Consider the following 55973-nt stretch of genomic DNA (forward strand, 5'->3'; position numbering starts at 1 on the left):
GTGGTTGTTTACGATGCGCAAGGGAATATTTTTACGGCACTGCATGAAAGTTTTTCCGGACCCCGGAAAGGGGTGGACAGGTCGTTTTTTATCTACCACAAAGAAAATAAGAGCCAGCAGATTTTTATTGGCCAGCCGGTGGTCAGCAGAACGAATGGTAAATGGGTCATAACCATTAGTCGTCGGCTGGAAACCCCTACCGGCGCGTTTAACGGTGTCGTTGTGGTTACGCTGGGTATCGAAAATTTTCTGGCGTTATACGGGCAGATCAATATTGGACACTCAGGCGTGATCGGCTTAACAACCCAGTCAGGCGTGTTGCTGGTACGTCATCCGTTTAAAAATAATTACATTGGCGCGATTGTTTCGGATTCGCCTCTCTTCAGGACATACCTCAAGGTACAAAACGCGGGTATCGCCAGCTCTGTCTCACGGTTTGATAAAATCGAACGCATTTATGCTTTCGAGAAGAACAAGCGCTACGGGCTCGTCACCACCGTGGCGGTCAGTACGCAAGAAGCACTCGCCCCCTGGCGCAAGCAGGCTCTCCAGCTTTCTGTCCTCATTTTGGTTTTTACCGCGATACTCATTGCGGCGTCCTGTTTCCTCTATTCCGATTTATCCAGAAAAACACGGGATAACAGAGCGCTGAAGATTATTGCGTCTGAAGATGCGCTAACCGGGCTTTTCAACCGACGCATTTTTGATGAAAAAATTCTGTCAGAAATTGCGGCCTGTGCGGCCAGCGACGCCCCGATTTCGGTGTTGATTGTCGATGTGGACTACTTCAAAAAATACAACGATAACTATGGTCATCCCGAAGGGGACCGCTGTTTAACCCTGCTGGGAAATAGCCTCAGGGAGAGCCTCAACCGGGACAACCAGGTTGTGGCGCGCTATGGCGGGGAAGAGTTTGCACTGATCCTGCCTGACACGGATATCCAGGAAGCGCTCCGCCTCGGTCAGACGATCATTCGCAATGTCTTTTCGCTGCATATTGAACATGCTTTCAGTCCCTTCGGGCGGGTCACGGTTAGCGTCGGGATCTCCACTGCGCGTGCCGTGGATATCGCGGGCAGCCAGCAGAACATCATTATAGCCGCCGACCAGGCGCTCTATCAGGCAAAACGTGCAGGGCGAAACCGGCACGCTTTTGTTGCGGTGTAGGCAAAAAAAAGCCCACTCTAGAGTGGGCAAGAAATACTGGAAGCAATGTGAGCAATGTCGTACTGAATACCTGAGTATTTCGCTCAACTATTCAGTGTTGAGAAAGATAATCTTTCTCAACAAAAGATGCAACCCCACATTTCTTGTGGTGCTGTTGATGAATAAACGCGCACTCTCTCACTGTGATGCTTATCACAAATTTCCTTTCTGAAATCCTGTGCTATCCTTTCTTGTGTCGTTGATTTAATGACAAAAACCATACGGAGAGGAAACTTATGGGAATTTTATCCTGGATTATCTTTGGGCTTATTGCAGGTATTCTGGCGAAGTGGATTATGCCGGGCAAAGATGGCGGTGGGTTTATCGTCACCGTAATACTGGGGATTATCGGTGCAGTGGTGGGCGGTTGGATCAGTACGCTGTTCGGCTTTGGTAAGGTCGATGGCTTTAACTTCGGCAGCTTCGCTGTCGCGGTGATCGGTGCGTTGGTTGTTCTGTTTATCTACAGAAAAATCAAAAGCTAAGCCTGATAAATGTTGAAAAAGGCTGCCATATGGCGGCCTTTTTACGTGGTGGGTTTACCACCAGCCTAGCTGCGAGCCTGCAACAGCCACGATTGCCACGATCAGCATAATGAGGGTTGTTTTTCTCATTTATGCCCCCGGAGCAGCGTAACCACCGACAAAAAACCAGGCCAAAAACACTACCGCCGTTATAAAAATAACGACCGGGAAGAGGATCCCTATTCTCATACCATCACCTGTTTCGGTTTTTATAACGCCGTAGAGTGTACGGGGTTAATCCATCGCGAGAAAGCGCGTTTTGCTTTTTCCTTTCTTATGCTGATACATCGCGACATCAGCCGCGCGTAACGCACTGTCCGGATCGGTCACGGTGGGGTCAACTTCAATCACACCGAAGCTGGCGCCAGGATAAATAATGTTCACGCTCCCCAGCCAGTATTCTCCTGCAATACGGGCGTCGAGGCGCGTTTTAAGCAGGTTAATCTGTGTGCTCTCACCCGTACTGTTGGTCTGGCTAAGCGAGGCCACCAGAAACTCATCACCGCCCAGCCTGCCAATTATTTCGTCCGCCTGTTTTTCTTCAGTCAGACGTTTGCCCACTTCAATCAGGAACCGATCGCCTGATTCATGCCCGTAACGGTCGTTAATCAGCTTGAAATCATCAAGGTCGATAAACGCGATGATGGCGTTGCGTTTAAGGTGCTTTGCCAGTGAAAACAGGGTCGTCAGCTCTTCGAAGATGGCGCGGCGGTTTGGTAATCCGGTAAGGGCATCGGTATAAGAGTGCGCAATGAGTGCCGCATTGGCTTCCCGAAGCTGGATCACCAGCGACTCTTTCTGAATATACTGGGCAATCAACCCGGCAAATAATTTCAGAACTTGTTCACCGCGGTCACTGGGATGTTTCTTTTCCGTGCTGGTGGCGCAGAGCGTGCCATAGAGTGAACCATCCGCAAGGTGAATAGGGATACTCATGTAGGTTGTAATGCCAAGGGCTTTCGCGGCATCGCAATCCGGCCAGCGCTCAGCCACCTCGTTACTGAACAACGTACCACTCTCAATGGCGCGCTTACACAACGTGTCGCCCCAAGGAACGCTCAGCCCCTCAGGGATCTGCATCTGCTTGCTGTTGCGGGCGTAGAGGATATGCTGCAGCCGCGCATTGATATCGACCTTCGTCAGGTAGGTGGACTCCATTTCAGTCACAATCTCCAGCATCTCCAGCAGCTGGCGGACGAGACTTTCAAGGGACTGCTCAGTGGCGAGCGTTTCTGAAACACGGGCAAGGATAATATCCGACATGACGTAGGCTCACTCCCATGCAGAAGACGTCTGCATCTGCATGTTATGCTGAATTTTTCGACTTCGGGCATAGTAAAACATGAATATAAAAATTTTAATATTCATCACAGGGGAGCGGGGGAGAAAAAAAGCCCCGATGTTGAGACCGGGGCAAAGACATCTTGATTACGGAATGATGTTCTCTGGTCATTGAGAACACGTGCCACTGTAGTGTGGAAAAGTGCAGTTAAGATGGAGAAATCGTGGAGAAAGCGGCGGTGACCCGTTACCCTTAAAGTCTGATGAAGTTAAAAGGATCAATGAGATGAGATTACTGCTTCTGGCACTGGCGTTACCGCTGGCCGCCTGTACCTCCAAAACATCCCCGCCTGATGCCCCGAAACCGCCCCATGTTATCGGGATGGCTAATCCCGCCTCCGTCTACTGCCTGAATAAAGGCGGGGAACAGGTCCCGGTTCAGAGCCCGCAAGGGGTTCGCACGGAGTGCAAGTTGCCCGGCGGCGAAGTGATCGATGAATGGGCGCTTTATCGTCGCGATCATCCGCAACCTGCCAGGTGACAGCGGGACAGTGGCTGCGGTACACTTCTCTTTAGGATTATTCTTAGCCTTTCGATGGCTACCGTTATCGTGAGAGAAGTATGTTTCAGCTTAAACCGGGCAGCATGGCGATGATCATCGGTGCCCGCACGGCGTCCGGCCGTCGTAATATTGGTAAATCTGTTGAACTGTTTGGGCTGTGTCAGCCCGGCCAGCGTTTCGTTAATCCGGTCAATGGCGTCATGACGCAGTTACCCACCACCTCGGAACGCGCGCTTTGGCTGGTGACCGGTGATGTCTTCGCGTTTGACAATCAGCACGGCTTTGCGTTTATTCGCGCCGAACATCTGATGCCGCTTACCCCGGATACGGCGCCGCAAATCCTTGATGAACTGATGATCGACTGACTAGATATTACGCAGCCAGTCGGCTAACACCAGGGCGTGATTGTGTTCCTTATCTTTCGCGCCATAGAGAAGGGTTAAGGTCTGCTTGCTGGCCAGCGCCGCAAGACGCAACCCCTCGTCCTTGTGCAGCGCCAGCTCTTCCCGGTACGCCTTGCTGAAGGCGTTGAAATCAAGGGTTTCGCTATGAAACGCCTTGCGTAAATCATTGGACGGGGTGAGCGTTTTACACCATTCATCATACGCGAGATCGGTTTTCTTCACGCCACGCGGCCAGAGTCTGTCTACCAGCACCCGATAACCATCGTCCGGGCTTGCCTGTTCGTATACGCGTTTACACTGGATCATCTTTTCTCCTCACCTGCGACAAAACGTTCTGCGTATTACTCTAGCACTTTGTCTTTACCCACCCAATTTAAGGTATTGTGATAATTGCAGAAGATCGGTAGTCTGAGGTTCCTTATGTTATCTGCTAATACTCAGGCATAAGGAACCTTTCATGGAACACCTCCCGGCTAAAACCACACTGCGCATTGCGCTGGTTGGCGATTACAATCCCGATGTTATTGCGCACCAGGCGATCCCGCTGGCAATTGACGACGCCGCTGCCGTTCTTGACCTCACCGCTGATTATGACTGGCTCGCGACCACGGAACTGACCAGCCCGGAAGATCTGGTGGGTTATGACGCTATCTGGCTGGTTCCCGCAAGCCCGTACAAAAACACGGCGGCGGCCTTTATCGCTGCACGCTACGCACGCGAAAACAGCATTCCCTTCCTCGGCACCTGCGGCGGGTTCCAGCATGCGCTGATTGAGTACGCCCGTAATGTGCTGGGCTGGCACGATGCGGCTCACGCCGAAACGGATACCGAAGGCACAATGGTGATTGCGCCATTAACCTGCTCGCTGGTGGAAAAAACCGATGCAATTGAGCTGCGCAACAATACGCTCATCGCCAAAGCCTATGGCAAACCGGAAATCGTGGAGGGATATCACTGCAATTACGGTGTGTCGCCGGAATTTGCACGGGAGCTGGAGAGCGGCGAAATGCGCGTCACCGGCTGGGACGAGCAGGGTGAAATTCGCGCCGCGGAGTTAGTGACCCATCCGTTCTTCGTGATCACCTTATTCCAGCATGAACGTGCCGCGCTGGAAGGTCGACCGGTGGTGCTGGTACAGGCAATGCTGCGCGCGGCGCGCGGATAAAAAAGGCAGACCTGGTGGTCTGCCATTCTACTAACGGGGCGTGACCTCCCGGTCACGCCCGGCAAGCATACCGCAAACGGCCATGATCACGGCGGCCAGTGCACAGGCCAGAAGCGGATACCGCCAGTCACCGGCAGCATCGTGAATTTTGCCCATCAACGGCGGGCCACAGGCGGCCAGCAGATAGCCAACCGACTGTGCCATGCCGGACAAGGCCGCGGCCTGATGCGCAGAGCTGGCGCGCAGCCCGATGAAGGTCAGGCCAAGGATCATCGTTGCCCCGGTACCAAAACCAAACACCAGCGTCCACATGACCGCCATTCCCGGCGCAAACCACAATCCTGCTGCGCTTATCGCGCACAACAGCGCCACGACGCCGGCGATTGCTCGCTGATCCTTCAGACGATGGAGGATCAGCGGCACAGCGAGACCCGGAACGGCGGTGGCCAGCTGTAAGAGTCCGTGCACAGAACCCGCCTGGGCTTCGCTATATCCGTGGCTGAGCAGGATCGCCGGTAGCCAGCCGATGATGACATAGTAAATCAGCGAGTTAATCCCCAGAAAAAGGGTGACCTGCCAGGCGAGGGCAGAGCGCCAGATGGCGCGGTTATGTAACGCGCCTGCACCGGTCACCGTCGCAACGTGTTTCTGACGCCACTGTGGCAGCCAGAGCAGTAACGCCGCCAGCGGAAAGGCCATCAGCATTAGCAGGGCGCCATGCCAGCCGGCTTCCCCTTGCGCCAGCGGAACAATCAGTGCGGAACCTAACGCCGCGGAGATCCCCATCGTCAGGGAATACGCGCCGGTGAGTCTGGCAACCTGTCCCGGGAAGTCACGTTTAATTAACCCAGGCAAAAGCACATTGCCCAGTGCGATACCGCAGCCAATCACCGCCGTACCGATGAAAAGCAGGGGGGCGGAAGGCAGGGAGCGCACAGCAATGCCGACGCAAATCAGCAGCAGGGCGATAAACAGGCTGCGCTCCATGCCGATACGCCGGGCAACACCTGCGGCGAGCGGGGAGATAAGGGCGAAAGCCAGCAGAGGCAGGGTGGTCAGCAGACCGGTTTGCGCTGTACTCAAGCCATAATCGAGACGAATGGTATCGAGCAGCGGTGCTGCTCCGGTAAAGGTGACGCGAAGCGTAGTGGCAATCATCAGGATACCTGCGATCAGCAGCGCGCCCTGTTTTCCTGAAACCCGAATTGCAGTAGTCATTGTGTTCTCATACGTTCAAGCGAGCGCATACAATACCGATTTTCTCCATGGTTGAAATCAGGCTAAAATGACAGTTTATCGCTAATATCGGACAACCTGATGATTGGTCTCGGACTGGACGGCTACGATCCCGATAGCCAGCATGATGCGGCTGTCGCGTTTCGCATCCGCGTGGTGGCGCAGGAACAATACATTCCGCGACACCAACACCGTAAGGGACAGCTGATTCTGGCGCTGGGGGGAGCCATTACCTGCGAAGTGGAAAACGCCATGCTGATGGTACCGCCCCAGTATGCCGTGTGGATCCCTGGCCAGATGCCGCACAGCAATAAGGCCACGCCGGGTGCCCAGCTTTGCTTTTTGTTTATTGAACCCGGAGCGGTAAGTTTGCCCGATCGCTGCTGCACCCTGAAGATCTCCCCTCTGGTGCGGGAACTGATCTTATCGCTGGCGGAAAAATCACGTGAAGCGCTCTCGCTTGCTGCCACATCGCGTCTGGTGGATGTTCTTTTTGACGAGCTACCGCTGCAGCGTCAGGAACATTTGCAACTGCCCGTTTCGCCTCATCCAAAAATCCGGCTGATGAGCGAGAAGATGGCGGAAGAGCCTGCCGCCTGGCAGACGCTGGCGCAATGGGCGAGCCACTTCGCCATGAGTGAGCGCAATCTGGCGCGCCTGGTGGTGAAAGAGACGGGCCTGAGCTTTCGCCGTTGGCGGCATCAGCTGCAGCTTATTGTGGCGTTACAGCTGTTGATTGGGGGAAAGTCGGTACAGCAGGTGGCACAGTCGCTGGGGTACGACTCCACCACCGCGTTTATCACGATGTTTAAGAAAGGGCTGGGGCAGACGCCAGCGCGGTATATAGCCAGCCTGACTACGACTTCCCGATAAACAGTGAGACCAGCCCGGCCGCAATCAGCGGACCCACCGGAACGCCACGAAAGAGCGCCACACCGAGCACGGTTCCCACCAGCAGACCGGCTACCAGCGAGGGCTGGCTGCTCATCAGCGTAACGCCACGCCCGCCCAGCCACGAGACAAAAACGCCTACCGCTATCGCTATCAGCGATTTCCAGTTTACAAACGAGTGCAGCAGCGTTGAGGCAGGCAGCGTACCGCTGGCGATAGGTGCCATCACCCCAATGGTCAGAATGATGATCCCGATGGTGAGACCTTGTTTTTCTATCCACGGGAAAAAGGTGTTTAACGGGGTCACGCGCACAATGATCAGCACCAGAATTGAGATAGCGACGGTGGTGTTATGGCTGACAAAGCCAAGCGCAGCGAGGGCCAGAAGAATGAGCAGAGTCGGGTCAAACATAAGGAATCCTTGCCAAAAGAGTAAGCCTGCTTACTTTACGCGGAAACACGGCTGAAGACAGTTTTTAAAAAGATTTTACTGCTGTCATAACCCTGTCATTTACGGGGGATAAAACAGGGGCAGGCATCGAAAAAGGGGCGCAAAAATGTACGATCACATGTTTGTCGAAACGCTGATCATCTCTTCATCGTTTTTCGCTGTTGCCATTATCCTGGTCGCGTCAGTTATTTTTCTGGAAAAAAAAGGCTGACGGGATGCCAGCCTACACGATTACGCTTTATGGAACGTCACCAGCTCAGGACGGGCGATACGCAAATAATCCTGCGTATCCATAATCACGGATTTTTCCAGCAGACCGGCGTTAAACGCGATTTCATCAAAACGCTCAAACAGGAGCGGGTCGGCCACCAGTGCCAGATCGGGATGGAAGCTAAAAGGCGGAATGGCGCCAAAAACGCAGGCGGTCAGGGTATCGACTTCGGCAGGGCTTGCGAGAGACGCTTTTATCCCCCCAAAATGGCTGGCAAGCTGGCTTAAATCGGCCTGCAGATCGGCGGCGAGGATCGCCAGAACGTGTTTTTTAACGCCGTTTCCCTTCACCTTACAGACCAGTGCTTTTGCCCCTTGCCCCAGATCGGTTCCGCGGATCTCACTCACCGCTTCACATTTCCCCACGGCGTCATGCTCCATGACGCGAAATCGTGCGCCCTGCTGGGTTAACAACGTAATGAGTTGCTGGTGGGTTGTTGTTCCCTTAACGTCATCAGACATAGCGATTTACCTGTTAAATACCAATACGCAGCGTTTAACCTTAGCACAGAATATTTCGCCGTTGGTATAGACGTTGCTGTTGGGCGATTGTTTTTCCCGCTGATTAAGTGTCGGCATCAGAAGAGATTATATCCAGCTGCAATTTGCTGGTGAAATCGGAGAAAGATTTAAAAACGCTTAACAGGCATGAAGCTTCTCAGGTTTCATAAAGTGAAAGTCCTGAGAAGCGAGAAAAATTACAGATGTGATTTCTTTATCTCGAACTATTATCGGCGATACTCTTCAATTGCTCGTCAATAATATTCAGTATAGGCCGAACATCGGTATCCATCACGCGGCGCTCTTTCAGTCTAACCTGGATAGCTGATTCATAGTTTGGTCCCCAGACATCAGCATTATCTGCCTGAGCGACAAGCATTTTAAATGGATAGAGGCAAATTAGTTTTTTCTTAAATGCTCTGGATACATGCACGAATGATGTATCTGGAGAAATGACGAGTGCACTCTCTTTTATAATTTGTGCAGCCGAAAAGAATGAGGGCAATGAGCTCTTAGTGACATGATCTGAATCGGGAATAGGCTTTATTTTATGTTGTTCGCCAAGAATGATTAAGTGAAAAGTATCTTTATATTTAGCCATGTGACTGGTAATGGCCTCAATCTGCCCTGTTGAGAAGAAACGTTCACTCACACTGCCGTAAGGAATGAACGCAACCGTTTTTTTATCAGTGGTTTTCTTAAGAAAATCCTTTGCTTTTTGTACATCGTCGTCAGGTATGATCACTGTGTAATCATAGTTCTGTGCCGATATCCCCAGATGCATCAGGAAATCAATGTATCTTGTGCTTATATGTGACAAAGGGCAGCTAATGTTAATTACTTCGTCATAGATACGATACTTCCTGGTAAAACCGATTGTTTTGTGTGGTTTTATTAGTCTGATTAAATTAAATGTTTCGACATTTGAATGAGTTATTTCATGCGAGTCAACAAATACAAAAGGTGGAAGTTCCCTTAACACCTTGATTAGCATCTTTTTGTTGTTAGGTTCATAAAAGTAAAGAGCTTCTAAATTGCGCCATTCTTTGAAGAGAAAGTGCGTCCTTTTATCTGCAATAACAGAGACCTGAAAATTGTTTCTTACCAGAGTCTCAATCACACCACCAATGACAATAGCATCACCAATCCCTTTACCAATGAAGGGGATAATCAGATGGTTTGTGCCCGACCCATGTCTCGTTCGAGAAGTACGCCCCTGAGCGGCAATCATACTCAATAAGTTAAGTTTTAACTTAAGTTTGATCCTTTTCAAAAAATAGTTTTTAGATCTGTTTGCTTTTTTTATCCATCGAAACATTAAAGACTCCTTGAATACTTATCTGGTGTTAGTTAGCGTAGTACCAATTTCTTTTCATTTTGACTAAAAGTCAGCGCGACATCCATAAAAAATAGTATATACATTCCCATCCACGAGGAGGCTCTCCACCCGTATATTACCTGTAGTGATTGCTTCCAGTCAGTACTGCGAGGTAGGCCACCTGTGCGTCAGTAAACTCTGGTGCGCCCTGGAGTTGGGTAAGTTGTTCTGCCGTCGGTGGAGAAATATTTTCAATGGGCTGCATAACGCATCTGTGAAAAAGCCCTACGGGGCTTAACGCTTAAAATTATGTGTAAATGGCCGTGAGTTGCTGACTCTAACACTGGAGGTAAGGTGGATTCAATGTTCGGTTTTGGTAGGTCAGCAATACGTTCCTGCTTTGGGCAATTTTTATGCGCCTGTTGTTCTTCCTTCTCCGGATATGCTTATCCTGACTTTATCGTATAGCTTATCCAACAAACATATAACCCTGGTAGGGGTGTGCCAATATCGGAAGAAAGAATTTTAGTCAAACATGGGATTGATGAGGTATTAAATAATCCGCTTGCCCTTTACAGGCAAATTACCCTGAAAGCCAAAAGATCAGCCAGTTAGTATAAATAACTGGCTGATTAATGATGATTAACTTGTTGTTGAACTTTGTTTATGGAACAGTTCCCTGAACACTGGATAGATATCATCCTGATCGCGGATATGCTGCATGGCAAAGTTATCAAACATCGATTGCAGATGTTCATACTCACGCCACAGCGTCTGGTGAGCACGGCGGGTAATTTCGATATAGCTGTAGTAACGCACCACCGGCAGAATTTTCTTCGCCAGTATGTCGTGACACAGCGGGGAGTCATCTGCCCAGTTATCGCCATCTGATGCCTGCGCGGCATAGATGTTCCACTGCGCCGGGTCGTAACGCTCTTTCACCACTTCATCCATCAGTTTCAGAGCGCTCGACACGATGGTGCCACCGGTCTCCTGCGAGTAGAAGAACTCATGTTCATCCACCTCTTTCGCCTGAGTGTGGTGGCGAATATAGACCACTTCCACGTTCTTATAGGTTCTGCTCAGGAACAGATAGAGCAGGATATAAAAACGCTTCGCCATATCCTTGGTGGCTTGGTCCATCGAACCGGAGACATCCATCAGACAGAACATGACCGCCTGGCTCGACGGTTCGGGGCGTTTTTCGTAATTTTTGTAGCGCAGGTCGAAGGTGTCGATAAACGGTACCCGGTCTATTTTAGCCCGGAGTTCGGCTATCTCTTTGCGCAGGCGTTCCTCTTCCAGCAGTTGCGCCGGTTCAGTATTTTCCACCACCTTCAGGCTGCTCTCCAGCTCGCGGAGTTCGCGCCGTTTACCTGCCGTCATGGCCGTGCGTCGCGCCAGAGAGTTCTGCAGCGAACGGACCACGCTGATGTTAGCGGGCACGCCGTTTGCGGTATATCCCGCGCGATGGGTTTTGTACTCGTTAAGCTGACGATGCTGGTTCTTTTTCAGATTCGGCAGCGCCAGATCCTCAAACAGCAGGTCGAGATACTCATCTTTTGAAATCTGGAAGACAAACTCATCCTGTCCTTCACCGTCCTGGCTGGCCTGTCCCTGACCGCTTCCTGAACCGCCCCCGCCGCCTTGCGGGCGCTCGATTCTGTCGTTCTGCACGAAGTGGTCATTACCTGGGTGTACGCGATGGCGCAGGCCGCCACGTCCCTGATGAAACATCGGTTCGCTGATGTCATCGGTGGGGATGGAGACAGATTCGCCGCTGTCGACGTCGGTCACCGAGCGTTTATTGATGGCCTCGGAGATCGACTGTTTAATTTGCGCTTTATAACGGCGCAAGAAGCGCTGGCGATTTACCGTGCTCTTGTTTTTGCCGTTAAGACGACGGTCAATAAACCAGGTCATATATCCCCCGTACTGCATTTGCCAACTTGCAGTGTCCGGACGTGCCGGACATTTTTGTAGCCCGGCAGGCGTATGCGCTACCGGGCACTTGTACTTGTATTAAGACGATTTACGTACGCGCAGATACCATTCGCAGAGCAGGCGAACCTGTTTGCGGGTGTAGCCTTTCTCCATCATACGGTCGACAAAATCGTCGTGCTTTTTCTGCTCATCGGTTGACGTTTTGGTATTAAACGAAATCACCGGCAACAGCTCTTCGGTATTGGAGAACATTTTCTTCTCGATTACCGTGCGCAGTTTCTCGTAGCTGGTCCAGTTTGGATTACGTCCGTTGTTATGCGCTCTGGCGCGCAGGACGAAGTTCACAATCTCGTTACGGAAGTCTTTCGGGTTACTGATCCCGGCCGGCTTCTCGATTTTTTCCAGCTCTGCGTTCAGGGATTCCCGGTCGAACAGCTGGCCGGTATCCGGGTCCCGGTACTCCTGATCCTGGATCCAGAAGTCAGCATAGGTGACATAACGGTCAAAAATGTTCTGCCCGTACTCTGAATAAGACTCCAGGTAGGCGGTCTGGATCTCTTTGCCGATGAACTCCGCATATTTCGGGATCAGGTAGCCTTTCAGGAACTCAAGGTAGCGTTCAGCCTGTTCCTGCGGGAACTGCTCGCGTTCAATTTGCTGCTCCAGCACGTAGAACAGATGAACCGGGTTGGCCGCCACTTCCGCATGATCGAAGTTAAACACGCGGGAGAGGATCTTAAAGGCGAAACGCGTGGACAGACCGTTCATCCCTTCGTCCACACCGGCGTAGTCGCGGTACTCCTGATAAGACTTCGCTTTCGGGTCGGTATCTTTCAGGCTTTCCCCGTCATACACGCGCATTTTCGAGTAGATGCTGGAGTTTTCCGGCTCTTTCAGGCGCGAGAGAATGGAGAAGCGCGACAGCGTTTCCAGGGTGCCTGGTGCGCAAGGTGCGTGTACCAGCTCACTGTGGTTAAGCAGTTTCTCGTAAATTTTGATCTCTTCGGAGATCCGCAGGCAATAAGGCACTTTGACGATGTAGACACGGTCAAGGAACGCCTCATTGTTTTTGTTATTACGGAAGGAGACCCACTCAGATTCGTTTGAGTGTGCGAGGATAATGCCGTTAAACGGCAGGGCAGAAATACCTTCCGTACCGTTGTAGTTGCCTTCCTGGGTGGCCGTCAGCAGCGGATGCAGCACTTTAATCGGTGCTTTAAACATCTCAACGAACTCCATAATCCCCTGGTTGGCGCGGCACAGCGCACCCGAGTAACCGTAGGCATCCGGGTCGTTTTGCGCGTAGTTTTCCAGCTTACGAATATCGACTTTACCCACCAGGGCGGAGATATCCTGGTTGTTCTCATCCCCCGGTTCAGTTTTGGCGATAGCAATCTGTTCCAGAATGGATGGCCACACCTTGACGACGCGGAATTTGGTGATATCCCCACCAAACTCGTGCAGGCGTTTTGCCGCCCAAGGCGACATGATGGTGCCAAGATAGCGCCGCGGAATACCAAACTCTTTATCCAGAATTTGCGCATCTTCCTGCGGATTAAACAGGCACAGCGGATGGTCATTCACCGGGCTGCGTTCACCGTTAGCGCTCAGCACATAGATAGGGACGCGCTGCATCAGTGATTTCAGACGTTCAGCCAGTGATGATTTACCCCCACCCACAGGGCCGAGTAAATAAAGGATCTGTTTCTTCTCTTCCAGACCCTGGGCGGCATGCTTCAGGTAGGAGACAATCTGTTCGATGGCATCTTCCATACCATAGAACTCTTCAAACGCCGGGTATCGGGCGACCACCCGATTCGAAAAGAGACGGGAAAGCCGAGGTTCCAGGGCAGTATCAACCATGTTTGGCTCACCAATAGCCATTAATAGCCGTTCTGCCGCATTGGCATAGGCACTGCGATCTTGCCGACAAATGGTAAGAAACTCCTGCAGTGTGAACTCTTCGTCCTTGGCAGCTTCATAACGCTGGCGATAGTGATCGAATATATTCATGGCATGCCGTCCTTTCGTTTTTTAGCACAGGATAAGAGCCGTTCGTATGAGTAGTGGAGGCTCCCGGAAGAGAATCTCTCACACCTCACTGCCAGAGCAGCAACCTGTGTGCCAGGTCAGACGCTAAGAACCGCAGGGTGTTCAGAAAAAACTCTTCTTAATTTAAAGCGTAGATGGCATTTGCAAAACTTGCATGCCGATAAAATCTAATTTCAATGACATATCAATAACTCATCCAAAAATTTCCCCTGCTGTTTTAGGGTAAAAGCACGTTTTTCATTCAGTAGTCATATAAATGAAAGCAGGCTGTCACCTGAAAAGTTGAAAATAACGGGTTAATCAGACTGATTAGCAGGCAAAAAATTTTGGGATGTACGACAATGGCGGTTAAACTTCTCTCGCTGATTATTTGACTACAGGAAAGAATGGATTGTGACCAAACTCAAACTTCTGGCATTGGGCGTACTTGCCGCAACCGCTGTTAGCACCGCACAGGCGGCGGAAAGTCAGTGGACTGTTGGCGCGGGCGTTGGCGTGATTAACAGCCCATACAAACAGTATGATCGTGATGTTTATCCAGTTCCGGTTGTCACCTATGAAGGCGATAACTTCTGGTTCCGCGGTCTGGGCGGTGGCTACTATCTCTGGAATGATACGGCCGACAAGCTCTCCATCATGGCTTACTACGATCCGACGCACTTCAAGCCGGGTGACAGCGACAGCCATGCGCTTCGCCAGCTCGACAAGCGTAAGAGCACCATGATGGCGGGACTCTCTTATGTGCATAACACCGAATATGGCTTCCTGCGTACCGCACTTGCGGGGGATACGCTGGATAACAGCAACGGTTTTATCTGGGATCTGGCCTGGCTCTATCGCTACACCAACGGTGCGTTAACGCTAACCCCGGGTATCGGTGTGCAATATAACAGTGAGAACTACAACGACTACTACTATGGTGTTTCTAAGAACGAATCCCGTCGTAGCGGTCTGAAGAGCTACAGTGCGGACGACGGCTGGGATCCGTACCTTGAGCTGACGGCGAGCTATAACTTCCTCGGTGACTGGAACGTCTACGGTACCGGGCGCTATGAGCGTCTGAGCGATGAAGTGAAAGACAGCCCGATGGTTGATAAGTCCTGGGCGGGCATATTCTCAGTCGGTGTGTCCTACAAGTTCTGATTGTGCATTAAAACAGTGCAATCATTGCATCAAAACGGGGCGCTTGCGCCCCGTTTGCATTGGTGTGGTGCAACGAAAAAGAGGGGATGATATGAGCGTAAAAACCGTGACCTTTTCCGCAGGGCGTCCACTTCCGGCTATTGGACAGGGTACCTGGTATATGGGAGAAAAAGCCAGCCAGCGTAAATCCGAAGTGAATGCACTGCGGGCGGGCATTGATCTGGGGTTAACGTTAATTGATACCGCTGAAATGTATGCCGAAGGCGGAGCGGAAGAGGTGGTCGGGGAGGCCATTAAGGGCCAGCGCGACAACGTTTTTCTGGTATCAAAAGTCTACCCGTGGAACGCTGGCGGTCAGAAAGGCCAGGCGGCGTGTGATGCCAGTCTGCGACGTCTCGGGACAGACCATATTGATCTCTACCTTCTGCACTGGCGCGGTAACTATGGCCTGGATGAAACCATTACGCTGATGGAAAGACTCCAGCAGCAGGGAAAAATTGGCCGCTGGGGCGTCTCAAACCTGGATTATGAAGATATGCAGGCGCTGTGGCGTGAAGAGGGCGGTTCCGCCTGTGCCACTAATCAGGTGCTTTATCATCTGGCGTCACGGGGAATTGAATTTGATCTGCTTCCCTGGTGTCAGCAACAGGCGATGCCGGTGATGGCTTACTGCCCGCTGGCTCAGGCCGGGCGCCTGCGTTCGGGGCTGATGAACCATCCGGTCGTGAATGCCATCGCGCATAACCACCGCGCCACTGCCGCCCAAATTCTGCTGGCGTGGGTTATCCGCCATCAGGGTGTTATTGCCATACCGAAAGCGGCCTCGATTGAGCATGTTAACGCCAACGCTGGAGCGCTGGAGATAACCCTCACCGCGGAAGAACGTCACAAACTGGATAATGCTTTCCCGCCACCCACCCATAAACTCCCGCTGGATGTCGTTTAATCCTGACGCATGCCCCTCTCCTTTACAGGAAGAGGGGCAGAAGCGTATTAGCGCTTCACAATACTGATTGTCTGCCCTAAGCGAGACGGTTTTTCTTCGCTGGTTTTTTGTGGCGCAGTGACGCACGCCGTTTCCACACAGACGAACGTTTTGTAACCGTCATCAGGCACGTCGGCCATACTGACAGAAAGTGCCGGGCCTGGGTTCCAGCCCACCACGTTGCTGTGATGGTGGTGTACCACTTCGATACCACGGTTCAGGGCGCTGTCGTGGATCACGTTGCACGCTTCCGGATGCAGGTAAACGCGGTCAGTACGGTCCGGGAACGTCTGAATGCCGTCGCTCAGTTTTCCTTCTTTCGCGTTATCCACTTTGTCGATAAAGGTATCGCCAAGGCCGCTCACCTTCACGGCGCTGATGTCACCAACGTTGAAATAGGTGTGCAGGGCGGAGGTGGTTTCAAATTCACCGTGCGCTTCCAGTTCGATTTCGCAGGTTTTGCCCAGCTTGAAGCGTGCGTACAGGGTGAAATCGTGCGGCCACAGGGCGCGGGTTTCCTCATTCGCCTGCAGCTCAAAGGTCAGTACCGCACCGTTATCGTCTTCATTGTGCGCTTTCAGCGTCCACTGCTGGTTACGGGCAAAACCGTGAGAGGGTAGGCCTTTCTCAGCGGAAGGACCAAACCATGGCCAGCAAATAGGCACGCCGCCGCGAATCGCATCCCCTTTTTTAAAGGAGGTCGCGTCGCTCAGCCACAGTGCTTCCGTTTCGCCTTCAGGTTTCCAGGAGAGCAGGTGTGCGCCGTTCAGCGCCACGGAGGCTTTTACGCGCGGGTGGTCAACGACGATGATATCCGCACCATCAATCTGTCGGCGGGAGAGCACAGGGGTAAGTTGTTCGACTACCGGAAGTGCAAAAATTTTATTAATCATTAAGCAATCCTCTGTCTAAAAACAATAAAAAAGGCGACCGAAGTCGCCTTTTTGGATCAAGAACTCATCTCAACTTATTTGGAGATGTGAGCGATCAGGTCCAGTACTTTGTTAGAGTAGCCGGTTTCGTTGTCGTACCAGGAAACCAGTTTCACGAAGTTGTCGTTCAGTGCGATACCCGCTTTAGCATCGAACACGGAAGTGCACACTTCGCCGTTGAAATCGGTAGATACAACGTCGTCTTCGGTGTAGCCCAGAACGCCTTTCATTGCGCCTTCGGAAGCAGCTTTGATTGCTTTCTTAATTTCTTCATAAGAAGCAGCTTTTTCCAGACGAACGGTCAGGTCAACAACGGATACGTTAGGAGTTGGAACGCGGAACGCCATACCAGTCAGTTTGCCATTCAGTTCTGGCAGTACTTTACCTACAGCTTTAGCTGCACCGGTAGAGGATGGGATGATGTTCTGAGCCGCGCCACGGCCGCCACGCCAGTCTTTGTGAGACGGGCCGTCAACAGTTTTCTGAGTCGCGGTGGTCGCGTGAACGGTAGTCATCAGACCTTCGACGATGCCGAAGTTGTCGTTGATTACTTTAGCCAGCGGTGCCAGGCAGTTGGTGGTGCAGGATGCGTTAGAAACGATGTCCTGGCCAGCGTAAGTTTCGAAGTTTGCACCACGAACGAACATTGGGGTGTTGTCTTTAGAAGGACCGGTCAGAACAACTTTTTTCGCACCCGCGGTGATGTGTTTACGCGCAGTTTCGTCGGTCAGGAAGATACCGGTAGCTTCAGCTACAACATCAACACCGATTTCGTTCCATTTCAGGTTAGCTGGGTCTTTCTCAGCAGTAACGCGGATGGTTTTGCCATTAACAACCAGGTGGCCGTCTTTCACTTCAACGGTGCCGTCGAAACGACCGTGAGTTGAGTCGTACTTCAGCATGTACGCCATGTATTCAGCGTCCAGGAGATCGTTGATACCAACGATTTCGATGTCAGAACGTTTCTGAGCAGCACGGAAAACAATACGGCCGATACGGCCAAAACCGTTGATACCTACTTTGATAGTCATATATTCCACCAGCTATTTGTTAGTGAATAAAAGGTTGCCTGTAAAATTACAAAAACCTTACGCAGCGTCAAGCGGAATCGTGTCAATCATTGCGACAAATCAATCCTGTGACTAACGTTTGTGCGACTGACTCGCCTCACTTTCCCTTTGAGCTAGCAACCACATGGGGGCTGCGCGCGGCATTTTAAAGTCCTCGCAGGATAAAAATGTGAACATGATCACAATTGCCTGACCGCCTTTTCGCGACACATAAGTTTAGAACAAAAGTGCACGCAAGGGTGTTAATGTTTTGTTAGAATCCGGGTTAAAAGGTGTCTGTTTCTACAGCGAGATGTAAGCATATGTCGAACCAACGTAACCCTGACGATTTGAAAAAAAACCTCACCGAAATGCAGTTTTACGTGACGCAAAATCACGGAACCGAACCGCCTTTTACTGGCCGTTTACTGCACAACAAGCGCGACGGTGTCTACCACTGTCTGGTATGTGACGCCCCGTTGTTCAATTCCCAAACGAAGTTCGATTCTGGATGTGGCTGGCCAAGCTTTTATGAGCCGGTCAGCGACGATGCGATCCGCTACCTGAACGACACGTCGCACGGCATGGTGCGAACTGAAATTCGTTGCGGAACCTGTGACGCCCACCTTGGACACGTCTTCCCGGATGGCCCTCAACCGACGGGTGAGCGTTTCTGTGTGAATTCAGCGTCGATGAGCTTCACCGATGATGAAAACGGTGACCAGATCAAAGGTTGAAAAAACGATTCAGCAAATTATTCCTTTGAAAGGGAGAGATCGTGAATATTGATGACATGATTAGCGGTATGACGCCGGAGGTGTATCAGCGCCTGGTGACTGCAGTTGAACTGGGAAAATGGCCAGACGGTGTCGCGCTCACGCCGGAGCAAAAAGAGAACAGTCTGCAACTGGTGATGCTCTGGCAGGCGCGTAACAATACCGACGCGCAACACATGACTATCGACACTCAAGGCCAGATGGTGATGAAGAGCAAGCGCGAGCTGAAAGAGGACTTTGGTATCACGCCAAAGCCGATCGCGACGATAAAAATGCAGTAACGGTGGGGCGGCAGTCCTGCCAGCGCCCTCTCTCTGGAGAGAGGGCGTGCTTATCTTACTCTTTGGGTTTAATTCCCAGCGACTCCGCCAGCTGTTTCGCTAACTGGTTATTGTCATCCGCGCCGTACTCCCAGAACATCGCCCCGGCGAGACCTTTCTCCTTGATGTAATCCGCTTTGATGGCGACGGAACGCGGGTTCTCATAGGAAAGGGCAAACAGCGCCTTGCCGTCCGCCGCATTCACTGAAAGCCACGGCACTTGCGCCCGTTCGTCCCAGTGTTCGGTAAAACGCTTCTGCGGATCGTTTAAGAGCTTTTTCACAATATCGTTGTACTTCACATACGTATCTTTGGTCAGGTCGTAACCCAGTGACGCGAACAAGCCGGTTTCCTGAGGCCCAAAGTAGGGCTGGGTCACCGGATGGTTTTGCGCATCGGGTTTTGTCCAGTCAATACCGGGCTCCACGGCGCGTTTCGGCACGCGGCCGTAAAAACCAATCCCGAGGTTCATCTGTTGCGGCTTCAGCCCGGCCGCCAGATAGTTGTTCACCACAAAATCCACGCTGTATTTGTCTGCGGCGGCCACCGTTGGCCAGTCGCTGGAGTCATACAGATTGGCGTTGAAATACTGTGTGCCATACGCCATGTCGTAGGTCATCAGGTTGATGTAGTCGAGCAGCGGGGCAATGGCCTTCACATCCACCCAGCTTTTCGGACTTTCTGCATTTGCCCCCACCGCGATGGTGACCAGCTTTTTATGCCCGAAGGCGGCGCGCAATTCTTTCAGCAGTGCGGTGAAGTTATCGCGATCGGCTGGCGTGCTGGCCACCAGTCCCCATGCGCCATTTACCGGGTATTCCCAGTCAAGATCGATGCCGTCGAGCGCATATTTTTCGACAATCTCCTGAGCCGAGCGGATAAACACCGCACGGCTCTCTTGGGTCGCGGCTGCGCCGGAGAAGCCACGCGCACCCCATCCGCCCACGGAGAGCAGCACTTTCAGGTTTGGATTTTGCTTACGCAGCGTCGGGATTAGCGCCAGATCGGCGGCGACTTTTGGCGACAGCCAGATCTGATGAAGTTTCGCCGGATCTTTCAGCGCAGCATGGGTTTCGTCTTTCTCATCGTTATAGACCAGACCAAATGAGTAGTTCAGGTGGGTAATCTGACGAACGTCGAGCGTATTGATATCACCACCGGGACCGGCGGTGACATCGCCACCGCCATTAAAATATCCCACAGACATCAGGGGAGTGGCGGAAGCAACTGACGCGCAAAGCAGGGGTAATGCTGCCAGCAAAGGCAAACGTTTCATACAAGTTCCTCTTTGACTTAACAAAAATAACCACGCCACGGAAAAGGCGTGGCGAAAAAACAGCCTGAAGAGAATAGCATTGCCGCTTCGCTGGTGATGCGAGGGAGTTCACTTTATGGGGAATGAGACGGGGCGTGCCGGGCAGCACTGTGGCTTGCCCGGCGAGAAGGTCAGGCGTGCGTTTCCAGCCAGTCTTCCAGGGTATACAGGGTGGCGCCTTCCGCGGCCATATCCATAAATGCCTGTGCGCTGTCCTGCGGTTGAATGTTCACCCCGCGACAGCCATCGGTGATGACGCTGACGGTATAGCCTAGCTGGAGGGCGTCCAGCACGGTGAACTTCACGCAGTAATCCGTCGCCAGACCCAGCACAATCAGTTCGGTGATTTCGTGATGGCGTAACCACCCGTCCAGCGCCGTTTTCTGGCGATGCCCGTTATCAAAGAAGGCGCTGTAGCTGTCAATAGACGGGTTTTCCCCTTTATGAAACACCGCGTCGATGGCCTTCTGATTCAGCAGCGGATGCAGCTGCGCACCTTCCGTCTGTTGCACGCAGTGATCCGGCCAGAAGGTTTGTGCCAGGCCGTCAAGTTCACCCTGAGTGAAGGGCTCAACGCCGTGCTGGCTGGCAAAACTGCCGTGATCAGCCGGGTGCCAGTCCTGGCTTGCGACAACTGCCTCACCCCGCGTTTTGCACCACTCAATCAGCGTATTCGCCACGTCTACGGTGCTGTCACCTTCAGCGACAGCCAGTGCGCCGCCCGCACAGAAATCATTTTGCAAATCGACCAGTAACAGGGCGCGTTGCGTCATGGTGCCTCCTTATTCGTCCGGCGTCAGTTCGCCGCGCAGGTTTTGCATCATCGCGCTGCGGATGGACTGAATATCCAGATCCTGACTCAGTAAATAGTGAAGTTTAGTCAGCGTGGCTTCAACGGTCATATCGAATCCGCTGATAACGCCTGCATGTGCGAGGGCGTTACCGGTGGCGTAACCGCCCATGTTGACTTTACCGGACATGCATTGCGTCAGGTTAACCACCACGATCCCGCGCTCGCTCGCTTCCTGCAGCTCTTTCAGGAACTCGCCGTTCTGCGGGGCATTGCCCACGCCGTAAGAGCGCAGGATCAGCGCTTTCACCGGCTGGCGCAGGAAGTTACGCACCACATCTGCAGAGATACCCGGGTAAATCGTTACCACGCCAATCGGTTGCGGCGTGATCGGATGAACAATCAGTTCGCCCGCCGTGCTCGGCGCAGGCGGGGTGCCAAGACGACGAATATGGATGCCCGCCTCCAGCAGCGGCTGCAGGTTCGGTGAGGCGAAAGCGTCAAAGCCATCGGCGTGCGCCTTCGTGGTCCGGTTGCCGCGATACAGTCGGTTGTTGAAGAACAGCGACACTTCGTTAATCGGGTAATTCGCTGCCACATACAGAGAGTTGAGCAGGTTGATCTGCCCGTCAGAACGCAGCTCCGCCAGCGGAATTTGCGAGCCGGTGACGATGACGGGCTTACCCAGATTCTCCAGCATGAAGGAGAGTGCCGAGGCGGTAAACGCCATTGTGTCGGTACCATGCAGGATCACAAAGCCGTCGTACTGGTCGTAATGGGCTTTAATGTCGTCCGCGATATGCTGCCAGTCTTCCGGCGTCATATCGGAGGAGTCCATCAGCGGCTCGTATTCGTGGATGGTGAAGTCAGGCATTTCAGGACGGTGGAATTCAGGCATCAGCGCGAGCTGGCGCTGAAGGTGGCCGGAGACCGGGATATAGCCGTTTTCAGAGCGCTGCATACCGATGGTACCGCCAGTGTAGGCTACATAAATCGATTTCTTCTGCATGGTAGTGAGTTCTTGTTCTTCAAAAGAAAAAAATCCCCTCTTCACGGGAAGAGGGGACGGTGTTTAACGGACGTTTGCGCAGGTCAGACAAAACGCGTAACGGCTTTGTGGATCGTTAAAGGCCGCAAGTTTGTCGCTTTCCGCTTTCATCGCTTTAGCCGCCGTCGCGACTGGCGCAGGCAGATACGCCTGCAGCGCCTCAGGCAGCATGGCGCGCACGGAGCCGGACATGCTGTTCATCACCAGGTCAAAGAACGACGGCTCGTCCTGGTAATACTCAACGTGCCACTGCTTGAGCTTCGCCAGCTCGGCGGCTTTCTTCACCGCGTCATCAAAGTCGCCCAGGCTGTCTACCAGACCATTATTCTTCGCATCCTGGCCGGTCCAGACGTGGCCCTGCGCAATGTCGTCGATCTGTTGCGGTGTCTTTTTACGGGACTCTGCCACCAGCGTAATAAAGCGCTTGTAGCCGTTCTCGATACTGAGCTGCATCATCTCAGAGACTTCAGGCGGCAGCGATTTGGTGACCGACACATCCGCCAGCGGTGAAGTGGCAACGCCATCGGTATGGACGCCCAGATAATCCAGGCTGTTTTCCACGGTGTTAATCACCCCAAAGATGCCAATCGAGCCGGTCAGCGTGCTCGGGTTGGCGACGATGTAGTTAGCCGGGGTTGAAATCCAGTAACCGCCCGAGGCCGCCATTCCACCCATCGACACCACTATCGGTTTGCCGGCTGCACGTGCCGCGGCAAGTTCAGCGCGGATCACTTCAGAAGCGCTGACGCTGCCGCCAGGGCTGTTTACGCGCAGTACAATCGCCTTCACTTTCGGATCAAGGCGAGCATCACGGATTTGCGATGCGGTGGTATCGCCGCCCACGTTACCCGGCGTTTCCTCGCCGTCCATGATGGCACCATTAGCAAAGACCACCGCGACGCTGTCACCGCTGTCATCCGGCTTTTTGGTCGCATAATCGTACATGCTGATAGCGCTGAAGTTTTTATCCTCTTTGCTCCAGCCAAACTGTTTGCTCAGTGATTTTTCGATATCCGCGCTGGTGCCCAGCGCATCGACCAGTTTGTTATCCAGCGCATATTTTGCGGTATCACCATCAACCTTGCGCAGGCCTTCCAGCACGCCCTGCGCGCCAGGGAACACCTGTTCAGCGGTTATCTGGCGGTTAGCGGCTACGGTGCTCAGATAGTTCTGCCACAGCTCACCAATCCAGCGGCTGTCCGCTTCACGGGCCGCAGGGGACATATCATCACGAATAAACGGCTCCACGGCGGATTTATAGGTTCCGACGCGGAAGACGTGGGTGGTGACTTTCAGTTTGTCGAGCAGCGATTTGTAATACAGACCGTTAGTGGCGAAGCCATGCAGATCGACCGTACCCTGCGGGGAGAGCCAGATTTTATTGGCGAAGCTGGCCAGATAATACTGCCCCTGGCTGTAGCTGTCCCCGACCGCAATCACCGGCTTGCCGCTGTCGCGGAATTCGCGCAGCGCTTTACCAATGTATTGCATTGAAGGCTGGTCGCCGCCGGCAAAATCTTTCAGATCCAGCACGATACCGGTAATGTTGCGGTCGTCTTTTGCCTGACGAATGGTATCGACGATATCGAACAGGGAGTTTTCCTGAAGACGGTCTGATGTCGCGCCAAACAGCTGACGGCCAATAACGCCCAGACGATTGCTGGTGGACGGCTTATCGACGATGACGCCCGTGATATCAAGTAACAGCGCCCCGCGAGTCGAATGCTGCGCCTGATTTGCGTTGCTGATATGCATCCAGACGCCTGCGCAAACCAGAACCAGGAGGATGAAGAAGATATTCATCACCAGGTTGCGGACGAAGTTGAGCAGTCGCCACGTCCATTTAAAGAAACCGGCAATGATTCGCCAAAGGGTTCGCATGTATTCTCCCTAACCAGAAAATGACTGTTTCCGTCGCCACGGGACGGCAATGTGCGGTTATCGTAATGACCCAACCGTCACTTGTCAGCAGGAATCGCCTGCTACGCTGTAACAAAATCTGCCGCCGTGTTAATTTTGTGAGTAAATTTCAAGAAAGGAGTTAACCAATGGACGCACTTGAACTGCTTGTTAACCGCCGTAGCGCTTCACGTCTCACCGAGCCGGCGCCGGCAGGGGAGCAACTGGAGAATATTCTGCGTGCCGGCCTGCGTGCACCGGATCATGGTACGCTGCAGCCATGGCACTTCTTTGTGATTGAAGGTGAAGGCCGCGATCGTTTCAGTCAGATACTGGAGCAGGGGGCGGTTGCCGCAGGTCAGGATGAGAAGGGTATTGAGAAAGCCCGCAGTGCACCATTCCGTGCGCCGATGATCATCGCTGTCGTGGCGAAATGTCAGGCCGACCACAAAGTGCCGGTCTGGGAGCAGGAAATGTCTGCAGGCTGTGCCGTCATGGCAATGCAAATGGCCGCCGTGGCGCAAGGGTTTAACGGTATCTGGCGCACAGGGCCGCTGACCAACAGCCAGCCGGTTCGCGACGGATTCGCCTGTGGCGAACATGATAAAATTGTCGGCTTCCTCTATCTCGGCACGCCTCAGCTTAAAGCCTCCGCCACCATTAATGTGCCGGACACCACGCCTTTCGTCAGCCGTTTCTGATAACGCGCGCTAAACTGTCTGGATTCTGAGCATCTGCCGCAGAATTCAGACAGTCATACTTACCTCTTTATGGAATGAGCGTTACCATAGCGCGATTGAGATGACAGGAGACGTCCATGAGCGAGCAAACCATTCGTTTAACGCAATACAGCCACGGAGCCGGTTGCGGTTGTAAAATTTCCCCGAAAGTGCTGGAGACCATTCTCCACAGTGAACAGGCGAAGTTTGTCGACCCGAACCTGCTTGTCGGTAACGAAACGCGTGACGATGCGGCAGTTTATGACCTGGGTAACGGCACCAGCATTATCAGTACCACCGACTTCTTTATGCCGATTGTCGACAACCCGTTCGATTTCGGGCGTATTGCGGCCACCAACGCCATCAGCGATATTTTCGCCATGGGGGGCAAACCGATTATGGCGATTGCCATTCTGGGCTGGCCGATTAACACCCTTGCCCCTGAAATTGCCCGTGAGGTGATTGAAGGGGGACGTTTTGCCTGCCAGCAGGCGGGGATCGCGCTGGCCGGTGGTCATTCTATCGATGCGCCGGAGCCGATCTTCGGTCTCGCGGTCACGGGTGTGGTGCCCACCGAGCGCGTGAAACGCAACAGCACCGCGCAGGCGGGCTGCAAGCTGTTCCTCACCAAACCGCTGGGCATTGGTGTCCTCACTACTGCGGAGAAAAAATCGCTGCTGAAGCCGGAACACCAGGGGCTGGCAACCGAGGTCATGTGCCAGATGAACCTCGCGGGTGCGGCTTTCGCGAATATCGACGGCGTGAAAGCCATGACCGACGTGACCGGTTTTGGCCTTCTCGGGCACCTCTCCGAAGTGTGTCAGGGCGCGGGCGTACAGGCGCAGGTCTGGTATCAGGACGTGCCGAAGCTGCCGGGTGTGGAGGAGTACATTGCAGCGGGCGCCGTTCCGGGCGGTACCCAGCGTAACTTTGCCAGCTATGGTCATCTGATGGGCGAAATGCCTGAAGCGTGGCGCAATCTGCTGTGCGATCCACAAACGTCCGGTGGTTTGCTGCTGGCGGTCACGCCAGACGCTGAAGCCGACGTCCAGGCGACGGCCGCAGAGTTTGGTATTACCCTGACGGCGATCGGTGAACTGGTGACCGCGCGCGGTGGCCGACCGATGATTGAGATCCGTTAATTCAATGCGGTTGTTTATTGCCGAAAAGCCGAGCCTGGCCCGTGCCATTGCCGATGTGCTGCCGAAGCCGCATCGCAAGGGCGACGGCTTTATCGAATGCGGTAACGGGCAGGTGGTCACCTGGTGTATCGGTCACCTGCTTGAGCAGGCGCAGCCGGATGTCTACGACAGCCGCTATGCCCGCTGGAACCTCAATGACCTGCCCATCGTCCCTGAAAAATGGCGCCTGCAGCCACGGCCTTCCGTCACCAAACAGCTCAACGTGATTAAACGTTTTTTGCATGACGCGACGGAAGTCATCCACGCGGGTGACCCGGACAGGGAAGGGCAACTGCTGGTGGATGAGGTGCTGGACTATCTGGAGCTGGCGCCGGAAAAACGCCAGCAGGTCCAGCGCTGCCTGATTAACGACCTCAATCCGCAGGCCGTGGAGCGGGCCATTTCACGTCTGCGCGCGAACAGCGAGTTTATTCCGCTGTGCGTTTCCGCGCTGGCCCGCGCTCGTGCTGACTGGCTTTACGGGATCAATATGACCCGCGCCTACACCATTCTGGGGCGTAATGCCGGTTATCAGGGCGTCCTCTCCGTCGGGCGTGTGCAAACGCCGGTGCTGGGGCTGGTGGTGCGTCGTGACGAAGAGATTGAGAATTTCGTCGCCAAAGATTTCTTTGAGGTTAAAGCGCATATCGTCACGCCGAAAGACGAGCGCTTTACCGCCGTCTGGCAGCCAAGCGATGCCTGCGAATCGTATCAGGATGAAGAGGGGCGGTTGCTGCACCGTCCGCTGGCGGAGCACGTGGTCAACCGGATTACCGGTCAGCCTGCTATTGTCACCAGCTATAACGATAAACGGGAATCAGAACCCGCGCCGCTGCCGTTCTCGCTTTCCGCGCTGCAGATTGAAGCGGCGAAACGCTTCGGTCTGAGCGCGCAGAACGTCCTTGATATCTGCCAGAAGCTCTACGAAACCCACAAGCTCATTACCTATCCGCGTTCGGACAGCCGGTATCTGCCGGAAGAGCACTTTGCCGGCCGTCACTCGGTGATGAACGCCATTGCCGTTCACGCGCCGGATCTGCTGCCACAACCGGTTGTGAATCCGGACATTCATAACCGCTGCTGGGATGATAAAAAGGTGGATGCCCACCATGCGATTATCCCGACGGCGCGCGCCAGCAATGTTAACCTCACGGAAAACGAAGCGAAGGTGTATAACCTGGTGGCTCGTCAGTATCTGATGCAGTTCTGCCCGGACGCAGTGTTCCGCAAATGCGTGATTGAGCTGGAAATTGCCAAAGGGAAATTTATCGCCAAGGCGCGTTTCCTGGCGGAGGCTGGCTGGCGCACGCTGCTTGGCAACAAAGAGCGTGACGAAGAGAATGACGGCACGCCGCTGCCGGTGGTTGCCAAAGATGACGAGCTGCTGTGTGAGAAAGGCGAAGTGGTTGAACGCCAGACCCAACCGCCGCGCCACTTCACCGATGCGACACTGCTCTCGGCAATGACCGGGATCGCCCGTTTTGTTCAGGATAAGGATCTGAAGAAGATCTTGCGTGCCACCGACGGACTGGGCACGGAAGCGACCCGTGCGGGCATTATCGAGCTGCTGTTTAAGCGCGGTTTTCTGGAGAAAAAAGGGCGCTATATCCACTCGACTGAACCGGGGCGCGCATTGATCCACTCACTGCCTGAGCTGGCCGCAAGGCCGGACATGACGGCACACTGGGAATCTGTGCTGACGCAAATCAGTGAAAAGCAGTGTCGCTATCAGGACTTTATGCAGCCGCTGGTGGGGACCTTGTACGAGCTGATTAACCAGGCGCGTAATACGCCGGTGAAGCAGTTCCGGGGGATGGTTGCACCGGGTGGTGCGCCGAAGAAACCGTTCAAAAAGAAAAAAAGCGCAGCCTGATGTGCTTTCGGTTGTCGCCCTCTCCCGACGGGAAAGGGCGACAGCGTGCTTAGATAACCCCTTGCCCCATCATCGCATCCGCGACCTTCACGAACCCGGCGATATTTGCTCCGCGCACGTAGTTGGTTTGCGATGCCTCACCGCCGTACTCGACGCAGGCGTGGTGAATATCCAGCATAATGTGGTGCAGACGCGCATCCACTTTCTCTGCCTTCCAGCCGAGGCGCGCGGCGTTTTGCGCCATCTCCAGGCCAGAGGTCGCCACGCCGCCGGCGTTCGCGGCTTTGCCCGGCGCAAACAGCACGCCAGCCTCAAGGAACAGATCGGTCGCTTCGATGGTGGTTGGCATATTCGCCCCTTCGGCCACGGCCTTCACGCCGTTGGTAATCAGGGTACGTGCGGCCTCGGTATCCAGTTCGTTCTGGGTCGCACATGGCAGGGCGATATCGACCGGCACGCCCCACGGCTGTTTGCCTTCGAGCCAGGTCAGACCAAATTCACGGGCATAATCCGCCAGACGGCCGTCGCGGCTGGCTTTAATGTCGCACAGGCGTGCCAGCTTCTCGGCCGTAAAACCGGCTTCATCCACCACGGTACCGCGTGAATCTGACGCGGTAACCACGCGGGCACCAAACTGCATCGCCTTCTCAATAGCGTACTGAGCCACGTTACCGGAGCCGGACACCGCCACGCGCATACCTTCAAACCCTAAGCCGTGGCGCTTCAGCATCGCCTCGGTAAAATAGACCAGCCCGTAGCCGGTGGCTTCCGGACGGATCAGGCTGCCGCCAAAGGAGAGCCCTTTGCCCGTAAAGACACAGGCGCTGTTATTCGAAAGCTTTTTCATCATGCCGGCCATAAAGCCCACTTCACGCGCACCGACGCCGATATCGCCCGCCGGAACGTCAGTATCGGGACCAAGATGACGATAGAGTTCGGTCATTAGCGCCTGACAGAAACGCATCACTTCGCCTTCGCTTTTGCCTTTCGGATCGAAATCGCTGCCGCCTTTCCCGCCGCCCATGGGCAGGGTCGTAAGGGCGTTTTTAAACGTCTGCTCAAAGCCGAGGAATTTTAAAATCGACAGATTCACGGAAGGGTGGAAACGCATCCCGCCCTTAAACGGGCCGATGGCGGAATTAAACTGCACGCGCCACGCGCGGTTAACCTGGACCTGATTACGGTCATCTACCCAGGTCACGCGAAACTGGATCACGCGCTCCGGCTCCACGAGGCGCTCAAGCAGTGACATCTGGCGATAACGCGGGTTTTCTTCAAGGAACGGCCATAACGTGGTCATGACTTCACGTACGGCCTGCGCAAACTCACTTTGATGCGGGTCGCGCTGTTGAACATAAGAGAGGAAAGCTTCCAGAGAGCGTGTCTGATCCATAGATATAAGAACCCCTTATATTATTTTATGTATATTGCTTATACGAATTGTGTTGTTTTTTTGACTATACCATCCGTACCGCTTTGTGAAGCAAGCAGAAATGCATGCCGAAAAGGAAATTAATCAGCGGGGCTGCGTCATAACCAAAAGCGATGACGAGATAAATTAAAGGTTCTGCGCCGGTTTACCGTTATAGTCTTTATCAGGGCACAACAGGAAGATAAGTCTATGAACCGTTACGTGATAGCCGCGTTATGTTTGATGTTTACCGCAGGCGCGCAGGCAGACCGCATTCGCCCGGATGTGGACGTGAATGTGCCGCCGGAGGTGTTCAGCTCCAGCGGCCAGCGAGCGCAGCCGTGTAACCAGTGCTGCATCTATCAGGATCAGAACTATTCGGAAGGGGCGGTGGTAAAAGCGGACGGCATTCTGTTGCAGTGCCAGCGTGATGAACGCACCATTAGCACGAATCCGCTGGTCTGGCGTCGCATAAAACAATAAACGCCTCCAGCAGCGGGATGTCCGCAGGCGCTAAGTTGAAACCAAATGCATCTTCGGGCGTACACCACACCAGCGCACTGTGGTAATGCGCCGTCAGCGCGCCGCTGAACGCCGGAACGTGCCAGGCGTGAAGGTTGATTAACCGCTGTGACACCTCACGCTGATGGCTTGCCACATACTTTCCTGGCTGCGCGTGGATGCCGAGCTCTTCGTGCAGCTCGCGGACAAGCGCCTCGGGCTGCGTCTCACCGGCTTCTACTTTTCCGCCTGCGAATTCCCACATGCCCGGCTGGTCGGCATGAGCCGGGCGCTGGGCCAGTAAAATTTTGTTGTCTTTTTCGATGATTGCCGCAACGACATCGACTGTTTTTAGCATGGTCGTCAATACTTGTTAGCGAAAAACACCATATTATCGTGCCCTTTCTAAGAGTCCAGCCATCAGGAGAATCAGGTGAAAGAGACGTCCACCTGGGTAGATCCCATCGCCACCCTTCCGGTCAGCATAAAACCGATTGCCGCCATGCAGAAAAAACACTTTGGTGCTGTGCTTAACCCCACGCGCTGGTGGGGAAGGATGCCACGTCTTTTCTGGCTGGTGGCATTGTTCGTCGGTTTTCTCGAACGTCGTCACGCGCGCCTGTCGCCGGTGCTTCGTTCGCTGTTAATGACCCGGGTATCGCAGCTTTGTCACTGTGATTTTTGTATCGATGCCAACAGTTTGCGCCTGGCGGAGCGCTCAAGCACATTGGATAAGGTTCAGGCCGTCAACGCGTGGCGTGATTCCGCTCTTTTTAGCGAAGAGGAGCGTGCGGCGCTGGCCTATGCCGAGGCTGTCACCGCGACGCCGCCCCGCGTGGATGACGAAATCAAAAGTGAGATCAAACGCCATTTCAGCGAGGACGCGATCGCCGAAATGACGGCGCTGATTGCGTTTCAGAATCTCTCTGCACGCTTTAATGCCGCACTGGACATCCCGGCGCAGGGGTTATGTGCCACGTTTAAAGAGGATCCCCATGCTTGATCGTCATCTGCACCCGCGGATTAAACCCACGCTCAACCGACTGGTGTCAGTACTGGATAAGCCGGGGATCACGCCTGACGGATTAACCCTGACCGGGTTTGCCATAGGCGTTCTGGCCTTACCGTTTCTGGCCCTCGGCTGGTATCCGGCGGCGCTCGTCGCCATCGTGCTGAATCGCCTGCTGGATGGTCTGGACGGTGCGCTGGCGCGCCGGCGCGGGCTGACGGATGCGGGAGGATTTCTTGATATCGCCCTCGATTTTCTGTTTTACGCGCTGGTTCCCTTCGGATTCGCGCTGGCGGCCCCCGTAGAGAATGCGCTTGCCGCTGGCTGGCTGTTGTTTGCCTTTATCGGTACCGGGAGCAGTTTTCTGGCATTTGCCGCGCTGGCAGCGAAACACAACATCGACAACCCCGGCTACGCGCATAAGTCGTTTTACTATATTGGTGGGTTAACGGAGGGGACGGAGACGATCGCGCTGTTTGTGCTGTGCTGCCTCTTTCCGGCGCACTTCAGCGTGCTGGCGTGGATATTTGGCGCGTTGTGCTGGCTGACCACCACAACGCGCATCTGGAGTGGGTATGTGACGCTGAAGTCACTTATCCGTTAGCGTGAACTTTCTGGCCCGCGTTTTCCGCTGGAGACGGGGTTCTGTGGATGACTGCTCCACTCGTACCAGCCGCCGTCATAGACGGCGACATTTTTCCAGCCCATCGCCCGTGCGTACATAAACGTCTCGGACGCACGCCAGCCGGTGCCGCAGTAAAACGCGACGTGCTGTTCCGGCAGGATGTTCCAGGTTTTCCACATGGCGGCGATGTCCTCAGCGCTGCGCATGGTGCCATCCGGATTATGGAAATCTTCCATATGGGTGGCGTCGCTACCGGCATGACCCCAGCGGGCACCGGCAATTTCACCTTTTGGCTTGATGTAGCTGTAGCCGCTGGTTTCGCCGATGAACTCCGGCCAGGAACGAATGCTGACCAGCGACGCGTCCTGGCGATGCAGCATCCCGCGTGCTTGCGCCATATCCACCATCAACTGCGGCTGGCCGGGGATTGGTGCACCAAAATCGGGGGCGGGCTTCACGTCTTTGGGCATTCCCCGTTCAACCGGCAGACCCGCGTCAGACCAGGCTTTCCAGCCGCCATCAAGAATGCGGACGTCCTTCACGCCCGCATACAGCATGATCTGCGCCACGCGGGCGGCGGCATATACGTCACGGCCATACAGAATGACGGTCGTATCGTGACGGATCCCGTGCTTCGCCAGCATCGCTTTTAGCGTGTCATCAGAAACTTTATTCCACAGCGGTTCGCTTTCCACTTCGTTGGTATCAATGTAGCCGGCACCGGGAATATGGTTCAGCAGATAAAACTTCGGCGCGCCCCATGCGGCTTCAATGACTTTCCAGTCGCCCGTCGGCGCGGCAGTGACGGGTTTACCCTGCTGAAGCTGGTGGATCCACTCCGGGTAGACGAGTTGTTCAAAGTGCGGCAAACGCTGCAGACGCTCAGGTACCTGCAGGGCATCGTTGAGCACGGAAATCTGGTGGTAGCCGGCTTTTTCCAGCCGCGCTTTGACCGCCTGATTATCGGCGTCGCGACCGTAGAGCGCGATCGTCATGGCCGGCGTAAGCTGGTGCTGTCTGGCCCAGACGGCAATCTGGTCATCGCTCATCGCGCCAAGCCAGGAGGCGGAAAGGTTAAGTGCGGCGGGCTCATGCCCGGAGGGCGCGCTCAGCGTTTGCGGCCAGCCGTTGTAAAACGCGCTGGCGCGGGTGTCGATCACCGCGCCGTGTTGTGCCTGAAGTTGAGACAGCGTCATGGCGTGCGGCATATCAGCAGCCAGAGAGGAAAATGAAGCGAGGCCGCACAGCATGGCCAGCGCGGTCAGTTGAGAAACACGTTTCATCGAATAACCTGACGTCAGTAAAAGAGGGGGGCATTGTCGTCTCTCCTGAAAGGTAAAACATTGCGTTAGCACATTATTGCCAGCGAGAAATCTCAATCACTTCGCCGCCCGGGGGCACGTCTTCGTCGTCATGCGTGACCAGAACCACCGGAATATTGCGTGCGCGGGTAGTGTCAAATACCCATGCCCGAAACGAGGCGCGTAACGCATTATCGAGACGGCTGAACGGTTCATCCAGCAGTAACGCCTGCGGCTCTGCAAGCAGGGCACGCAGCAGACTGACCCGGGCACGTTCGCCGCCGGAAAGGGTCGCCGGATCGCTGGCGTAATGCCCGGCAAGCCCGGCAGAACCGAGCGCCTGCTCGACCGCTTCCCGCCGTGCTCGTCCGACAATCCGTTCAGGTAATGCCAGCAGCAAATTTTGTCCGACGCTGAAATGGTCAAACAGCAGGGCATCCTGAAAGAGGATCCCCAACCCGCGGGCCTCCACGGGCAGTCCGTCGCAGCGACGTTCATCAAGCCACAGTTCGCCCTGAGCCTGAAAGTCGTCTGACAGTGCGCCCACCATCCAGGCAAAAAGGGTTGATTTTCCGCTGCCGGAAGGGCCCATCAGCGTGACTATTTCGCCGCGTGGCACACAAAAATTGACCTCGTGGAAAAGCGGTTCAATGGTGAGATTGCTGACCTGCAGCATTAACGTAATCCTCGTCGGTAACGGCTTGCGAGCCGGGATAGCAGGGCGGCAAGGCCAAACACGCTCCCCGTGACCAACAGCAACCCCAGCGCCCGGTTAGCCAGAAGCGGAATGCTGCCTCCACTGCTGAGCGCCACGGTTTCAGTGGTCAGCGTCGCAAAACGGCCTGCGCCCAGCCAGAGGGTTGGCATGTATTGCGCCATGCTGACGGAAAACCCGGTCGCGAAAGCCAGCAGCGCCGGGCGTACCAGCAAGGGGCATTTCAGCCAGCAGAAGATTTTTCCCCGCCGCCAGCCGAGCGTTCTGGCGGTAAGGATCAGACGGGGATCGATCCTCTGCCAGGCTGGCTGGAGGACCAGCAACATCCACGGTAAAACCCACAGCAGATGGCTCCACAGCACGGCGGCATAGTGCCCGTCGATACCCAGTCGCAACGCGATAACGTATTGTCCAGTAACGAGGGGCAGCGCCGGCAGCGCCAGCGGCAACCACACCCACAGTGTGCCTCGCTGCGGTCCCCACTCAAGCCAGAGAACAATTACCCCCAGCGAAATCAGGCTGGCGAGCAGGCCAAAGGAGAGGCTGGCGCCAACCGCACCGATGTCTTCCCGCTGCGCCAGCATGAGCAGCACGACCGCGCAAAGCACCCCGCAGGCGGGCAGAAATCCGCTGAGCAGACGCGCTGGTGGGACGATAAGCGACATTCGACGGCGTCCGCTCAGATCCGGCAGCGTGCGACGCCAGAGTCTCCATGCGCCGTAACCCAGTGCAGAAAGCGCGGCCAGCAGCAGAAGGAGAAGCAGGCACAGCAGCGTTCCCTTTGTCTGCTGCTGCGCATCGCCCTGACTGAGCCACTGCCACGCCAGTACGGCAAGCGTCGGGGGATTGCCGGGCCCGAGCACCATCGCCACGTCCACTACCGACAGGGACCAGGCCAGCACCGCCAGCATCACCGCGCCAAGAGCCGGCGCGATCGTCGGAAGGATGAGCCAGTTCAGCGCCTGAAAACGCCCGTAGCCGAAGGTATGCAGCACGACCTTTTGCTGCGCAAGGCGTTTTTCCGGCAGGACGGCGTAAAGGGCCCACAGCACAAACGCGCTCTCTTTTACCGCAAGCGTCAGCCCCAGCCCTGCACCGTATCGGTCAAGTGGTGGCGTACAGACGCTACACACCTGATACAACAGGCCCCCTTCGGCAAAAAGCAGTAAAGCGCTGGTGGCAAAGGCCACATGAGGAACGGCGAGCAGCCACGGCAGCCGGCTGCTGAGCCGTCGCCAGCGCTCGCCCGGCCACAGGAGGGCCACGATCACCAGAGCGATAAACATCGACCCCAGCGTCGCGATAAGCGTTGAGACCAGCGTGGCGACCGTTGCCTGTGGCAGCTGCGGGTCGTTAAGCAGCAACTGCCAGTTGTTCAGCGAGAATGCCGGGGCAAACAGTATGGCGGCGGCGGGAAGCAACGGCAGATAGATGACCGCCATCGCCAGCCAGACGAGCCAGCTCAGCGGGTGCCGTAACGACGCAGCCATTCCTGCTCCAGCGCGTTAACCCAGGCAGCGTGCGGCTCGGGAAGCATTTTTGGCAGCCCTGCCGGCGTATGGGCAGCGAGCTGCTTCGCTTCTTTTTCGGGCAGTGTTTTCGCATCCAGTACGCTCGGGTCTCCCCAGATGGCCGGGTCGGCCTTGCGGATTTGCGCCTGCGGTGAAAGGAGGAAATTGGCGACCACCTTCGCGCCTGCGCTTGCGCTGGCATTCGACGGAATGGCCACAAAATGGACGTTGCCTATCATTCCGTTGTCAAAACCAACGCTGTAGCTGTCGGCAGGCAGTTCACCGCTGGCCACTTTTTGCTGCGCATGTGCCGGGTTAAAGGTCAGGGAGAGATTGAGGCTACCGCTGGCAAGCAAGGTATCCATTCTGGCGGGCGAGGGAGGAAAGTCCTCTCCCTTTCGCCACAGCAGCGGGTGTAATTTGTCCAGGTAGTGCCACAGCGGAGCCGTCACCTGGGCAAAGGTGTTATCAGGGGCTTTTTGCAACGCCTCCGGGTGAGCGGTGAGGGTCAGGAGCAACTGTTCCAGAAATGCCGTACCGGTAAAATCGGGCGGGCGTGGGTAGCTGACTTTGCCCGGATGCTGCTGCGCATACGCCAGCAACGCCTGAGGATCGTTTGGGGGCGCAGGCAGGCTTGCGTGGCGGGCAATAAAGGTGAGCTGTGCACCGCCCCACGGGGATTCCGCGCCATCGGTGGGGACAGCAAAATCCTCCATAACCGGTTTACGGGTATCGACATAGCGCCAGTTGGGCAAGGTCTGCGCCCATCCGGTTTGCAGCAGGTTAGCGGCTTTCAGGGTACGGAAGTTCTCACCATTGACCCATAAGAGGTCGACTGAACCGTTCGTTTTCCGGCCTGCGGCGGCCTCTGTTTGAATACGTTTGACTGCATCGGCGGCATCTGCCAGTGGGACGATTTTAAGGGTTATGTCGTAATGCGTTTTCATCTCACCGCTTACCCACTCGAGGTAGCGGTTTACCGCCCGATCGCCGCCCCAGGCGTTAAACCAGACGGTCTGGCCTTTGGCTTGTTGTTGGATAGCCTGCCAGTTGTCCGCTGCAAACAGCGGGGCTGCCAGCAGCAGACCGCTCAGAAACGTGCAAAAACGCACACGGCGCATAATGCCTCACTTTTTTGATGAAGGGGTAAAACGGGAAAACAGCCAGCGCGTCGCCAGCGGCAATAACCCCAGTAGTGTAAAGGCGAATATCAGTCCCGGCGATAAAATATCGCGAAGCGAATTCACTTTCCCCAGCGCGCGTCCGGCGTTCAGAAAGATAATGGTTGCAGGCAGCATGGCGACCTGGCTCACCCACCAGTAGCGACTGACCGCAATACGGGTCAGCCCCATGAGCAGATTCACCAGAAAAAACGGGAACAAGGGCATAAGTCGCAGGGCAAAAAGATACCCTGCACCGTCTCGCGCCATACCGGCATTCACCGTATTCATCTGCGATGTGAATCGCCGCTGTACCCAGTCGCGCAGCAGATAACGGCTGGCAAGCATCGCCAGCGTGGCGCCGAGGGTAGAAGCAAACGAGACCAGCAGGGTGCCTTCCCACAGCGTAAACAGCGCTCCCGCCAGCAGCGTCAGTATCGCCGCACCGGGTATCGACAGGGCGGAGACCAACACGTAGAGGGCGAAAAAGAAAAACGCGCTTTGCCACGGTGCCTGTTCCACGTGCGAGAGGAGCGACTGCTGGTGCGTTTTGATGGTTTCCAGGGAGAGCGTCCCCGGCGGAAGAAAGACGAAGGTCAGAACAAATGCGCCCAGAAGGGCGCACATCAGGAGTCTTTTTTGCGTGTTCACACGAGGTTACAGTTTGAATTTCGCCCAGACCGGCGCATGGTCAGACGGTTTTTCCATGCTGCGGATATCGTAGTCGATGCCGGTTTCGATGCAGCGTTCCGCCAGCGGCGGGCTGGCCAGCAGCAGGTCTATACGCAGACCGCGGTTGTCATCAAAGCCTTTTGAGCGGTAGTCAAACCACGAGAATCGATCCTGCGTTTCCGGGTTGGCGGTGCGGAAAGTATCAACCAGACCCCAGCCGAGCAGGCGTTCCATCCACTCGCGTTCTTCCGGCAGGAAAGAACATTTACCGGTACGCAACCAGCGTTTGCGGTTCTCTTCTCCAATGCCGATATCGAGATCGGTCGGGCTGATATTCATGTCGCCCATGATCAGCACCGGATTCTCTTTTTTCAGTTCGGTGGTCAGGTAATCCTGCAGATCCTGATAAAACTTTGCTTTGGCCGGGAATTTTGTCTCATGGTCGCGGCTCTCACCCTGCGGGAAATACCCGTTAATCACCGTGATATTGCCAAGTGGTGAAGGAATTTCCGCCATGATGATGCGACGCTGCGCTTCGCCATCATCGCCCGGGAAGCCACGACGTACGGAAACCGGCGTCTCTTTGGTCAGCAGCGCCACGCCATAGTGACCTTTCTGTCCGTGATAGAAGACGTTGTAACCGAGCTTCGCCACCTCTTCGAGGGGGAACATATCGTCGTGAACTTTTGTCTCCTGCAGGCCGATCACATCTGGCTGATGTTGCTCAACAATTGCTTCAAGCTGGTGAGGGCGGGCACGCAGGCCGTTGATATTAAAAGAGACAAATTTCATAGTCGCTGCCAATGCAAGGTGAATAGTGCATGGATGGTAGCAGAATTTGCGTCAACTGTTACGGGGTTCGACCAATAACTGCGACAGATCATGCCAACGGTGCAATATTTGCACCATTCTGACGCGCATTGCCCCCCAACAGGGCGTAAAGAACCGATAAATTTCGCGAGCGATCACAATTCCAGAATTATATTTGGCTTCTGCATACTCTTTCTTATTTTCGTGCGGCAAAGCGCCGCTTGTCGTTAAAATATTCACTTTTTATGCAATAACAGTGAATAACTCCATATCGTAACTTATTGATATTCTGTAACCCTAACCCGTTTATGCATTTTTATCGCTGGCTGGCACGAAGGCTGCAATCTACATTCACAGTGCAAACACTCAATTATTTAACATCTAAATAACCTTTTATTTACCGGATGAGGTCGCTATGTCTCTGTCAATTACGCGTGAAAATTTCGATGAATGGATGATGCCGGTTTACGCTCCGGCGGCTTTTATTCCGGTACGGGGGGAAGGCTCACGCCTGTGGGATCAACAGGGCAAAGAGTATATCGACTTTGCTGGCGGGATTGCGGTAAACGCGCTGGGCCACGCGCACCCTGCACTGCGTCAGGCGTTAAACGACCAGGCGGCGAAGTTCTGGCATACCGGTAACGGTTTTACCAACGAGCCCGCTCTGCGACTGGCGAAAAAGCTGATCGACGCAACGTTTGCCGAAAAAGTCTTTTTCTGTAACTCAGGTGCGGAAGCAAACGAAGCTGCCCTGAAGCTGGCACGCAAATATGCACACGATAAATTCGGCGTTCATAAGAGCGGCATTGTGGCGTTTAAAAACGCGTTCCACGGCCGTACGCTCTTTACCGTCAGCGCTGGCGGTCAGCCGTCATACTCGCAGGATTTTGCGCCACTGCCGCCGGATATTCGTCACGGCGTGTATAACGATCTGCAGTCCGCCAGTGAGCTTATCAACGACACCACCTGTGCGGTGATCGTCGAACCTATGCAGGGTGAGGGCGGGGTCCTTCCGGCGCAAAAAGCGTTCCTGCAGGGGCTGCGTGAGCTGTGCGATCGTCATCACGCGGTGCTGATTTTCGATGAAGTCCAGACGGGGGTGGGGCGTACCGGTGAGCTGTATGCCTATATGCACTACGGCGTAACGCCGGACGTGCTCTCTACGGCGAAAGCGCTGGGCGGTGGCTTCCCGATTGGCGCCATGCTGACCACTGATAAATTCGCCAGCGTAATGACCGTGGGTACGCATGGTACAACATACGGTGGTAACCCGCTGGCTACCGCCGTGGCCGGACAGGTTCTCGACATCATTAACACGCCGGAAGTGCTCAAGGGCGTTAAACAACGTCATGACTGGTTTGTTGAGCGCCTGAACGCCATCAATAGCAAGACGGGACTGTTTAAAGAGATCCGCGGTCTGGGTCTGTTAATTGGCTGCGAACTCACACCTGAGTTTGCCGGAAAAGCTAAACTTATTTCACAGGAAGCGGCAAAAATGGGCGTGATGGTACTGATTGCCGGTGCCAACGTGGTGCGTTTTGCCCCTGCGCTGATTGTCAGCGAGGAAGAGGTGAGAACCGGTTTAGACCGTTTTGCACTGGCCTGTGAACATGTGAAGTCCGGGGTGTCATCATGATGGTCATCCGTCCCGTTGAGCGCGGCGATATCGCCGGGCTCATGCAGCTTGCCGGTAAGACGGGAGGCGGGCTGACCTCGCTTCCTGCCGATGAAAAAACGCTGTCGGCGCGCATTGAGCGCGCCCTGCAAACCTGGCAGGGGACGTTGCCAAAAAGCGAACAGGGTTATGTGTTCGTTCTCGAAGATACCGACACCGGTACCGTGGCCGGCATTTGCGCAATCGAAGTGGCCGTCGGGCTTAACGACCCGTGGTACAACTACCGTGTCGGTACGATGGTTCACGCCTCAAAAGAGCTGAACGTCTATAACGCGCTGCCCACGCTTTTTCTCTGTAATGACCACACGGGAGCCAGCGAGCTTTGCACGCTGTTCCTCGATCCTGCGTGGCGAAAAGAGGGCAACGGTTATCTGCTCTCCAAGTCGCGCTTCATGTTTATGGCCGCGTTCCGCGATCGTTTTAACGAAAAGGTCGTCGCCGAGATGCGCGGCGTAATCGACGACACCGGCTATTCACCTTTCTGGGAGAGCCTCGGCGAGCGCTTCTTCTCGATGGAGTTCAGCCGCGCGGACTATCTGTGCGGCACCGGGCAGAAAGCGTTTATCGCCGAACTGATGCCGAAACACCCCATCTATACCCATTTCTTAAGCCCCCAGGCGCAGGCGGTGATTGGCGAAGTGCACCCGCAAACCGCGCCGGCCCGGGCGGTGCTGGAAAAAGAGGGTTTCCGCTACCGTAACTATGTGGACATCTTTGACGGCGGACCCACCCTGGAGTGCGATATCGACCGCGTGCGCGCGATCCGTAAAAGCCGGCTGGTTGAGGTTTCCGAAGGCCAGCCTGCACCGGGTGAGTGGCCAGCATGTCTGGTGGCTAACGAGCAGTACAACAATTTCCGCGCCATGCTGGTGCGAACCAACCCGAAAAGTGAACGTCTGGTGCTGACGGCCGCGCAACTGGATGCCCTGAAATGTAACGCCGGCGACACGGTTCGCCTGGTGCGTCTCTGCCCTGAGGAGAAAACAGCATGACTTTATGGATCAACGGTGACTGGGTCACGGGCGAAGGCGAGCCGCGCATAAAGACCAATCCGGTCGGACAAGAAGTGCTCTGGAAGGGAAATGACGCCAGCGCCGGGCAGGTCGAACAGGCCTGTCATGCCGCCCGTCGCGCTTTCCCGGGATGGGCGAAACAATCGTTCTCCGTACGTCAGGGAATAGTCGAGAAATTTGCATCACTGCTGGAGGCCAATAAAGCCGAATTGACGCGCGTTATCGCTCAGGAAACCAGCAAGCCGCGCTGGGAGGCGGCCACGGAAGTGACGGCGATGATCAATAAAATCGCCATTTCGGTGAAGGCGTACCATACCCGTACCGGTGAGCAACATACCGATATGCCTGACGGCGCGGCCACGCTGCGCCACCGTCCGCACGGCGTGCTGGCGGTATTTGGCCCCTATAACTTCCCGGGGCATCTGCCGAACGGGCATATCGTGCCCGCGCTGCTGGCGGGCAATAGCGTGATTTTCAAGCCGAGTGAGTTAACGCCACTGACCGGTGAGGTGGTGGTGAAGCTCTGGGAACAGGCTGGTCTGCCGCACGGGGTGCTCAATCTGGTGCAGGGGGGACGTGAAACCGGCCAGGCGCTGAGTGCGTTGAGTGATATCGACGGCCTGCTGTTTACCGGCAGCGCCGGAACGGGCTACCAACTGCATCGCCAGCTGGCGGGGCAGCCGGAAAAAATTCTCGCGCTGGAGATGGGCGGTAACAACCCGCTGATCGTTGAAGATCCCGATGATATCGACGCGGCGGTGCATTTGACCCTCCAGTCAGCGTTTATTACCGCCGGACAGCGCTGCACCTGCGCGCGTCGTCTGTTGGTGAAACGGGGTGCACAGGGCGACGCCTTCCTCGCGCGGCTGGTGGAAATCAGCGCGCGTCTGGTGCCTGCGCAGTGGGATGCCGACCCACAGCCGTTTATTGGGGGGCTGATTTCCGAGCAGGCCGCGCTGAACGTGCTGAAAGCCTGGCAGGATCACGTGGCGCGCGGGGCGAAAACCCTGCTTGAGCCAAAGCAAATCAAGCCCGGAACATCGCTGCTGACGCCGGGCATTGTTGAGATGAGTGGCGCACGCAACGTGCCGGATGAAGAGGTCTTTGGCCCGCTGCTCTGTGTCTGGCGTTATGACGATTTTGACAGCGCCATTGAGATGGCCAATCACACCCGCTATGGACTGTCGAGCGGTCTGATTTCCCCGCATCGTGAGAAATTTGATCAGCTGCTGCTCGAAGCACGCGCCGGGATTGTGAACTGGAATAAACCGCTTACCGGTGCGGCGAGTACGGCACCGTTTGGCGGGGTAGGCGCTTCGGGTAACCACCGCGCCAGCGCATGGTATGCCGCAGATTACTGCGCGTGGCCGATGGCGAGTCTGGAAACGCCTGCGCTAACGCTGCCGGAAACGCTGAGTCCGGGGCTGGATTTTACTCAGGGGGATCGTCATGAAAGCGCGTGAAGTCAACTTTGACGGGCTGGTGGGGCTGACGCACCACTATGCTGGCCTCTCGTTTGGTAATGAAGCCTCGACGAAGCACCGTTTTCAGGTCTCCAACCCGAAACTGGCGGCGAAGCAGGGGCTGCTGAAAATGAAAGCCCTGTCGGATGCCGGTTTCCCGCAGGCGGTGATCCCGCCGCAGGAGCGTCCGAACGTGGCGGTGTTACGTCAGCTCGGCTTTAGCGGCAGCGATGAGCAGGTTATCGAAAAAGCGGGTACGCAGACGCCGCACCTGCTTTCAGCGGCGAGCTCTGCCTCGTCGATGTGGGTGGCAAACGCTGCTACCGTTGCACCGTCGGCCGATACGCTGGATGGCAAAGTGCATTTAACGGTGGCGAACCTGAATAACAAATTCCACCGTGCCACCGAAGCGGAGACGACCGAGCGCGTTCTGCGTGCGATTTTCCGTCATGAGGCTCACTTTGAGGTCCATCAGGCGTTGCCACAGGTGGCCATGTTCGGGGATGAAGGAGCGGCAAACCATAACCGTCTTGGGGGGGATTATGGCGATCCCGGCGTGCAGCTGTTTATTTACGGGCGAGAAGAGGGCGGCCATTCGGCGCCTGTCCGTTATCCCGCCCGCCAGACGCTGGCGGCAAGCCAGGCCGTCGCGCGGCTGAACCAGGTGAATCCCTCACAGGTGATTTTTGCTCAGCAGAACCCGCAGGTGATTGACCAGGGGGTTTTCCACAATGACGTCATTGCCGTCTCTAACCGCCAGGTGCTGTTCTGCCATGAGCAGGCGTTTGCCCATCAGGAGAAGCTGCTCGCTACGCTGCATGAGCGGGTGCCGGGATTTATGCCGATTCAGGTGCCGACCCAGGCGGTCAGCGTGCAGGATGCGGTTGAAACTTACCTCTTTAATAGCCAGCTGTTGAGCCGTGAGGACGGCAGCATGATGCTGGTGCTGCCGCAAGAGTCGCAGGACCATAAAGGGGTGTGGCGTTATCTGTCTGAACTGGTGAAAGCCGATAACCCGATCGATGAATTGCGCGTCTTTGACCTGCGCGAAAGCATGGCCAACGGCGGCGGTCCGGCCTGTTTACGCCTGCGCGTAGTGCTGACGCAGAACGAAATGCAGGCTGTTAATCCGGCCGTGATGATGAATGAGACGCTGTTTAACTCCCTGAATGACTGGGTGGATCGTTACTATCGCGACAGATTAACGCAGGCCGATCTGGTCGACCCTCAGCTACTGCGTGAAGGGCGTGAGGCACTGGACGCGTTAACAACAATCCTGCAGTTGGGATCGGTTTATCCGTTCCAGCGCTAAAGGAGTAGCTATGGAAAACTTACTGGCGTTGACACTGGCCGATGAAACCCCCGAACAGCGTGAGGGGGAGGGCCCCTCATTTCACTGGCGGTGGCTGGGTCGCGGCGTCCTTGAACTGACACCGGCCGCGAAGAGTGAGTTATCGCTGCTGCTTTCAACCGGCATCCATGGCAATGAAACCGCGCCGGTTGAAATTGTCGACCAGCTGCTTCGCGCGTTGTATCGGGGAGATATCACCCTGCAGTGCCGTCTGCTGGTGGTGTTTGGCAACCCGCCTGCGCTGGCGCAAAACAAACGTTATCTTGAGAGCGACCTTAACCGCATGTTTGGCGGCCGCTGGTCACAGTTTGTGCCGGGCGATGAAACGTCGCGGGCGCAGTGGCTTGAGCACGTGGTTGCCACATTTTTCGCCGCGGCCGGTCCCGTGCGCTGGCATCTCGACCTGCATACGGCAATTCGCGCCTCTTATCATGTGCGCTTTGGTGTTCTGCCCCAGCGTAACCAGCCGTGGGATGAGGCGTTTCTGAGCTGGCTGGGCGACGCCGGGCTGGAGGCTCTGGTGTTTCATCAGTCGCCGGGGGGCACATTTACCCATTTCACCTGTGAGCATTTCGGCGCGCTGGCCTGCACGCTGGAGCTGGGAAAAGCGCTACCGTTTGGCCAGAACGATCTCACGCGCTTCGCGCCAACGCACCTTGCGCTTCGCGCGCTGCTCGGGGGATTGGCACCCGAGCCAACGCAACAGACTGTCGTGCGCTATCGGGTCGTACAGCAGATCACTCGCCGCAGCGAGGCCTTCCGGCTGCATATGGCCGCCCACACGCTGAACTTCACCCCTTTTCGCAAAGGCGTTCTGCTGGCGGAAGATGGCGACGAGCGCTACGAGGTGCAGAAAACCACTGAATATGTTCTGTTCCCTAATCCATCGGTAGCGTTTGGCCTGCGCGCCGGGCTGATGCTGGAAAAAGTGTCCTGAACATTTCCCCTCTCATTGCCTGAGAGGGGAACGTCAAAATATTTTTCTTAGCGATTAAAGCGCAATGACAACTATTGCAGAATATTCCTGGTGAATTGCTTTATTATTGGTCTTCACTTCGCTATACTTTTTTAAATTGCTTTGAAAATCATCATCTTGAATATTTTCGTTGCAACTCTCCATCCTTTATCCTTAATTCCTCCACATTTGGCGATAATTTGTTTTTTACACTTTCATTGTTTTACTGTTGCTCTGATTAATTGACGATAAACCCCGTAAAGTTAATCTCGTCAACACGGCATAGCGCCGAAGAATAACTGAAAGTAAGGAAATAAATTATGCGTAAGTTTACTGCACTGTTTGTTGCTTCTACCCTGGCTCTGGGCGCTACCAGCATGGCGTTCGCTGCAGATACCGCGACCACCACCACTGCCGCGCCTGTCGAAGGCAAAATGATGATGCATCATAAAGGCAAGCCGGGTATGCACCACGAGATGATGATGTTTAAAGATCTGAACCTGACGGATGCACAGAAACAGCAGGTCCGCGACATCATGAAAAGCCAGCGCGACCAGATGAAACGTCCGTCACTGGACGAACGCCGCGCGATGCATGACATCATCGCCAGCGACAGCTTCGATAAAGCAAAAGCCGAAGCGCAGATCGACAAAATGGCTGAGCAGCATAAAGCCCGCATGCTGGCGCATATGGAAACCCAGAACAAGATCTACAACATTCTGACGCCGGAACAGAAAAAACAATTTAATGCCAATTTTGAGAAGCGTCTGACAGAACGTCCAGCAATGGAAGGTAAAATGCCAGCACCAACCGAATAATCGGTTCAACATCTTAAGACCGCCGGGATCCTGTCCACAAAAGCGCTAACGCTGTGGACAGGACCGGCGGTTTTTCTTTCCTGCCCTCTTGTCTGCCGCCGCCAGAGCGGTATTCTCCTGTAGTCGCTTCAGAGAATGTTTGCAGAGTCATGGCGTTATAATTTTTATTAACGTTCCGCTAAGGCCTGCCCGCTCTGCTGCCGATACTGTGTCTGTGAAAACCCAACGATAACAAACAAGACAGCAACGATAGCGATATCCTTGCCCTGGCACAGGTTGTGCCTTTCAGGAGTGGTGATGGAGTTCTTTGATATCCGTAAGATGCCGGTCAGCCTCTGGCGCAATGGCGCAGGCGAGACGCGGGAAATTTGTTGTTTTCCGCCCGCAACGCGTGATTTTTACTGGCGTGCCAGTATCGCGACCATCGCCAGCAATGGCGAATTCTCCTCTTTTCCCGGTGTCGATCGGGTGATTACCTTGCTTGAAGGGGGTGAGGTAACGCTGGATGCCGGTCAGGCGTTCTGCCATACCCTGAAACATCATCAGCCATACCATTTTTCCGGCGATCAGCCGGTGAAAGCGCTGCTTTCCGAAGGACGGATGTCGATGGATTTCAACATCATGACCCGGCGTGACCGTTGTCAGGCGAAAGTGCGTGTCGCTGACCGCACCTTTACCACGTTCGGCTCCCGCGGGGGCGTCGCGTTCGTGTTAAGCGGGGCGTGGCAGCTTGGCGATAAGTTGCTGACGGCCGATCAGGGCGCCAGCTGGGAGGAGGGCGTCCATACTCTCCGCCTGCTGGAGGCTCAGGGCACCTTATTATTCAGCGAAATTAACTGGCTGCCGGGGCACTAAGCTCAATGACCTCATACTTGCCGGTTAACACGGGCTTGCAGAGAATTTTGTAGCCATCGTGGTCGAAACCGGCGGGTGTGCGCAGCAAGGTTGCCGCATCGTTTACATCGTCAACAGCACCCAGCCAGAGCCAGTTGTTGATGATGTGATACTGGGTCATCGCGTCACCGACTTCTTTTAGCGCAACGGCACCCTCCCACGGCCAGCAGTTAACGCTAAGCGCCGCCAGCCCTGCGAGGAGCCGGGCGTGGTGTTCCTCAATGCTTTCTTTCCCGCAGCAGGCCCCTGCGCAGCGCTTTAACGCTGAGCGGAAACAGGCACGCCCGCGGGTGGTTGCTTCGAGGCCTAGCAGGCTGTAGCACAGCTGTAACTCATCGGCCAGCGTTTGCAGAGCCTGCAGAGCCGCCCGTTTGTTAGCGAACAGCCCGTAGAGATTGGGGGCGTGAGAAAAATCGACTTCGCGTGCGTAGACAACCTGCGGCTTACCGGCGTTTATCTGCAGGGAGCAGAGCTGCCGGTTGCGGCGCAGGCGCTTATTGAACAGCGGCTGTTGCTCTTTGATCAGCCGGGCTTCCAGTAAGAGCGCGCCCATTTCTCCGGCGGTACGAAACCAGGTGATGCGTCGCGACTGGCGCAGCATTGCCGCCTCGTCTGGCGTGCGCAGATGAGACATGACCCGGCTGCGAATATTTACGCTTTTGCCAATGTAGAGCGGAAGGGTGTCACTCTCACCGTGAAAGATATACACGCCCGGCTGTTTAGGCAGTTCCTCAAGCCAGGGGCGAAGATGTTCGGGATATTCGTAGATAGCCGCCGCTTCAAACTCAAGACGCGGGGCGGATTGACGCCTGCTCACATACTACTCCATATACTGTTCAGGCATACAGTGTAGCAGAGCCGGTTTGGTTAAAAAAGAGCCGGGTGGCGCAACGGACGGTGCGGGCGAACACCCTCTCCCCAGAGAGAGGGTGCCAGAGTGTTACTTTTTCCAGAAATCATCGAACACGGTGATCGGCGGGCGACGCTTGTGCTCGGTTTTCAGATACCAGCTTTCAATGATCTTCGCGGTACCTTCATCCAGTTTTTTGCCTTCCAGATAATCATCAATATTGTCATAGGTGACACCCAGGGCCGCTTCATCCGGCAGGGAGGGGCGATCGTCTTCCAGATCTGCCGTTGGCGCTTTCTTGTAAAGGTGCTCCGGGCAACCCAGCGCGGCAAGCAGCTGCTTACCCTGACGTTTGTTCAGACGGAAGAGCGGGTTAATATCGGTACCGCCGTCGCCATACTTGGTGAAGAAACCCGTGATGGCTTCTGCCGCATGATCGGTACCGACCACAACGCCTTTGGTCATCCCGGCAATGCTGTATTGCGCTTTCATACGTTCACGGGCTTTTTCATTGCCGCGGACAAAATCACTCAACTCAATGCCTGCTTCGCGAAGCGCCTGCTCGCTGGCCAGCACCGATCCTTTGATATTGACGGTGAGCACGCGATCGGGCTGGATGAAGGCGATGGCATCCTGGCAATCCTGTTCATCAGCCTGCACGCCATAGGGAAGACGCACGGCAATAAACTGCAGCGCGTCATCACCCGTCTCTTCGCGGAGCTCTGAAATTGCCATCTGGCAGAGTTTACCGGCCAGGGTAGAGTCCTGACCGCCGCTGATGCCCAGCACCAGGGATTTCAGGAACGAGTGAGTTTTTAAATAAGACTTTAAAAAATCCACGCTGCGGCGGATCTCTTCTTGTGCGTCTACCGCGGGCTTCGCGCCCAGCGCCTGAATAATCTCTTGTTGCAGAGCCATCACGCCCTCCATATGCAGAACATAAACAGATTGTGTTAACTGTTAAAACTAACCCTTTGAACGAGAAACGACAAGGATCACAGTTTCGAGTGCGCTAAATTGCGGCGATTTAGCAGGTTATCGTTGTTTTATTAGAATTTTCCGAAATTCGTCTGGCGGAATTCACAAAGTTGAACAATAGTACTTTTTATTCCATGCTTAGATAACACGCTGATAAACAAGAGGACGGAATATGAACAAGAACGTAGCAGGAATTCTTAGCGCAGCGGCGGTACTGACTATGCTGGCAGGGTGTACGGCCTACGACCGCACCAAAGATCAGTTTACACAGCCCGTAGTGAAAGATGTCAAAAAAGGCATGACCCGTTCGCAGGTGGCTGCGATTGCCGGCAAGCCTTCTTCTGAAGTGACAATGATTCATGCACGCGGTACCTGCCAGACCTATATCCTGGGTCAACGTGATGGTAAGGCAGAGACCTACTTCGTTGCGTTGGATGAGACCGGTCATGTGATCAACTCCGGTTACCAGACCTGTACTGAATACGATACCGATCCGCAGGCACCTAAGGCGCAGTAACCCTTCTTGCCTGAGTATGTTAACAAACCGGCCGTTGGGCCGGTTTTTTTATACATACGTAAATCTTATTTCTTCTCGCGAATTATTTGCCTGAAATGTGAAGGTAGTCAACACGCCAGGTCAATGAGAGACAATTTGCCCCTGTGCAGAATTATCTCCTGTCTGTACCATTGCGTATACTCACTCCAACGACAAACAACAGTAAGCAAACTACCTGTCTGCCAGGATAGCGAGTCGAGTGATAGCGCGATGGCAGGTAGTCATACGAGAGGGAAGTTACTATGGAAAAGAAACATATCTATCTGTTCTGCTCAGCAGGCATGTCAACCTCGCTTCTGGTGTCAAAGATGCGTGCTCAGGCTGAGAAGTATGAAGTCCCGGTGGTGATCGAAGCGTTTCCGGAGACGCTGGCGGGCGAAAAGGGCCAGACAGCCGATGTCGTTTTACTGGGGCCGCAAATTGCCTATATGTTGCCCGAAATTCAACGTCTGTTACCCAATAAACCGGTCGAAGTGATCGATTCGGGATTGTACGGCAAGATTGATGGTTTAGGTGTATTGAAAGCTGCTGTTGCAGCAATTAAAAAAGCTGCTAATTAATTTTTATTTTTCCCGTCAAAGAGTTATTTCACACACAATACGCCGTAACCTGCGTTGCGGCATTTAAGGGTATTTTCCTATGAGTAAAGTCATCGCTTCACTTGAAAAGGTACTCCTTCCTTTTGCTGTTAAAATAGGAAAGCAGCCTCACGTTAATGCCATCAAAAATGGTTTTATTAGATTAATGCCGTTGACGCTGGCTGGGGCAATGTTCGTTTTAATTAACAACGTTTTTCTGAGCTTTGGTGAAGGTTCCTTTTTTTATTCATTAGGAATTCGATTAGACGCTTCCACAATTGAAACCCTTAATGGTTTAAAAGCCATTGGCGGCAACGTATATAACGGTACGTTAGGTATTATGTCGCTGATGGCACCTTTCTTTATTGGCATGGCACTGGCGGAAGAACGGAAAGTGGATCCGCTGGCCGCAGGTTTATTATCCATTGCCGCCTTTATGACCGTGACGCCATACAGCGTCGGTGAGGCCTATGCCGTAGGGGCCAACTGGCTGGGGGGCGCTAATATCATCTCCGGTATCGTTATCGGTCTGGTGGTTGCGGAGATGTTCACCTTTATTATTCGTCGCAACTGGGTTATCCGTTTACCGGATAGCGTGCCGGCGTCCGTTTCTCGTTCATTTTCCGCGTTGATTCCAGGCTTCATTATTCTTTCCATCATGGGGATTATCGCCTGGGCGCTCTCTCATTGGGGCACTAACTTCCACCAGATCATCATGGACTCTATCTCAACGCCGCTGGCGTCAATGGGTAGCGTGGTCGGTTGGGCGTATGTGATTTTCACCTCCCTGCTGTGGTTCTTTGGCGTGCATGGTTCACTGGCACTGGCGGCGCTGGACAGCGGTATCATGACCCCATGGGCACTGGAAAACGTTGCACTTTACCAGCAGTACGGCTCTGTTGACGCGGCGCTGGCAGCCGGTAAAACCTTCCATGTGTGGGCGAAGCCGATGCTCGACTCTTATATCTTCCTGGGGGGTACCGGGGCGACGCTGGGTCTGATCATCGCGGTCTTTATTGTTTCTCGTCGCGCTGACCATCGTCAGGTTGCGAAGCTGGCACTGCCGTCAGGCATCTTCCAGATAAACGAGCCGATTCTGTTTGGTCTGCCAATCATCATGAACCCGGTAATGTTCATTCCGTTCATTCTGGTTCAGCCACTGCTGGCGGCCATTACCCTGACGGCCTATTACCTGGGCATTATCCCGCCCGTCACCAACATTGCGCCGTGGACCATGCCGGCGGGTCTGGGGGCGTTCTTCAACACCAACGGTAGCGTGGCTGCCTTCCTGCTGGCGATATTCAACCTCGGGATTGCAACACTGCTCTATATGCCATTCGTGGCGATAGCAAACAAAGCTGCAACCGTTATCGATGAAGAAGAGAGCGAAGAGGATATCGCCCTCGCACTGAAATTCTAAAATTGCACGGCGCGGGGCAACCCGCGCCAGCCAAAAGGAGCTTAAAAATGTTAGATTTGGACAGTATTGTCGCAGAAGAAACCGCAGAGAACGATCTGGAAGAGGTGGTGATGGGGCTTATCATCAATTCCGGGCAGGCGCGTAGCCTGGCGTATGCCGCGCTCAAGCAGGCCAAGCAGGGTGATTTCGCAGCCGCGAAAACCATGATGGAACAGTCCCGTACGGCGCTGAATGAAGCGCACCTGGTGCAGACAAAGCTTATCGAAAGCGACCAGGGTGAAGGCAAGATGAAGGTCAGTCTGGTGCTGGTGCATGCGCAGGATCATCTGATGACGTCGATGCTGGCACGTGAACTGGTGGCCGAGTTAATTGAGCTTCACGAGAAGATGCAGTAAGGCAGAGTTTGCAGCAGGAGGTCAGCGCGATGGAAATAAAAACCGCACTTGAACAGCAACTGTTTAATGGCAAAAATTTTCACGTGATTATTTACAACAAGACGGAGAGCGCGAGCGGTCTGCATCAGCATGACTACTATGAGTTCACGATTGTTCTGACCGGTCGCTACTACCAGGAAATCAACGGCAAGCGCGTCCTGCTTGAGCGGGGAGATTTCGTCTTCCTGCCGATGGGGTCCCATCACCAGAGCTTTTATGAATTTGGTGCAACCCGCATTCTTAACGTAGGTGTCAGCAGACGCTTCTTTGAGAAACACTATCTGCCGCTGGTGCCGTTCTGCTTTGTGGCCTCGCAGGTTTATCGCATCAAAAACGAATTCATGACCTGGATTGAAACGGTTATCGCCTCGCTTAACTTTCGCGAGAATGAATTTGATGAGTTTATTGAAACGGTGACGTTTTATGTGATGAACCGTCTGCGCCATCATCGTGAAGAGCAGCAGGTAAGCGATGATATTCCGCAGTGGCTGCGCAGTACGGTTGAACTGATGCACGATAAAGGGCAATTCAGCGAAAATGCGCTGGAAAATATGGTCGCTTTATCCGGTAAATCACAGGAATATCTGACCCGAGCAACTCAGCGTTATTATCGTAAAACCCCAGTGCAAATTATTAATGAAATCCGCATTAATTTTGCTAAAAAACAGCTGGAAATAACCAACTACTCGGTTACCGATATTGCTTATGAGTCAGGCTACAGTAGCCCCAGCTTGTTTATTAAGACCTTTAAGAAATTGACTTCGTTCACACCGAACAGTTACCGGAAGAACCTGACGGTAATTAATTAAATTTCGGCGGATTTACCCGCCACAAATATTGCCTTGATTGCTTGCCCACAGAGCGGGAAGAGTACGCTACACCTTGCAGGCGATTAACCTGATATGCTAAGGGAGATATTATGCAGAAGAAATTAAAAGTCGTAACCATTGGCGGCGGCAGCAGTTATACCCCGGAATTACTCGAAGGTTTCCTGAAACGTTATCATGAATTACCGGTCAGCGAATTATGGCTGGTGGACGTTGAGGAAGGTCAGGAGAAACTGAATATCATTTTTGAGCTCTGCAAGCGGATGGTCGCGAAAGCCGGTGTGCCATTGACCGTGCATAAAACCCTCGACCGTCGCCTGGCGCTGCAGGATGCCGACTTCGTGACGACTCAGCTGCGCGTCGGTCAACTCAAAGCGCGTGAAATGGATGAACGTATTCCACTGAGCCACGGCTATCTGGGGCAGGAGACCAACGGCGCGGGCGGCCTGTTCAAGGGGCTGCGTACCATTCCGGTCATTTTTGACATCATCAACGATGTGGAAGCGATCTGCCCCAACGCGTGGGTGATTAACTTCACCAACCCGGCCGGGATGGTGACCGAGGCGGTCTATCGCCACACCGGTTTCAAACGCTTTATCGGCGTCTGTAATATTCCGATTGGCATGAAGATGTTCATCAGCGATGTGCTGGAGTTGACCGATAACGACGATCTTTCTATCGATCTCTTTGGCCTGAACCACATGGTGTTTATCAAAGATGTCATCGTGAATGGTCAGTCTCGCTTTAGCGAACTGCTTGACGGCGTAGCCTCCGGACGCCTGACCGCTGCGTCAGTGAAAAACATCTTTGACCTGCCGTTCAGCGAAGGGCTGATCCGCTCGCTTAATCTGCTGCCTTGCTCATACCTGCTTTACTACTTCAAACAGAAAGAGATGCTGGCCATCGAGATGGGTGAGTACTATAAGGGTGGCGCACGCGCTCAGGTGGTGCAGAAAGTTGAAAAGCAGCTGTTTGATTTGTATAAAGATCCGAACCTGAACGTGAAACCGAAAGAGCTTGAGCTGCGCGGCGGAGCGTATTATTCCGATGCGGCGTGTGAAGTGATCAACGCCATTTACAACGACAAGCAGGCCGAGCACTACGTCAATGTGCCGCATCACGGCCATATCGACAATATCCCGGCTGACTGGGCCGTTGAGATGACCTGCATTCTGGGACGTGATGGCGCCAGGCCGCATCCACGAATTACCCACTTTGACGACAAAGTGATGGGGTTGATCCACACCATCAAAGGGTTTGAAGTGGCAGCCAGCAACGCGGCGCTGAGCGGTGAACTCAATGACGTTCTTCTGGCGCTCAATCTCAGCCCGCTGGTCCATTCCGATCGTGATGCCGAGCAACTGGCCAGCGAAATGATTCTGGCGCATGAAAAATGGTTGCCTAATTTTGCCACCACGATTGAGAAGCTGAAATTCAAACAGCACTGAGAGGATGTGTGATGGAAAACCTGCTGATCGTCAATGCTGATGATTTTGGACTCTCAAAAGGTCAAAACTACGGCATTATTGAAGCCTGCCGCCGGGGTGTGGTGACCTCAACAACGGCACTGGTTAATGGTGACGCGGTTGAACACGCGGCGCAGCTCAGCCGCGAGGTGCCAGCGCTGGGCGTCGGCATGCACTTTGTATTGACGCTCGGGATGCCGCTTTCACCGATGCCAGGACTGACGCGGGACGGACAGCTGGGCAAATGGATTTGGGAGCAGGCAGAGCAGGGCACGCTGCCGCTCGAGGAGATTACCCGCGAGCTGGACTGTCAGTTCAACCGTTTCGTCGATCTCTTTGGCCGTGAACCCACGCATATTGACAGCCATCATCACGTGCATATGATCCCGGCACTTTTCCCGTCAGTGGCGGAATTTGCACAGCGCAAAGGCGTGGCAATGCGCGTGGATCGTGAGGTGCAGGCGCTGCACGGGCTGTCATTGTCTTCTGTGTCCACAACGGACGGGTTCAGTAGCGCGTTCTACGGCGACGAGATTAGCGAAGCGCTGTTCCTGCAGGTGCTGGATGAGTCCGCCACGCGCGGGGAACGGTCGCTGGAAGTGATGGCACACCCGGCGTTTGTCGATAACATTGTGCGTAAAAGTGCCTACTGCTGGCCGCGACTGGCGGAACTGGATGTGCTGACGTCGGCATCGCTGAAATACGCCATTGCCGAGCGTGGGTACCGTCTGGGCACCTTTGAGGATGTATGAAAATAGCCCGGAGGCGCGGTGCCTGCCGGGCTGAGTAAACGATGTCAATCAGCACCGGGTCGGGCAAAGCCAGACCCGGCTTTTCTTATGCCGGTATCCGATCAATCTTACTGCTGCGTGACCACACACGGTGCGCTGCGAGCAGATCGAACAGCTTGGTCATAAACGCATCATCGACATTATCGCCTTCGACAATGCCATCTTCGCCTTGCTCAGCCACCTTCAGGTGCGCTTTAAACTGTCGCGCATCGCCGGAAAGGGCGATCGGCTTCAGGTGTTTATAGGCTTCCAGCAGATAATAAATCGCATCGCCATTGTTCAGCAGACTGTCGATGTCGCCGCACGGCACAATCACCGCATCAACGGTGAGCGATGGTGCTCCGGCAAAGGTGGCCGCAACCGGCAGCACTGAACCGTCGTCGGCGGTCACTTCCCCCATGCGGGAATAGAGCAGTTTGGCGTGAACGCCTTTGGTTTTCAGCGCCTGCATAATCCCCAGCACGTCGATGGCACGGGTTTTGTCATTCAGCAGAATGGCCACTACCCGGCCTTTTATCGAGCCACCCGGCACCGCATACAGACTCAGGGACGGATCTTTCTTCAGTCCGTTAACGTCTTTCGGTGGGGCCGCATTGCGTTGCTCGTCCGTCAGCGTAATGCCAAGGTTATCCGCCACGCTCTGGGCAAGCTGAATATCGATATGGGCGAGCTGATCGACCACGCGCTCGCGGATGTAAGTCCGCACCACTTTGCTCAGTTCAAAGCTAAAGCCGCCGATAATGTGCTGTTGCTCGATCGGCGTCTGGCTGTTCCAGAACAGGCGAGGTTGGGCATAATACTCGCCGAATGACGGGCTGCGCTCGCGGATTTTATTGCCATCGATGCGCTCCTGGTACGACTCAAAACCACCGCGTTTCGGTCCCGGCGGCGTTTCGCGCGGCCAGTTATCGTTGATGGAGTTCGGCTCATAGTTAGCCGGATTGGTATCGATATCCTGGCGATGCATCCCGTCGCGCTGGAAATTGTGGTACGGGCAGGTTGGACGGTTAATCGGAATTTCGTGGAAGTTTGGCCCGCCAAGGCGACTGATCTGCGTATCGGTATAGGAGAACAATCGCCCCTGCAGGAGGGGATCGTTCGTGAAATCCAGCCCCGGAACGATATGCCCCGGGTGGAACGCGACCTGCTCATTTTCGGCAAAGAAATTGTCCGGGTTACGGTTGAGCACCATTTTACCCACCAGCTGAACCGGCACCAGCTCCTCTGGGATCAGCTTTGTCGGGTCGAGAAGGTCGAAATCGAAGTTAAACTCATCCTCTTCCGGGATCAGCTGTAACCCCAGTTCATATTCCGGGAAGTCACCGGCTTCAATCGACTCCCACAGTTCGCGACGGTGGAAGTCCGGATCGCGCCCGGTCAGCTTCTGGGCTTCATCCCACACCAGCGAGGCTTTGCCCGCCACAGGCTTCCAGTGGAAGCGTACGAATGTGGCTTTCCCGTCCGCGTTGATCATCCTGAAGGTATGAATACCAAACCCTTCCATCGTGCGGTAGCTGCGCGGAATGCCCCGGTCTGACATCGCCCACATCACGTTGTGTAACGTTTCTGGTTGCAGTGAGACATAATCCCAGAAGGTGTCATGCGCACTTTGTCCCTGCGGTATGGCCCAGTGGGGCTCCGGTTTTACCGCATGGACAAAGTCAGGAAATTTATGCGCATCCTGAATGAAGAACACCGGGGTGTTATTGCCGACGAGATCGAAAATACCCTCTTCGGTATAAAATTTGGTGGCGAAGCCGCGGATATCACGCACGGTATCTGCCGAACCCGCGCCGCCCTGTACGGTTGAAAAGCGGACAAAGACCGGTGTGATTTTGTCCGAATCGGAAAGGAAATCCGCTTTGGTTATCTCTTTGAGGCTTTTGTAGGGCTGGAAGTAGCCGTGTGCCGCGGAGCCACGCGCGTGAACGATGCGCTCAGGTATACGTTCATGGTCAAAATGGGTGATTTTTTCCCGCAGAATAAAGTCTTCCAGCAGGGTCGGTCCGCGCGTTCCCGCACGCAGCGAGTTCTGATCGTCAGCAATGCGCACGCCCTGGTTGGTGGTAAGTGCAAAACCTTCGCCGCCTTTACGGTGGGACTCAAGGGATTTCAGCTTCTCGTTTCCGGTATCCGGGGATTTCATACTTCCCGGCGCGGTAGGCTGTTCGCCAGGTGCGGAAGGGCCGGGGGATGGGCGGTGAGAGCCATCCGCTGGGGCCAGAGAGTCCATGCCTGGTTGAGATTCTTCAGTGCCATGAATGGGTGATTGATGTGTTTTATCTTTGTTCGACATTGCACGCTTCTCCTTTATCCATTGCTAAAAACCTTGTTAACTATAGAACAATGTGGCG

General features: G+C 54.6%; 58 protein-coding genes (1 of these 58 only partly in view). 31 read left to right on the forward strand and 27 right to left on the reverse strand.

Translation table 11 applies throughout. The annotated features are described in order from the left end of the window. Together AC2FAP_RS03580 and AC2FAP_RS03585 are read left to right on the forward strand one after the other, a co-directional pair. Positions 1–1167, forward strand: partial view of a sensor domain-containing diguanylate cyclase gene (locus AC2FAP_RS03580; protein ID WP_032679672.1) — the 3' portion only. Its footprint begins 306 nt before the window's first position; 1167 of the gene's 1473 nt are visible here — the last part of the coding sequence; the start codon falls outside the window, past its left edge; the stop codon is at positions 1165–1167. 275 nt (positions 1168–1442) lie between these two features. After that, positions 1443–1691, forward strand: a complete 249-nt coding sequence (locus tag AC2FAP_RS03585) for a GlsB/YeaQ/YmgE family stress response membrane protein (RefSeq protein WP_006174788.1) — start codon at positions 1443–1445, stop codon at positions 1689–1691. Positions 1692–1745: 54 nt separating this feature from the next. Here the strand turns inward: AC2FAP_RS03585 and yoaJ are convergent, their stop codons facing one another. Genes yoaJ through AC2FAP_RS03600 form a run of 3 tightly spaced genes read right to left on the reverse strand, consistent with a single transcriptional unit; the run spans position 1746 to position 2993 of the window. Next, positions 1746–1820 carry a protein YoaJ gene (yoaJ, locus tag AC2FAP_RS03590; RefSeq protein WP_071605476.1) on the reverse strand — a complete coding sequence of 25 codons (75 nt, stop codon included), beginning with the start codon at positions 1818–1820 and terminating at the stop codon, positions 1746–1748. Next, entirely contained in the window at positions 1821–1919 is a 99-nt protein-coding gene (locus AC2FAP_RS03595) for a YoaK family small membrane protein (protein WP_014883431.1), read from the reverse strand. Between the two features lie 45 nt (positions 1920–1964). Further along, positions 1965–2993 (reverse strand): sensor domain-containing diguanylate cyclase, encoded by a 1029-nt coding sequence (locus AC2FAP_RS03600; RefSeq protein ID WP_040017217.1) that lies wholly within the window; start codon positions 2991–2993, stop codon positions 1965–1967. A gap of 304 nt (positions 2994–3297) precedes the next feature. Here AC2FAP_RS03600 and AC2FAP_RS03605 point away from each other — a divergent pair, with 304 nt between their 5' ends. Both AC2FAP_RS03605 and AC2FAP_RS03610 read left to right on the forward strand, forming a co-directional pair. After that, positions 3298–3552: a putative hemolysin gene (locus AC2FAP_RS03605; RefSeq protein ID WP_020884447.1), complete on the forward strand. Its 255-nt coding sequence runs from the start codon at positions 3298–3300 to the stop codon at positions 3550–3552. 80 nt (positions 3553–3632) lie between these two features. After that, positions 3633–3938, forward strand: a complete 306-nt coding sequence (locus tag AC2FAP_RS03610) for a hypothetical protein (RefSeq protein ID WP_485452840.1) — start codon at positions 3633–3635, stop codon at positions 3936–3938. On the opposite strand, the gene AC2FAP_RS03615 is transcribed toward AC2FAP_RS03610, so the two are convergent. After that, on the reverse strand, positions 3939–4283 hold the full coding sequence (locus AC2FAP_RS03615; RefSeq protein WP_449541563.1) for a DUF488 domain-containing protein: 345 nt from the start codon (positions 4281–4283) through the stop codon (positions 3939–3941). Positions 4284–4434: 151 nt separating this feature from the next. Here AC2FAP_RS03615 and AC2FAP_RS03620 point away from each other — a divergent pair, with 151 nt between their 5' ends. Next, positions 4435–5142, forward strand: a complete 708-nt coding sequence (locus AC2FAP_RS03620; RefSeq protein ID WP_196355671.1) for a CTP synthase C-terminal region-related (seleno)protein — start codon at positions 4435–4437, stop codon at positions 5140–5142. A 30-nt stretch (positions 5143–5172) separates the two neighbouring features. On the opposite strand, the gene AC2FAP_RS03625 is transcribed toward AC2FAP_RS03620, so the two are convergent. Continuing rightward, the gene (locus AC2FAP_RS03625) at positions 5173–6360 is read right to left on the reverse strand and encodes a CynX/NimT family MFS transporter (RefSeq protein ID WP_014169631.1); all 1188 of its coding nucleotides are present in this window, start codon (positions 6358–6360) and stop codon (positions 5173–5175) included. 99 nt (positions 6361–6459) lie between these two features. Between AC2FAP_RS03625 and AC2FAP_RS03630 the strand changes: the two genes are divergently transcribed. Continuing rightward, complete coding sequence (locus AC2FAP_RS03630; protein ID WP_270291418.1) at positions 6460–7251, forward strand: AraC family transcriptional regulator; 792 nt, start codon at positions 6460–6462, stop codon at positions 7249–7251. Here the strand turns inward: AC2FAP_RS03630 and AC2FAP_RS03635 are convergent. Further along, complete coding sequence (locus AC2FAP_RS03635; protein ID WP_014169633.1) at positions 7235–7681, reverse strand: DUF441 domain-containing protein; 447 nt, start codon at positions 7679–7681, stop codon at positions 7235–7237. The genes AC2FAP_RS03630 and AC2FAP_RS03635 overlap by 17 nt on opposite strands. Positions 7682–7826: 145 nt before the next feature. On the opposite strand from AC2FAP_RS03635, the gene yoaI reads away from it, so the two are divergent. Then, entirely contained in the window at positions 7827–7931 is a 105-nt protein-coding gene (gene yoaI, locus AC2FAP_RS03640; RefSeq protein ID WP_014169634.1) for a small membrane protein YoaI, read from the forward strand. A 20-nt stretch (positions 7932–7951) separates the two neighbouring features. Here the strand turns inward: yoaI and AC2FAP_RS03645 are convergent, their stop codons facing one another. From AC2FAP_RS03645 to yeaG, 4 genes are all read right to left on the reverse strand, one after another. Further along, on the reverse strand, positions 7952–8452 hold the full coding sequence (locus tag AC2FAP_RS03645; protein WP_014169635.1) for a YbaK/prolyl-tRNA synthetase associated domain-containing protein: 501 nt from the start codon (positions 8450–8452) through the stop codon (positions 7952–7954). Between the two features lie 253 nt (positions 8453–8705). Continuing rightward, complete coding sequence (locus AC2FAP_RS03650) at positions 8706–9809, reverse strand: glycosyltransferase family 9 protein (protein ID WP_063925077.1); 1104 nt, start codon at positions 9807–9809, stop codon at positions 8706–8708. 642 nt (positions 9810–10451) lie between these two features. Next, positions 10452–11732, reverse strand: coding sequence for a YeaH/YhbH family protein (locus AC2FAP_RS03655; RefSeq protein WP_049022945.1), 1281 nt, complete (start codon positions 11730–11732; stop codon positions 10452–10454). A 99-nt stretch (positions 11733–11831) separates the two neighbouring features. Then, positions 11832–13766 (reverse strand): protein kinase YeaG, encoded by a 1935-nt coding sequence (gene yeaG / locus AC2FAP_RS03660; RefSeq protein WP_014169637.1) that lies wholly within the window; start codon positions 13764–13766, stop codon positions 11832–11834. Positions 13767–14198: 432 nt separating this feature from the next. Between yeaG and AC2FAP_RS03665 the strand changes: the two genes are divergently transcribed. Both AC2FAP_RS03665 and AC2FAP_RS03670 read left to right on the forward strand, forming a co-directional pair. Beyond that, positions 14199–14948 carry a MipA/OmpV family protein gene (locus AC2FAP_RS03665; RefSeq protein WP_014169638.1) on the forward strand — a complete coding sequence of 250 codons (750 nt, stop codon included), beginning with the start codon at positions 14199–14201 and terminating at the stop codon, positions 14946–14948. Between the two features lie 91 nt (positions 14949–15039). Further along, positions 15040–15894 (forward strand): aldo/keto reductase, encoded by an 855-nt coding sequence (locus tag AC2FAP_RS03670; protein WP_041162542.1) that lies wholly within the window; start codon positions 15040–15042, stop codon positions 15892–15894. A gap of 47 nt (positions 15895–15941) precedes the next feature. On the opposite strand, the gene AC2FAP_RS03675 is transcribed toward AC2FAP_RS03670, so the two are convergent. Together AC2FAP_RS03675 and gapA are read right to left on the reverse strand one after the other, a co-directional pair. After that, positions 15942–16826: a D-hexose-6-phosphate mutarotase gene (locus tag AC2FAP_RS03675; protein WP_014169640.1), complete on the reverse strand. Its 885-nt coding sequence runs from the start codon at positions 16824–16826 to the stop codon at positions 15942–15944. 74 nt (positions 16827–16900) lie between these two features. Next, entirely contained in the window at positions 16901–17896 is a 996-nt protein-coding gene (gene gapA / locus AC2FAP_RS03680; RefSeq protein ID WP_020884442.1) for a glyceraldehyde-3-phosphate dehydrogenase, read from the reverse strand. A 341-nt stretch (positions 17897–18237) separates the two neighbouring features. Here gapA and msrB point away from each other — a divergent pair, with 341 nt between their 5' ends. Both msrB and AC2FAP_RS03690 read left to right on the forward strand, forming a co-directional pair. Beyond that, positions 18238–18651 (forward strand): peptide-methionine (R)-S-oxide reductase MsrB, encoded by a 414-nt coding sequence (gene msrB, locus AC2FAP_RS03685; RefSeq protein ID WP_138613766.1) that lies wholly within the window; start codon positions 18238–18240, stop codon positions 18649–18651. 56 nt (positions 18652–18707) lie between these two features. Next, entirely contained in the window at positions 18708–18971 is a 264-nt protein-coding gene (locus AC2FAP_RS03690) for a YeaC family protein (protein WP_153852331.1), read from the forward strand. 55 nt (positions 18972–19026) lie between these two features. On the opposite strand, the gene chiD is transcribed toward AC2FAP_RS03690, so the two are convergent. The 4 genes from chiD to sppA all read right to left on the reverse strand — a co-directional run bounded on the left by chiD (position 19027) and on the right by sppA (position 24044). Beyond that, positions 19027–20286, reverse strand: coding sequence for a chitinase ChiD (gene chiD, locus AC2FAP_RS03695; RefSeq protein WP_020884440.1), 1260 nt, complete (start codon positions 20284–20286; stop codon positions 19027–19029). 170 nt (positions 20287–20456) lie between these two features. Next, entirely contained in the window at positions 20457–21098 is a 642-nt protein-coding gene (gene pncA / locus AC2FAP_RS03700) for a bifunctional nicotinamidase/pyrazinamidase (RefSeq protein WP_020884439.1), read from the reverse strand. A gap of 9 nt (positions 21099–21107) precedes the next feature. Next, positions 21108–22124, reverse strand: a complete 1017-nt coding sequence (ansA, locus tag AC2FAP_RS03705; RefSeq protein WP_020884438.1) for an asparaginase — start codon at positions 22122–22124, stop codon at positions 21108–21110. 63 nt (positions 22125–22187) lie between these two features. Continuing rightward, a complete protein-coding gene (gene sppA / locus AC2FAP_RS03710) occupies positions 22188–24044 on the reverse strand; it encodes a signal peptide peptidase SppA (protein ID WP_196087752.1) in 1857 nt (618 codons plus the stop codon). A 167-nt stretch (positions 24045–24211) separates the two neighbouring features. Here sppA and AC2FAP_RS03715 point away from each other — a divergent pair, with 167 nt between their 5' ends. The 3 genes from AC2FAP_RS03715 (at position 24212) to AC2FAP_RS03725 (ending at position 27835) form a co-directional block, all read left to right on the forward strand. After that, positions 24212–24763 carry an NAD(P)H nitroreductase gene (locus tag AC2FAP_RS03715; protein WP_014169648.1) on the forward strand — a complete coding sequence of 184 codons (552 nt, stop codon included), beginning with the start codon at positions 24212–24214 and terminating at the stop codon, positions 24761–24763. A gap of 116 nt (positions 24764–24879) precedes the next feature. Then, complete coding sequence (selD, locus tag AC2FAP_RS03720; RefSeq protein WP_020884436.1) at positions 24880–25923, forward strand: selenide, water dikinase SelD; 1044 nt, start codon at positions 24880–24882, stop codon at positions 25921–25923. A gap of 4 nt (positions 25924–25927) precedes the next feature. Continuing rightward, positions 25928–27835 (forward strand): DNA topoisomerase III, encoded by a 1908-nt coding sequence (locus AC2FAP_RS03725; RefSeq protein ID WP_020884435.1) that lies wholly within the window; start codon positions 25928–25930, stop codon positions 27833–27835. 49 nt (positions 27836–27884) lie between these two features. On the opposite strand, the gene gdhA is transcribed toward AC2FAP_RS03725, so the two are convergent. Continuing rightward, a complete protein-coding gene (gene gdhA, locus AC2FAP_RS03730) occupies positions 27885–29228 on the reverse strand; it encodes an NADP-specific glutamate dehydrogenase (RefSeq protein WP_047357298.1) in 1344 nt (447 codons plus the stop codon). Positions 29229–29456: 228 nt separating this feature from the next. Here gdhA and AC2FAP_RS03735 point away from each other — a divergent pair, with 228 nt between their 5' ends. After that, the gene (locus tag AC2FAP_RS03735; RefSeq protein ID WP_449541564.1) at positions 29457–29729 is read left to right on the forward strand and encodes a YnjH family protein; all 273 of its coding nucleotides are present in this window, start codon (positions 29457–29459) and stop codon (positions 29727–29729) included. Here the strand turns inward: AC2FAP_RS03735 and AC2FAP_RS03740 are convergent. After that, on the reverse strand, positions 29689–30105 hold the full coding sequence (locus AC2FAP_RS03740) for a pyrimidine (deoxy)nucleoside triphosphate diphosphatase (RefSeq protein ID WP_449541565.1): 417 nt from the start codon (positions 30103–30105) through the stop codon (positions 29689–29691). The genes AC2FAP_RS03735 and AC2FAP_RS03740 overlap by 41 nt on opposite strands. A 75-nt stretch (positions 30106–30180) precedes the next feature. Here AC2FAP_RS03740 and AC2FAP_RS03745 point away from each other — a divergent pair, with 75 nt between their 5' ends. Together AC2FAP_RS03745 and AC2FAP_RS03750 are read left to right on the forward strand one after the other, a co-directional pair. Next, positions 30181–30750 (forward strand): carboxymuconolactone decarboxylase family protein, encoded by a 570-nt coding sequence (locus AC2FAP_RS03745; protein WP_485452841.1) that lies wholly within the window; start codon positions 30181–30183, stop codon positions 30748–30750. Next, positions 30743–31360 carry a CDP-alcohol phosphatidyltransferase family protein gene (locus AC2FAP_RS03750; RefSeq protein ID WP_307371224.1) on the forward strand — a complete coding sequence of 206 codons (618 nt, stop codon included), beginning with the start codon at positions 30743–30745 and terminating at the stop codon, positions 31358–31360. Before AC2FAP_RS03745 ends, AC2FAP_RS03750 begins: the two co-directional genes overlap by 8 nt. Here the strand turns inward: AC2FAP_RS03750 and AC2FAP_RS03755 are convergent. From AC2FAP_RS03755 to xthA, 6 genes are all read right to left on the reverse strand, one after another. Further along, the gene (locus AC2FAP_RS03755; RefSeq protein ID WP_047366434.1) at positions 31357–32664 is read right to left on the reverse strand and encodes a rhodanese-like domain-containing protein; all 1308 of its coding nucleotides are present in this window, start codon (positions 32662–32664) and stop codon (positions 31357–31359) included. The two genes, AC2FAP_RS03750 and AC2FAP_RS03755, sit on opposite strands and share 4 nt — an antisense overlap. A 73-nt stretch (positions 32665–32737) precedes the next feature. Then, positions 32738–33358 carry an ATP-binding cassette domain-containing protein gene (locus AC2FAP_RS03760; protein ID WP_449541566.1) on the reverse strand — a complete coding sequence of 207 codons (621 nt, stop codon included), beginning with the start codon at positions 33356–33358 and terminating at the stop codon, positions 32738–32740. Beyond that, positions 33358–34887 carry an ABC transporter permease family protein gene (locus tag AC2FAP_RS03765; RefSeq protein ID WP_449541567.1) on the reverse strand — a complete coding sequence of 510 codons (1530 nt, stop codon included), beginning with the start codon at positions 34885–34887 and terminating at the stop codon, positions 33358–33360. The genes AC2FAP_RS03760 and AC2FAP_RS03765 overlap by 1 nt, the downstream gene beginning before the upstream one ends. Continuing rightward, on the reverse strand, positions 34860–36020 hold the full coding sequence (locus AC2FAP_RS03770; protein WP_040019018.1) for an ABC transporter substrate-binding protein: 1161 nt from the start codon (positions 36018–36020) through the stop codon (positions 34860–34862). Before AC2FAP_RS03770 ends, AC2FAP_RS03765 begins: the two co-directional genes overlap by 28 nt. Before the next feature lie 15 nt (positions 36021–36035). Further along, positions 36036–36695, reverse strand: coding sequence for a TVP38/TMEM64 family protein (locus tag AC2FAP_RS03775; RefSeq protein ID WP_153852333.1), 660 nt, complete (start codon positions 36693–36695; stop codon positions 36036–36038). 30 nt (positions 36696–36725) lie between these two features. Then, entirely contained in the window at positions 36726–37532 is an 807-nt protein-coding gene (gene xthA, locus AC2FAP_RS03780) for an exodeoxyribonuclease III (protein WP_020884424.1), read from the reverse strand. A gap of 433 nt (positions 37533–37965) precedes the next feature. On the opposite strand from xthA, the gene astC reads away from it, so the two are divergent. From astC to ves, 7 genes are all read left to right on the forward strand, one after another. After that, complete coding sequence (gene astC, locus AC2FAP_RS03785; RefSeq protein ID WP_014169663.1) at positions 37966–39186, forward strand: succinylornithine/acetylornithine transaminase; 1221 nt, start codon at positions 37966–37968, stop codon at positions 39184–39186. After that, entirely contained in the window at positions 39183–40217 is a 1035-nt protein-coding gene (gene astA, locus AC2FAP_RS03790) for an arginine N-succinyltransferase (RefSeq protein ID WP_014169664.1), read from the forward strand. Before astC ends, astA begins: the two co-directional genes overlap by 4 nt. Next, positions 40214–41701 (forward strand): succinylglutamate-semialdehyde dehydrogenase, encoded by a 1488-nt coding sequence (astD, locus tag AC2FAP_RS03795; RefSeq protein ID WP_032681217.1) that lies wholly within the window; start codon positions 40214–40216, stop codon positions 41699–41701. Before astA ends, astD begins: the two co-directional genes overlap by 4 nt. After that, positions 41688–43013: an N-succinylarginine dihydrolase gene (astB, locus tag AC2FAP_RS03800; protein ID WP_032677963.1), complete on the forward strand. Its 1326-nt coding sequence runs from the start codon at positions 41688–41690 to the stop codon at positions 43011–43013. The genes astD and astB overlap by 14 nt, the downstream gene beginning before the upstream one ends. 10 nt (positions 43014–43023) lie before the next feature. Further along, positions 43024–43989, forward strand: coding sequence for a succinylglutamate desuccinylase (gene astE / locus AC2FAP_RS03805; RefSeq protein ID WP_449541568.1), 966 nt, complete (start codon positions 43024–43026; stop codon positions 43987–43989). A 338-nt stretch (positions 43990–44327) separates the two neighbouring features. After that, on the forward strand, positions 44328–44825 hold the full coding sequence (gene spy / locus AC2FAP_RS03810; protein WP_020884420.1) for an ATP-independent periplasmic protein-refolding chaperone Spy: 498 nt from the start codon (positions 44328–44330) through the stop codon (positions 44823–44825). Positions 44826–45122: 297 nt separating this feature from the next. Then, the gene (ves, locus tag AC2FAP_RS03815) at positions 45123–45680 is read left to right on the forward strand and encodes an environmental stress-induced protein Ves (protein WP_020884419.1); all 558 of its coding nucleotides are present in this window, start codon (positions 45123–45125) and stop codon (positions 45678–45680) included. Here ves and cho read toward each other — a convergent pair. Together cho and nadE are read right to left on the reverse strand one after the other, a co-directional pair. Next, entirely contained in the window at positions 45658–46536 is an 879-nt protein-coding gene (cho, locus tag AC2FAP_RS03820) for an excinuclease Cho (protein ID WP_014169671.1), read from the reverse strand. The genes ves and cho overlap by 23 nt on opposite strands. Before the next feature lie 123 nt (positions 46537–46659). Then, entirely contained in the window at positions 46660–47487 is an 828-nt protein-coding gene (gene nadE / locus AC2FAP_RS03825) for an ammonia-dependent NAD(+) synthetase (RefSeq protein WP_020884418.1), read from the reverse strand. Between the two features lie 232 nt (positions 47488–47719). Between nadE and osmE the strand changes: the two genes are divergently transcribed. The 7 genes from osmE (at position 47720) to chbG (ending at position 53580) form a co-directional block, all read left to right on the forward strand. Further along, positions 47720–48064, forward strand: a complete 345-nt coding sequence (gene osmE, locus AC2FAP_RS03830; RefSeq protein ID WP_014169673.1) for an osmotically-inducible lipoprotein OsmE — start codon at positions 47720–47722, stop codon at positions 48062–48064. A 281-nt stretch (positions 48065–48345) separates the two neighbouring features. Further along, a complete protein-coding gene (gene chbB, locus AC2FAP_RS03835) occupies positions 48346–48663 on the forward strand; it encodes a PTS N,N'-diacetylchitobiose transporter subunit IIB (protein WP_008500676.1) in 318 nt (105 codons plus the stop codon). A 79-nt stretch (positions 48664–48742) separates the two neighbouring features. Next, positions 48743–50101: a PTS N,N'-diacetylchitobiose transporter subunit IIC gene (chbC, locus tag AC2FAP_RS03840; protein ID WP_014169674.1), complete on the forward strand. Its 1359-nt coding sequence runs from the start codon at positions 48743–48745 to the stop codon at positions 50099–50101. A 47-nt stretch (positions 50102–50148) separates the two neighbouring features. Next, entirely contained in the window at positions 50149–50496 is a 348-nt protein-coding gene (gene chbA / locus AC2FAP_RS03845; RefSeq protein WP_020884417.1) for a PTS N,N'-diacetylchitobiose transporter subunit IIA, read from the forward strand. 8 nt (positions 50497–50504) lie between these two features. Further along, positions 50505–51344, forward strand: a complete 840-nt coding sequence (gene chbR, locus AC2FAP_RS03850; protein ID WP_014169676.1) for a transcriptional regulator ChbR — start codon at positions 50505–50507, stop codon at positions 51342–51344. A 110-nt stretch (positions 51345–51454) separates the two neighbouring features. Further along, positions 51455–52810, forward strand: a complete 1356-nt coding sequence (locus AC2FAP_RS03855) for a 6-phospho-beta-glucosidase (protein WP_079231144.1) — start codon at positions 51455–51457, stop codon at positions 52808–52810. 11 nt (positions 52811–52821) lie between these two features. Continuing rightward, positions 52822–53580 (forward strand): chitin disaccharide deacetylase, encoded by a 759-nt coding sequence (chbG, locus tag AC2FAP_RS03860; RefSeq protein ID WP_063934343.1) that lies wholly within the window; start codon positions 52822–52824, stop codon positions 53578–53580. A gap of 85 nt (positions 53581–53665) precedes the next feature. On the opposite strand, the gene katE is transcribed toward chbG, so the two are convergent. Further along, positions 53666–55915: a catalase HPII gene (gene katE, locus AC2FAP_RS03865; protein WP_449541569.1), complete on the reverse strand. Its 2250-nt coding sequence runs from the start codon at positions 55913–55915 to the stop codon at positions 53666–53668. Positions 55916–55973: the final 58 nt, after the last annotated feature.

The sequence above is a fragment of the Enterobacter cloacae complex sp. 394I7 genome (assembly GCF_057320345.1).

Excerpts from the sequence above, each read along its gene's own strand:
- AC2FAP_RS03775 (WP_153852333.1), bottom strand. The coding sequence starts at position 36,695 with ATGTGCGCCCTTCTGGGCGCATTTGTTCTGACCTTCGTCTTTCTTCCG.
- katE (WP_449541569.1), bottom strand. The coding sequence starts at position 55,915 with ATGTCGAACAAAGATAAAACACATCAATCACCCATTCATGGCACTGAA.
- ansA (WP_020884438.1), bottom strand. The coding sequence starts at position 22,124 with ATGCAGAAGAAATCGATTTATGTAGCCTACACTGGCGGTACCATCGGT.
- msrB (WP_138613766.1), top strand. The coding sequence starts at position 18,238 with ATGTCGAACCAACGTAACCCTGACGATTTGAAAAAAAACCTCACCGAA.
- AC2FAP_RS03620 (WP_196355671.1), top strand. The coding sequence starts at position 4,435 with ATGGAACACCTCCCGGCTAAAACCACACTGCGCATTGCGCTGGTTGGC.
- AC2FAP_RS03610 (WP_485452840.1), top strand. The coding sequence starts at position 3,633 with ATGTTTCAGCTTAAACCGGGCAGCATGGCGATGATCATCGGTGCCCGC.
- AC2FAP_RS03595 (WP_014883431.1), bottom strand. The coding sequence starts at position 1,919 with ATGAGAATAGGGATCCTCTTCCCGGTCGTTATTTTTATAACGGCGGTA.
- astE (WP_449541568.1), top strand. The coding sequence starts at position 43,024 with ATGGAAAACTTACTGGCGTTGACACTGGCCGATGAAACCCCCGAACAG.
- AC2FAP_RS03630 (WP_270291418.1), top strand. The coding sequence starts at position 6,460 with ATGATTGGTCTCGGACTGGACGGCTACGATCCCGATAGCCAGCATGAT.
- selD (WP_020884436.1), top strand. The coding sequence starts at position 24,880 with ATGAGCGAGCAAACCATTCGTTTAACGCAATACAGCCACGGAGCCGGT.
- AC2FAP_RS03650 (WP_063925077.1), bottom strand. The coding sequence starts at position 9,809 with ATGTTTCGATGGATAAAAAAAGCAAACAGATCTAAAAACTATTTTTTG.
- AC2FAP_RS03655 (WP_049022945.1), bottom strand. The coding sequence starts at position 11,732 with ATGACCTGGTTTATTGACCGTCGTCTTAACGGCAAAAACAAGAGCACG.
- yoaI (WP_014169634.1), top strand. The coding sequence starts at position 7,827 with ATGTACGATCACATGTTTGTCGAAACGCTGATCATCTCTTCATCGTTT.
- chbB (WP_008500676.1), top strand. The coding sequence starts at position 48,346 with ATGGAAAAGAAACATATCTATCTGTTCTGCTCAGCAGGCATGTCAACC.
- AC2FAP_RS03765 (WP_449541567.1), bottom strand. The coding sequence starts at position 34,887 with ATGGCTGCGTCGTTACGGCACCCGCTGAGCTGGCTCGTCTGGCTGGCG.
- astC (WP_014169663.1), top strand. The coding sequence starts at position 37,966 with ATGTCTCTGTCAATTACGCGTGAAAATTTCGATGAATGGATGATGCCG.
- chbG (WP_063934343.1), top strand. The coding sequence starts at position 52,822 with ATGGAAAACCTGCTGATCGTCAATGCTGATGATTTTGGACTCTCAAAA.
- gdhA (WP_047357298.1), bottom strand. The coding sequence starts at position 29,228 with ATGGATCAGACACGCTCTCTGGAAGCTTTCCTCTCTTATGTTCAACAG.
- AC2FAP_RS03670 (WP_041162542.1), top strand. The coding sequence starts at position 15,040 with ATGAGCGTAAAAACCGTGACCTTTTCCGCAGGGCGTCCACTTCCGGCT.
- AC2FAP_RS03735 (WP_449541564.1), top strand. The coding sequence starts at position 29,457 with ATGAACCGTTACGTGATAGCCGCGTTATGTTTGATGTTTACCGCAGGC.
- xthA (WP_020884424.1), bottom strand. The coding sequence starts at position 37,532 with ATGAAATTTGTCTCTTTTAATATCAACGGCCTGCGTGCCCGCCCTCAC.
- sppA (WP_196087752.1), bottom strand. The coding sequence starts at position 24,044 with ATGCGAACCCTTTGGCGAATCATTGCCGGTTTCTTTAAATGGACGTGG.
- AC2FAP_RS03605 (WP_020884447.1), top strand. The coding sequence starts at position 3,298 with ATGAGATTACTGCTTCTGGCACTGGCGTTACCGCTGGCCGCCTGTACC.
- AC2FAP_RS03625 (WP_014169631.1), bottom strand. The coding sequence starts at position 6,360 with ATGACTACTGCAATTCGGGTTTCAGGAAAACAGGGCGCGCTGCTGATC.
- AC2FAP_RS03855 (WP_079231144.1), top strand. The coding sequence starts at position 51,455 with ATGCAGAAGAAATTAAAAGTCGTAACCATTGGCGGCGGCAGCAGTTAT.
- AC2FAP_RS03615 (WP_449541563.1), bottom strand. The coding sequence starts at position 4,283 with ATGATCCAGTGTAAACGCGTATACGAACAGGCAAGCCCGGACGATGGT.
- chbA (WP_020884417.1), top strand. The coding sequence starts at position 50,149 with ATGTTAGATTTGGACAGTATTGTCGCAGAAGAAACCGCAGAGAACGAT.
- AC2FAP_RS03690 (WP_153852331.1), top strand. The coding sequence starts at position 18,708 with ATGATTAGCGGTATGACGCCGGAGGTGTATCAGCGCCTGGTGACTGCA.
- AC2FAP_RS03645 (WP_014169635.1), bottom strand. The coding sequence starts at position 8,452 with ATGTCTGATGACGTTAAGGGAACAACAACCCACCAGCAACTCATTACG.
- astA (WP_014169664.1), top strand. The coding sequence starts at position 39,183 with ATGATGGTCATCCGTCCCGTTGAGCGCGGCGATATCGCCGGGCTCATG.
- nadE (WP_020884418.1), bottom strand. The coding sequence starts at position 47,487 with ATGGCTCTGCAACAAGAGATTATTCAGGCGCTGGGCGCGAAGCCCGCG.
- AC2FAP_RS03675 (WP_014169640.1), bottom strand. The coding sequence starts at position 16,826 with ATGATTAATAAAATTTTTGCACTTCCGGTAGTCGAACAACTTACCCCT.
- AC2FAP_RS03755 (WP_047366434.1), bottom strand. The coding sequence starts at position 32,664 with ATGAAACGTGTTTCTCAACTGACCGCGCTGGCCATGCTGTGCGGCCTC.
- AC2FAP_RS03715 (WP_014169648.1), top strand. The coding sequence starts at position 24,212 with ATGGACGCACTTGAACTGCTTGTTAACCGCCGTAGCGCTTCACGTCTC.
- osmE (WP_014169673.1), top strand. The coding sequence starts at position 47,720 with ATGAACAAGAACGTAGCAGGAATTCTTAGCGCAGCGGCGGTACTGACT.
- spy (WP_020884420.1), top strand. The coding sequence starts at position 44,328 with ATGCGTAAGTTTACTGCACTGTTTGTTGCTTCTACCCTGGCTCTGGGC.
- AC2FAP_RS03585 (WP_006174788.1), top strand. The coding sequence starts at position 1,443 with ATGGGAATTTTATCCTGGATTATCTTTGGGCTTATTGCAGGTATTCTG.
- AC2FAP_RS03760 (WP_449541566.1), bottom strand. The coding sequence starts at position 33,358 with ATGCTGCAGGTCAGCAATCTCACCATTGAACCGCTTTTCCACGAGGTC.
- chbC (WP_014169674.1), top strand. The coding sequence starts at position 48,743 with ATGAGTAAAGTCATCGCTTCACTTGAAAAGGTACTCCTTCCTTTTGCT.
- AC2FAP_RS03600 (WP_040017217.1), bottom strand. The coding sequence starts at position 2,993 with ATGTCGGATATTATCCTTGCCCGTGTTTCAGAAACGCTCGCCACTGAG.
- pncA (WP_020884439.1), bottom strand. The coding sequence starts at position 21,098 with ATGACGCAACGCGCCCTGTTACTGGTCGATTTGCAAAATGATTTCTGT.
- AC2FAP_RS03635 (WP_014169633.1), bottom strand. The coding sequence starts at position 7,681 with ATGTTTGACCCGACTCTGCTCATTCTTCTGGCCCTCGCTGCGCTTGGC.
- yeaG (WP_014169637.1), bottom strand. The coding sequence starts at position 13,766 with ATGAATATATTCGATCACTATCGCCAGCGTTATGAAGCTGCCAAGGAC.
- gapA (WP_020884442.1), bottom strand. The coding sequence starts at position 17,896 with ATGACTATCAAAGTAGGTATCAACGGTTTTGGCCGTATCGGCCGTATT.
- AC2FAP_RS03750 (WP_307371224.1), top strand. The coding sequence starts at position 30,743 with ATGCTTGATCGTCATCTGCACCCGCGGATTAAACCCACGCTCAACCGA.
- AC2FAP_RS03740 (WP_449541565.1), bottom strand. The coding sequence starts at position 30,105 with ATGCTAAAAACAGTCGATGTCGTTGCGGCAATCATCGAAAAAGACAAC.
- chiD (WP_020884440.1), bottom strand. The coding sequence starts at position 20,286 with ATGAAACGTTTGCCTTTGCTGGCAGCATTACCCCTGCTTTGCGCGTCA.
- AC2FAP_RS03725 (WP_020884435.1), top strand. The coding sequence starts at position 25,928 with ATGCGGTTGTTTATTGCCGAAAAGCCGAGCCTGGCCCGTGCCATTGCC.
- astD (WP_032681217.1), top strand. The coding sequence starts at position 40,214 with ATGACTTTATGGATCAACGGTGACTGGGTCACGGGCGAAGGCGAGCCG.
- astB (WP_032677963.1), top strand. The coding sequence starts at position 41,688 with ATGAAAGCGCGTGAAGTCAACTTTGACGGGCTGGTGGGGCTGACGCAC.
- ves (WP_020884419.1), top strand. The coding sequence starts at position 45,123 with ATGGAGTTCTTTGATATCCGTAAGATGCCGGTCAGCCTCTGGCGCAAT.